Annotated in this window: 50 protein-coding genes, 1 other RNA gene and 1 pseudogene (2 of these 52 only partly in view); 25 read left to right on the forward strand and 27 right to left on the reverse strand. The window is 45.3% G+C overall.

Features of this window, described 5'->3' with window-relative positions:
* From PN836_RS07835 to PN836_RS07845, 3 genes are all read left to right on the forward strand, one after another.
* Positions 1-15 carry the end of a restriction endonuclease subunit S gene (locus tag PN836_RS07835; protein ID WP_395344688.1) on the forward strand. 1995 nt of this gene lie to the left of the window's left edge, so only the last 15 of its 2010 coding nucleotides appear in the window; its start codon lies beyond the left edge, outside the window; it ends in the stop codon at positions 13-15.
* 116 nt (positions 16-131) lie between these two features.
* Positions 132-1808 carry an AAA family ATPase gene (locus tag PN836_RS07840; RefSeq protein ID WP_395344689.1) on the forward strand — a complete coding sequence of 559 codons (1677 nt, stop codon included), beginning with the start codon at positions 132-134 and terminating at the stop codon, positions 1806-1808.
* Positions 1805-2662, forward strand: coding sequence for a hypothetical protein (locus PN836_RS07845; protein ID WP_395344690.1), 858 nt, complete (start codon positions 1805-1807; stop codon positions 2660-2662). Before PN836_RS07840 ends, PN836_RS07845 begins: the two co-directional genes overlap by 4 nt.
* Positions 2663-2785: 123 nt before the next feature.
* Here the strand turns inward: PN836_RS07845 and gcvP are convergent, their stop codons facing one another.
* The 3 genes from gcvP to gcvT all read right to left on the reverse strand — a co-directional run bounded on the left by gcvP (position 2786) and on the right by gcvT (position 7436).
* Positions 2786-5737, reverse strand: a complete 2952-nt coding sequence (gcvP, locus tag PN836_RS07850) for an aminomethyl-transferring glycine dehydrogenase (protein WP_395344691.1) — start codon at positions 5735-5737, stop codon at positions 2786-2788.
* Between the two features lie 149 nt (positions 5738-5886).
* Positions 5887-6276, reverse strand: a complete 390-nt coding sequence (gcvH, locus tag PN836_RS07855) for a glycine cleavage system protein GcvH (protein WP_395344692.1) — start codon at positions 6274-6276, stop codon at positions 5887-5889.
* Positions 6277-6347: 71 nt separating this feature from the next.
* The gene (gene gcvT / locus PN836_RS07860; RefSeq protein WP_395344693.1) at positions 6348-7436 is read right to left on the reverse strand and encodes a glycine cleavage system aminomethyltransferase GcvT; all 1089 of its coding nucleotides are present in this window, start codon (positions 7434-7436) and stop codon (positions 6348-6350) included.
* A gap of 205 nt (positions 7437-7641) precedes the next feature.
* Between gcvT and PN836_RS07865 the strand changes: the two genes are divergently transcribed.
* The 3 genes from PN836_RS07865 to PN836_RS07875 all read left to right on the forward strand — a co-directional run bounded on the left by PN836_RS07865 (position 7642) and on the right by PN836_RS07875 (position 10391).
* Positions 7642-8490 carry a LysR family transcriptional regulator gene (locus PN836_RS07865; RefSeq protein ID WP_395344694.1) on the forward strand — a complete coding sequence of 283 codons (849 nt, stop codon included), beginning with the start codon at positions 7642-7644 and terminating at the stop codon, positions 8488-8490.
* Between the two features lie 95 nt (positions 8491-8585).
* Positions 8586-8756 carry a hypothetical protein gene (locus PN836_RS07870; RefSeq protein ID WP_395344695.1) on the forward strand — a complete coding sequence of 57 codons (171 nt, stop codon included), beginning with the start codon at positions 8586-8588 and terminating at the stop codon, positions 8754-8756.
* A 108-nt stretch (positions 8757-8864) separates the two neighbouring features.
* Complete coding sequence (locus tag PN836_RS07875) at positions 8865-10391, forward strand: amidohydrolase family protein (protein WP_395345540.1); 1527 nt, start codon at positions 8865-8867, stop codon at positions 10389-10391.
* Positions 10392-10540: 149 nt separating this feature from the next.
* Here the strand turns inward: PN836_RS07875 and PN836_RS07880 are convergent, their stop codons facing one another.
* The gene (locus PN836_RS07880) at positions 10541-12370 is read right to left on the reverse strand and encodes a choice-of-anchor I family protein (RefSeq protein ID WP_395344696.1); all 1830 of its coding nucleotides are present in this window, start codon (positions 12368-12370) and stop codon (positions 10541-10543) included.
* A 229-nt stretch (positions 12371-12599) separates the two neighbouring features.
* A pseudogene (locus tag PN836_RS07885) lies at positions 12600-12761 on the reverse strand (glyoxalase/bleomycin resistance/dioxygenase family protein); the annotation flags it as partial.
* Positions 12762-12813: 52 nt separating this feature from the next.
* Here PN836_RS07885 and PN836_RS07890 point away from each other — a divergent pair.
* Entirely contained in the window at positions 12814-13770 is a 957-nt protein-coding gene (locus PN836_RS07890; RefSeq protein WP_395344697.1) for a TM2 domain-containing protein, read from the forward strand.
* A 23-nt stretch (positions 13771-13793) separates the two neighbouring features.
* Here PN836_RS07890 and PN836_RS07895 read toward each other — a convergent pair whose 3' ends face one another.
* Genes PN836_RS07895 through PN836_RS07915 form a run of 5 tightly spaced genes read right to left on the reverse strand, consistent with a single transcriptional unit; the run spans position 13794 to position 18789 of the window.
* On the reverse strand, positions 13794-14225 hold the full coding sequence (locus tag PN836_RS07895) for an MliC family protein (protein WP_395344698.1): 432 nt from the start codon (positions 14223-14225) through the stop codon (positions 13794-13796).
* A gap of 4 nt (positions 14226-14229) precedes the next feature.
* Positions 14230-15501 (reverse strand): UbiH/UbiF/VisC/COQ6 family ubiquinone biosynthesis hydroxylase, encoded by a 1272-nt coding sequence (locus PN836_RS07900; RefSeq protein ID WP_395344699.1) that lies wholly within the window; start codon positions 15499-15501, stop codon positions 14230-14232.
* Positions 15498-16745, reverse strand: coding sequence for an FAD-dependent monooxygenase (locus PN836_RS07905; protein ID WP_395344700.1), 1248 nt, complete (start codon positions 16743-16745; stop codon positions 15498-15500). The genes PN836_RS07900 and PN836_RS07905 overlap by 4 nt, the downstream gene beginning before the upstream one ends.
* 14 nt (positions 16746-16759) lie before the next feature.
* Complete coding sequence (gene pepP, locus PN836_RS07910; protein ID WP_395344701.1) at positions 16760-18151, reverse strand: Xaa-Pro aminopeptidase; 1392 nt, start codon at positions 18149-18151, stop codon at positions 16760-16762.
* 59 nt (positions 18152-18210) lie between these two features.
* Positions 18211-18789, reverse strand: a complete 579-nt coding sequence (locus tag PN836_RS07915) for a UPF0149 family protein (protein WP_395344702.1) — start codon at positions 18787-18789, stop codon at positions 18211-18213.
* 129 nt (positions 18790-18918) lie between these two features.
* On the opposite strand from PN836_RS07915, the gene PN836_RS07920 reads away from it, so the two are divergent.
* From PN836_RS07920 to serA, 8 genes are all read left to right on the forward strand, one after another.
* Positions 18919-20088 carry a metal-dependent hydrolase gene (locus PN836_RS07920; RefSeq protein ID WP_395344703.1) on the forward strand — a complete coding sequence of 390 codons (1170 nt, stop codon included), beginning with the start codon at positions 18919-18921 and terminating at the stop codon, positions 20086-20088.
* Positions 20089-20153: 65 nt separating this feature from the next.
* Positions 20154-21761: a PAS domain-containing hybrid sensor histidine kinase/response regulator gene (locus PN836_RS07925; RefSeq protein ID WP_395344704.1), complete on the forward strand. Its 1608-nt coding sequence runs from the start codon at positions 20154-20156 to the stop codon at positions 21759-21761.
* Between the two features lie 150 nt (positions 21762-21911).
* Positions 21912-22095: non-coding RNA, 6S RNA (gene ssrS, locus PN836_RS07930), on the forward strand.
* Positions 22096-22136: 41 nt separating this feature from the next.
* Positions 22137-23084, forward strand: a complete 948-nt coding sequence (locus PN836_RS07935) for a ribokinase (RefSeq protein WP_395344705.1) — start codon at positions 22137-22139, stop codon at positions 23082-23084.
* Positions 23085-23147: 63 nt separating this feature from the next.
* Positions 23148-24089, forward strand: coding sequence for a nucleoside hydrolase (locus PN836_RS07940; protein WP_395344706.1), 942 nt, complete (start codon positions 23148-23150; stop codon positions 24087-24089).
* Positions 24079-24735, forward strand: coding sequence for a 5-formyltetrahydrofolate cyclo-ligase (locus tag PN836_RS07945; protein ID WP_395344707.1), 657 nt, complete (start codon positions 24079-24081; stop codon positions 24733-24735). The genes PN836_RS07940 and PN836_RS07945 overlap by 11 nt, the downstream gene beginning before the upstream one ends.
* A gap of 171 nt (positions 24736-24906) precedes the next feature.
* On the forward strand, positions 24907-25581 hold the full coding sequence (gene rpiA / locus PN836_RS07950; protein ID WP_395344708.1) for a ribose-5-phosphate isomerase RpiA: 675 nt from the start codon (positions 24907-24909) through the stop codon (positions 25579-25581).
* Positions 25582-25766: 185 nt separating this feature from the next.
* Entirely contained in the window at positions 25767-27011 is a 1245-nt protein-coding gene (gene serA, locus PN836_RS07955; protein WP_395344709.1) for a phosphoglycerate dehydrogenase, read from the forward strand.
* Positions 27012-27111: 100 nt separating this feature from the next.
* Here serA and PN836_RS07960 read toward each other — a convergent pair whose 3' ends face one another.
* From PN836_RS07960 to PN836_RS07975, 4 genes are all read right to left on the reverse strand, one after another.
* Positions 27112-27861 (reverse strand): DUF481 domain-containing protein, encoded by a 750-nt coding sequence (locus PN836_RS07960; RefSeq protein WP_395344710.1) that lies wholly within the window; start codon positions 27859-27861, stop codon positions 27112-27114.
* Between the two features lie 127 nt (positions 27862-27988).
* Positions 27989-28855, reverse strand: a complete 867-nt coding sequence (locus tag PN836_RS07965; protein WP_395344711.1) for a DUF481 domain-containing protein — start codon at positions 28853-28855, stop codon at positions 27989-27991.
* 101 nt (positions 28856-28956) lie between these two features.
* The gene (locus PN836_RS07970) at positions 28957-29778 is read right to left on the reverse strand and encodes an HDOD domain-containing protein (protein ID WP_395344712.1); all 822 of its coding nucleotides are present in this window, start codon (positions 29776-29778) and stop codon (positions 28957-28959) included.
* Positions 29779-29928: 150 nt separating this feature from the next.
* The gene (locus PN836_RS07975; protein WP_395344713.1) at positions 29929-30171 is read right to left on the reverse strand and encodes a DUF1289 domain-containing protein; all 243 of its coding nucleotides are present in this window, start codon (positions 30169-30171) and stop codon (positions 29929-29931) included.
* Positions 30172-30355: 184 nt separating this feature from the next.
* On the opposite strand from PN836_RS07975, the gene PN836_RS07980 reads away from it, so the two are divergent.
* On the forward strand, positions 30356-30619 hold the full coding sequence (locus PN836_RS07980) for a hypothetical protein (RefSeq protein WP_395344714.1): 264 nt from the start codon (positions 30356-30358) through the stop codon (positions 30617-30619).
* Here the strand turns inward: PN836_RS07980 and PN836_RS07985 are convergent.
* From PN836_RS07985 to ampE, 6 genes are all read right to left on the reverse strand, one after another.
* Positions 30616-31908 (reverse strand): hypothetical protein, encoded by a 1293-nt coding sequence (locus PN836_RS07985; RefSeq protein ID WP_395344715.1) that lies wholly within the window; start codon positions 31906-31908, stop codon positions 30616-30618. The two genes, PN836_RS07980 and PN836_RS07985, sit on opposite strands and share 4 nt — an antisense overlap.
* Before the next feature lie 413 nt (positions 31909-32321).
* On the reverse strand, positions 32322-33746 hold the full coding sequence (lpdA, locus tag PN836_RS07990) for a dihydrolipoyl dehydrogenase (protein WP_395344716.1): 1425 nt from the start codon (positions 33744-33746) through the stop codon (positions 32322-32324).
* Positions 33747-34057: 311 nt separating this feature from the next.
* Positions 34058-36085, reverse strand: coding sequence for a dihydrolipoyllysine-residue acetyltransferase (gene aceF / locus PN836_RS07995; RefSeq protein WP_395344717.1), 2028 nt, complete (start codon positions 36083-36085; stop codon positions 34058-34060).
* Between the two features lie 11 nt (positions 36086-36096).
* A complete protein-coding gene (gene aceE / locus PN836_RS08000; protein WP_395344718.1) occupies positions 36097-38790 on the reverse strand; it encodes a pyruvate dehydrogenase (acetyl-transferring), homodimeric type in 2694 nt (897 codons plus the stop codon).
* 93 nt (positions 38791-38883) lie between these two features.
* Entirely contained in the window at positions 38884-39654 is a 771-nt protein-coding gene (locus tag PN836_RS08005; protein ID WP_395344719.1) for a GntR family transcriptional regulator, read from the reverse strand.
* 151 nt (positions 39655-39805) lie between these two features.
* Positions 39806-40723, reverse strand: a complete 918-nt coding sequence (gene ampE / locus PN836_RS08010) for a regulatory signaling modulator protein AmpE (protein WP_395344720.1) — start codon at positions 40721-40723, stop codon at positions 39806-39808.
* Between the two features lie 173 nt (positions 40724-40896).
* Between ampE and nadC the strand changes: the two genes are divergently transcribed.
* The 9 genes from nadC (at position 40897) to PN836_RS08055 (ending at position 49196) form a co-directional block, all read left to right on the forward strand.
* The gene (nadC, locus tag PN836_RS08015) at positions 40897-41778 is read left to right on the forward strand and encodes a carboxylating nicotinate-nucleotide diphosphorylase (RefSeq protein WP_395344721.1); all 882 of its coding nucleotides are present in this window, start codon (positions 40897-40899) and stop codon (positions 41776-41778) included.
* Positions 41779-42034: 256 nt separating this feature from the next.
* The gene (locus tag PN836_RS08020; RefSeq protein ID WP_395344722.1) at positions 42035-42481 is read left to right on the forward strand and encodes a pilin; all 447 of its coding nucleotides are present in this window, start codon (positions 42035-42037) and stop codon (positions 42479-42481) included.
* 76 nt (positions 42482-42557) lie between these two features.
* Positions 42558-43769 carry a type II secretion system F family protein gene (locus PN836_RS08025; RefSeq protein WP_395344723.1) on the forward strand — a complete coding sequence of 404 codons (1212 nt, stop codon included), beginning with the start codon at positions 42558-42560 and terminating at the stop codon, positions 43767-43769.
* A 70-nt stretch (positions 43770-43839) separates the two neighbouring features.
* Positions 43840-44718 carry a prepilin peptidase gene (locus tag PN836_RS08030; protein WP_395344724.1) on the forward strand — a complete coding sequence of 293 codons (879 nt, stop codon included), beginning with the start codon at positions 43840-43842 and terminating at the stop codon, positions 44716-44718.
* Positions 44719-44963: 245 nt separating this feature from the next.
* Complete coding sequence (locus tag PN836_RS08035; protein ID WP_395344725.1) at positions 44964-46370, forward strand: DUF945 family protein; 1407 nt, start codon at positions 44964-44966, stop codon at positions 46368-46370.
* 126 nt (positions 46371-46496) lie between these two features.
* Positions 46497-47123 (forward strand): dephospho-CoA kinase, encoded by a 627-nt coding sequence (coaE, locus tag PN836_RS08040; RefSeq protein WP_395344726.1) that lies wholly within the window; start codon positions 46497-46499, stop codon positions 47121-47123.
* A 36-nt stretch (positions 47124-47159) separates the two neighbouring features.
* A complete protein-coding gene (gene zapD / locus PN836_RS08045) occupies positions 47160-48002 on the forward strand; it encodes a cell division protein ZapD (RefSeq protein WP_395344727.1) in 843 nt (280 codons plus the stop codon).
* Positions 48003-48060: 58 nt separating this feature from the next.
* On the forward strand, positions 48061-48297 hold the full coding sequence (gene yacG, locus PN836_RS08050; protein WP_395344728.1) for a DNA gyrase inhibitor YacG: 237 nt from the start codon (positions 48061-48063) through the stop codon (positions 48295-48297).
* The gene (locus PN836_RS08055) at positions 48294-49196 is read left to right on the forward strand and encodes an aspartoacylase (protein WP_395344729.1); all 903 of its coding nucleotides are present in this window, start codon (positions 48294-48296) and stop codon (positions 49194-49196) included. Before yacG ends, PN836_RS08055 begins: the two co-directional genes overlap by 4 nt.
* 43 nt (positions 49197-49239) lie before the next feature.
* On the opposite strand, the gene PN836_RS08060 is transcribed toward PN836_RS08055, so the two are convergent.
* The 7 genes from PN836_RS08060 to secA form a co-directional block, all read right to left on the reverse strand.
* The gene (locus tag PN836_RS08060; RefSeq protein WP_395344730.1) at positions 49240-52524 is read right to left on the reverse strand and encodes a S41 family peptidase; all 3285 of its coding nucleotides are present in this window, start codon (positions 52522-52524) and stop codon (positions 49240-49242) included.
* A 581-nt stretch (positions 52525-53105) separates the two neighbouring features.
* The gene (locus PN836_RS08065; protein ID WP_395344731.1) at positions 53106-53861 is read right to left on the reverse strand and encodes a hypothetical protein; all 756 of its coding nucleotides are present in this window, start codon (positions 53859-53861) and stop codon (positions 53106-53108) included.
* On the reverse strand, positions 53851-54444 hold the full coding sequence (locus PN836_RS08070; protein ID WP_395344732.1) for an RNA polymerase sigma factor: 594 nt from the start codon (positions 54442-54444) through the stop codon (positions 53851-53853). The genes PN836_RS08065 and PN836_RS08070 overlap by 11 nt, the downstream gene beginning before the upstream one ends.
* Before the next feature lie 33 nt (positions 54445-54477).
* Positions 54478-55128 carry a TonB family protein gene (locus PN836_RS08075; protein ID WP_395344733.1) on the reverse strand — a complete coding sequence of 217 codons (651 nt, stop codon included), beginning with the start codon at positions 55126-55128 and terminating at the stop codon, positions 54478-54480.
* Positions 55129-55217: 89 nt separating this feature from the next.
* Positions 55218-56111, reverse strand: a complete 894-nt coding sequence (locus PN836_RS08080) for a PEP-CTERM/exosortase system-associated acyltransferase (protein ID WP_395344734.1) — start codon at positions 56109-56111, stop codon at positions 55218-55220.
* A 214-nt stretch (positions 56112-56325) separates the two neighbouring features.
* Positions 56326-56742, reverse strand: a complete 417-nt coding sequence (gene mutT, locus PN836_RS08085) for an 8-oxo-dGTP diphosphatase MutT (protein ID WP_395344735.1) — start codon at positions 56740-56742, stop codon at positions 56326-56328.
* On the reverse strand, positions 56739-57671 hold the 3' end of the coding sequence (gene secA, locus PN836_RS08090) for a preprotein translocase subunit SecA (RefSeq protein WP_395344736.1). The gene runs 1797 nt beyond the window's last position; 933 of the gene's 2730 nt are visible here — the last part of the coding sequence; its start codon lies beyond the right edge, outside the window; its stop codon occupies positions 56739-56741. Before secA ends, mutT begins: the two co-directional genes overlap by 4 nt.

The following is a 57671-nucleotide window of genomic DNA, read 5'->3' on the forward strand; positions in this document are numbered from 1 at the left end:
AAAGAAGACAGCTAAACGGACAAACATTAAAAGGATTAAGTATGCAGCTTCGATATTTAGCCATTCCCCAGTTTCGTAACCTGTGCAATTTGGAAGTGAGTTTTGCCACTAAGCTAGAGACGGTATCAAGGATGCCTGCTGACGCCGCTCTTAGTGCATCGACAAAACGCATTCGCAGTCATGCCTTAATTGGTCAAAACGGCACCGGAAAATCAAATTTAATTGAAGCGCTAATTAATATTTTTAGAACAATAGACCTCGAAATTGAACCTCCTTTTGAATACACATTGGAATATGAAATTAGAGATAGGATTGTCCGCATTCAAGCTGATTTTAATATACTTAAAACTAGAGCAACGGTCTGGGTTGACGGAAAAAAAGAAAATCAAAGCTATCTATTGAGAAACCGCGATCTATTGCCTTCACACGTTTTTGCCTACTATTCAGGTCGAAACGAACGCATTGAGCAACTATTTCAGGAGCACCAACGCCGCTTTAATATGCGTCAAGAAATCACTGCTGATGAAGTACTACCAGAACATTTGCTGGAAAATTTTACCGCTTCAGATGCTGATATAAGTGCGATAGAAGAAGCCAAACGCCGTCGGGAAGCTAAGTTAAAGCAAGCTGGTGATGATCGACTACGCCGCCTGTTCTATTGCCGAGGTGGTCATAGCCAATTGGTGTTGCTTGCCTGCTTGCTTTCAGACGACCCGGTATTTCAAAAAGTACTGAATAACCTTCATATCGAATCACTGGAATCAGCCCTGTTTGTGCTGAAAGAACCCCATCGCCTTCGCGAAAAACGCCGGAATAGAAAATTTGATGAAATGGAAATCAACGAAGGCGATCCACGCTTCTGGTATGCCCGTGGCAACGTCGTCAGCGAATTTCTCGACAAACTCTGGCAAGTTTCGTGGGCCCCTATCGAACAAGAAGCCAACAAGCAAATCGATTTTCGTGGTCGCAGCGAAAAGCAAAAGCAGCTGTATTTATATGTGCCCACCAAAGACAAACTGAAAGAGCTAGGAGAACTGGTCGGGGGGCCCGACAGTTTTTTCCGTTACGCTGAAGGCGCTTACATTGGCGATTTAATCGATGAAGTACGAATAACAGTAAAAAAGCGTGACGAGGACGGTGGCAAAGTCAGCTTTACCCAACTATCTGAAGGTGAACTACAGATGCTCACCGTTCTCGGTCTAATGCGTATTACCCGCGAAGACCATTGTTTATTTCTTTTGGACGAACCTGACACCCACTTAAATCCAATCTGGAAACTTCGTCTTTTTGAAGATGTGAACGAAGCTATGTCTATTAGCTCGGGGATAACTGAAAATGGGGAGGCACAGGTACTGCTTACAACACATGATCCAATTTTACTTGGCAGCCTTCAACGCGAACAGGTTCATATTTTACGGAAAAATGGAACTCACACCATAATAGTTCCTCCTGACGAACACCCTCAAGGCATGGGCGTAACCGGTTTATTAAAGAGTGAACTTTTTGGCTTGTCATCGACGTTAGATATTGAAACCGAGCGCCGCTTATTTCGACGAAATGAGCTGTTTGTAATGTCTTCGCGCACACTTGAGGAGGAAGCAGAACTTACTCGACTCTCTACCGAGCTGGCTGATCTTGGTTTTTCCACTGCTGATTTCCGTGATCCCGACTACGCCTTGTTTGTTCGTAAGATGGCTCAACATCGTAAGTTCCGTAAGCCAGTATTAACGCCAGAGGAGCAGGCAGAACAAGATCGAATCGCTGATGACATAATAAGTGAAATTCTACGAGAGGAGGCTGACGAATGATCTTTATAGACTTGGAACACAAAAAGCCAACCGATAACGATATTCCAAACTGGACGCCGTGGACGCAAGCTCAATGGGATACCTGGCTGGCGAAATCCAATCGACTTATTGAGGAATTGGCAGCACTTGAAGCAGCTGGTCAGCACGAGGAACGTAATGCACTGATTGATTCCAATAGTGCTCACTGGGGTAAATTGAAAGAATGGTTATTAGCGCTGTCTGGCGGTAAGTGCTGGTTCTCTGAGGTACGCGAACTGTATTCACATTATGATGTCGAGCATTTTCGCCCTAAAAAAGAAGCTAAAGAACTCGATGGCACAAAACGAGATGGCTACTGGTGGTTAGCGTTTGATTACATGAATTTCCGTGTATGCGGTAATGTCGGTAACCGGAAAAAAGGTGGATGGTTTCCTTTGCAAAATGGCTCATTGTTATCGACATACGCTGAACCCTGCGAAGAATCAGAGGCACGATATTTACTCGATCCCATCGATGATGATGACGTATCACTCATTGCTTTTGATGAAGAAGGCAAAGTGATCCCTTATCCTGGCACGTCTGCATGGGAGCAGCTGCGGGTTGAGGAAACAGTAAAGCGCCTTAAACTTAATGAGCATGTGCCGCTTACAGAGGAACGACGTAAAGTGTGGCAGAAAGTTGATGGGCTAATCGAGGATTTTCATAGAGCGAAAACACGTTGTGCTGCTGGAAATAATCCAGCTGCAAAAGAAAAGTTGAAATCGGTTCGAGATGGCATTAGAAAAATGACTAACCCCAGTGCCGAGCTTTCGTCGGTTGCGCGCTGGTGCCTCTTACTTCGCAATGACCCGCAATTGTCTAGACTGGTAGGCTAAATAAAGCAAAAGATAAAAAAAGCGAACCTTAGAAAGGTTCGCTTGTAAATTTAGAATATTCACAATTTAGATTGCATTCACAAACTTCATTGCAGCATTCACAATTTTAATTGTTGATCACCACTATTCCACAAAATCCCGATAACTATCCAAATCCGGACAAGAACAAATCAAATTCCGATCCCCAAACACATCATCAATCCGGTTCACCGTCGGCCAAAATTTATCTCTAGCAACCGCAGCAACAGGATATGCAGCAAGCTCTCGGCTATACGCCCTATCCCACTTTGAATCAACAATATCTGCTAATGTATGTGGTGCATTATGAAGCGGGTTGTCCGTTGCATCCCATTCGCCTGTTTGCACTTTTTCGATTTCTTGGCGAATACAAATCATGGCTTCAATAAAGCGGTCTAGCTCTACTTTGGCTTCTGATTCGGTAGGCTCAATCATGAGCGTACCGGCTACTGGGAAGCTCATGGTAGGTGCGTGGAAGCCGTAGTCGTTTAAGCGTTTGGCTACGTCCATTTCGCTTACACCGCTGGCTTCTTTGAGTGGGCGTAGGTCAATAATGCACTCGTGGGCTATGCGTCCGTTCATGCCTTTGTACAAAATGGGGTAGTGACCTTCTAGCTTTTTGGCCACGTAGTTGGCGTTTAGCATCGCTACTTCGGTTGCTTTACGCAGGCCTTCGCTGCCCATCATTTTGATATACATGTAGCTAATTGGCAAAATAGAGGCGCTGCCCCAGGGTGCGGCCGATACTGCGCCGTTATTGCCCAGATCGTCGTGGGTGCCTGCAGCTTTTAAGCTCACTAAAGTATGGCTGGGTAAAAATGGGCCAAGGTGTGATTTTACCCCGATTGGTCCCATGCCCGGGCCGCCGCCACCGTGCGGTATGCAGAATGTTTTGTGTAGGTTTAGGTGCGACACATCTGAGCCAATCAGGCCAGGTGATGTTACGCCTACTTGCGCGTTCATGTTTGCGCCGTCCATGTAAACCTGCCCGCCAAATTCATGCACTATGTCACAAATTTCTTTTACTGTTTCTTCATACACGCCGTGGGTAGAGGGGTAAGTGATCATGGCGCAGCTTAAATTGTCTTTTACTTCTTCGGCTTTTTGGCGCAAGTCTTCTAAATCAACATTACCTTTGGCGTCGCAATTTACCACCACCACTTTAAGGCTCACCATTTGTGCCGAAGCGGGGTTAGTTCCGTGAGCAGACTGAGGGATTAAGCACACATTTCTGTGCCCTTCGCCGCGGCTTTGATGATAGCGCTGAATAGCAAGCAATCCAGAGTATTCGCCCTGTGCGCCTGAGTTGGGCTGCATTGAGAGTGCGTCATAACCTGTAATGTCGATAAGCCATTCGCTTAGCTCATCAATCATTTCTTTGTAGCCAACCGCTTGATTAAGTGGAGCAAAAGGGTGCAGTTGACCAAACTCAGGCCATGTTACCGGGATCATCTCGGCTACTGCGTTTAACTTCATGGTGCAGGAGCCTAAAGAGATCATGCTGTGGTTAAGCGCCAAGTCTTTATTTTCAAGTGACTTGATATAACGCAGCATTTCCGTTTCGCTGTGATAGCGGTTAAACACTTCGTGAGTTAGGTATTCGGAAGTACGAGTTAATTCGGCAGGAATCGACTCACTCGGGCTTTCTATAAGCTGCGCATCTATTGCCGCTATCTCTAAGCCGTGGCCTTGGCCTAAAATAACGTCGAATAAATCGGCAACATCAGCGCGTGAGGTCGTTTCGTCTAATGACACGCCAAGGGTGTTTTCTAGATCTGTTCGTAAATTCATGCCTTTTGCAAGGGCCGCTTCAACAATCGCGTCTTTTTGGAAGGTGTCGTCACACTCAATAGTAAGTGTATCAAACCAAGTGCTGTGTTTAAGCTTAACGCCTTTTGATGAAAGGCCAGTAGCCAAAATATCGGTGAAGCGATGCGTTCTGTGCGCAATTGCCGCCAGGCCTTGCGGGCCATGATAAACCGCGTAAAAACTTGCCATATTCGCAAGCAGTACTTGTGCAGTACAAATGTTTGAATTGGCTTTTTCACGGCGAATGTGTTGTTCACGTGTTTGCAAGGCCATTCTAAGCGCAGGTTTGCCGCGCGTGTCTTTACTCACACCTATAATTCGGCCCGGTAAAGAACGCTTGTAAGCATCGCGAGTGGCAAAAAAAGCTGCGTGCGGGCCGCCATAGCCCATGGGCACACCAAATCGTTGTGCGCTGCCTAGCGCAACATCTGCACCAAGTTCGCCTGGCGGGGTGATCATGGTAAGCGCAAGCAAATCGGTGGCAACTGCCACTACGCCTTTGTTGGCTTGAATAGCGCTTATGGTGTCGCGAATATCTACAATTTCACCTGTGCTGCTGGGGTACTGTAAGAGTGCACCAAAAATATCTTCGTTTGCTGCGTCTGCCTCATCGCCCACAATTAGCTCAAAGCCAAACATATCAGCGCGGGTTTTAAGTACGTCAAGGGTTTGCGGGTGCACGGTGTTTGCAACAAAAAACGCATTGGCTTTTTTATTTTTAGACACGCGCTTTGCTAAAGCCATGGCTTCTGCAGCTGCGGTGGCTTCATCGAGTAAAGATGCTGACGCAAGCGGCAAGCCGGTCAAATCAATCGTCGCTTGTTGAAAGTTAAGTATTGCTTGCAAGCGGCCTTGGGCAATTTCTGGTTGATAAGGCGTGTAGGCCGTGTACCAACCTGGATTTTCAAGTACGTTGCGTAAAATAACGTTTGGCGTTAGGGTATTGCTGTAACCCATGCCAATAAACGAGCGGTTTATGACGTTTTTTGCGGCAACTTGCTTAAGCGCTTGCAATGCGTCTACTTCGCGTTGAGCTTCACCAACTTTTAAAGGCTCTGGAGAATGAATATCGCTAGGCACAATTTGCTGCATTAGGTCGTCTAAAGATGTTGCACCCACTTCACTAAGCATATCGGCAATCTCTTGTTTACCCGGGCCTATATGACGGCGAATAAACTCATCTTGGTTTTCCAATTGCGATAAGCTGGCAGATGACAATGTGATGTTTGGATTGCTTGCAACATTCATTCTAGATAACCTCGTAGTGGCATGCACGTAATGCGCATACGCAAATGTAATTAACTGCGGTGGTACTCAGCTGCGTCTTGCGCTGTATTATCTTATTTAAATGCTCATTTTAAATAAGACTAACTCGCCAAGCTGCTAATTTGACTATTTCAGTCTTCGTCAATAGAGTTTTCATAAGCTTCGGCGTCAAGCAAGCCTTCCACTTCTGAAGGATCTTCAGCTTTAATCTTGAACATCCATCCGTCGCCATAAGGGTCGGAGTTAACCAGCTCTGGTGAATCTTCAAGCTCTTCATTTATAGCGACCACTTCGCCAGTAATCGGCGCATAAATATCTGACGCGGCTTTGACCGACTCGGCTACAGCGCAGTCTTCCGCTTGAGTAACACCTTCACCCTCATCAGGTAAATCTACAAAAACCATATCACCTAAAAGGTCTTGCGCGTGCTCAGTAATGCCGACGGTAAATACACCGTCTCCTTCCGCGCGAACCCATTCGTGAGTGCTGGCATAGCGTAGTTCTGTTGGGATATTGCTCATATTTGTTCCTGCCTATTTTTTGTCTGCTGTCTGTTGAATCTTTTGCATGCATACTTGAGTTTAACGCTAAGCTATAAGACGCTCTTGCCGTTGCGCACAAAACTGGGTTTAACTACTTCTACTTCTACCCATTTTTTGCGCATTTCAACCTGTGCAGTCGCGCCTGGCTTAGCACCCTCACCCTGCGAGACTCTTGCCATAGCAATGCTGTGTCCAAGCGTGGGTGAAAAGGTTCCGGACGTAATTTTGCCTTCGCCATCTGCCGTTTTAACTGCAAGCCCGGCTCGAAGTACGCCTTTGTCTTTAAATACTAGTCCAACTAGCTTGTCTGTGCCTGCGGCTTTTTGTTGCTCAAGCGCGCTTCGCCCCACAAAATCTCGATCGCTTGGCTCCCAGGTAATTGTCCAGCCCATATTGGCGGCTAATGGTGATACGGTTTCGTCCATATCTTGACCATACAAATTCATACCGGCTTCTAGTCGAAGTGTGTCGCGCGCGCCTAAACCACAGGGTTTTACCCCGGCGTTGAGTAAGTCATTCCAAAAGTCGTGAGCACGTGCAACCGGCACCATAATTTCGTAGCCTGCCTCGCCTGTGTAACCAGTTGTGGCAATAAACAAGTCTTCTGCCTGCACGCCGAAAAAAGGTTTCATGCCCGCTACCGCTTCACTTTGTGCTGCGCTAAAAAGGGTGCCTGCCTTTTCTTTTGCCTTAGGTCCCTGCACGGCAATCATGGCAAATTCGGTGCGCTCTTGAATGTATACGTCGAATCCGTTAGCCACTTTGTTGAGCCAATTAAGGTCTTTTTCTTTGGTTGCTGAGTTCACTACTAATCGATAGTTTGTTGCGTCGAAGTGATACACAATTAAGTCGTCTACCACGCCGCCGTCTTCGTTGATCATGCCGCTGTAGAGTGCTTTGCCTTTTTGTTCTAATTTAGCAACGTCGTTAGCCAGTAGGTAACGCAAGTATTCTTTTGCTTGAGTACCGGTTACATCCACAATGGTCATGTGCGATACGTCAAACATGCCTGCATCTTGTCGCACAGCGTGATGTTCTTCAATTTGAGAGCCGTAGTTGATGGGCATGTCCCAACCAAAAAAGTCGACCATTTTTGCATTGGATTCTATATGTGCGGCGTGAAGTGGTGTTTTGTTCATGTTCGTACTGACCCTTTACTGAGCGTGTGAAGGCTAAACAAATAATGATAAGCAGTATAAAAATTGCTGGCGCGCTGAACAAATTAATAGTTTAAATATAAACATTAATCTTTTTTATGTTAGACAATATCTATATTAGTAAATATTATGACTATCGCTACTCATATCAACGTTCGGCAACTGGAAAACTCACAACACAATACGCATGAAACAACTATCACTGGATAATTTACGCACGCTTGTCAGCATTGTCGACTTAGGCAGCTTCAATAAAGCAGGCGAAGCGCTAGGACGCTCACAGCCAGCCATTAGCCTTCAAGTCAAAAAACTCGAAAGACAGTTGGGTAAGCGACTATTTAGTAAGGTAGGTCAAAGCTATCAACTCAACGCCGATGGTGTATATGTGTATGAGCAAGCCAAAATCATGCTCAGCATTAATGACGAAGTGTTTAAAACCTTCACCGGCCAACAAAACCTGCGCGGCCGTTTACGACTGGGCATTCCTAGTGAATTTGCCTCTACTTTACTGCCCAGTATTGTGGGCGAGTTTTCCCAGCGTTATCCGGATGTATCGCTTGATGTCACCTCGTCGCTGTCTCGGGATTTACTCAGCAGCAGCAAGCGCAAAGACTTTGATTTGATTCTTGCGCTATCAAAAGATATCCCCTCTGAGCGCGGTGAAGTGCTGATAGAAGATGACTTAGTGTGGGCGGGCGACTCAACGCTTAAACTCAACAAAAGCGCCTTGCAACTGGTACTCGCGCCAGAAGGATGCGTGTACCGAAGCCGCGTTATCGACATGCTCAAACAGCAAACTCAGCCATGGAGAATTACCTATACTCATGCCGATTTATACGGCCTGATAGCGGCAATTAAACAAGGCCTTGGGGTCACGGCTCTGGCAAAAAGTTCGCTTCCGCCTGAACTTGTGTCGGTAAAAGACAAGCGATTACCGGCTTTGGGTAAAATCAACATTTGCTTGTTTAATCAAGACACGCAGCACCCGCAAGTGAGCAAAACACTCTCTGAGTATATTCGTGCTCGGATTAAATAAGGCTGAAGCCCAATACCGCTTTTATGTCGAAAAGTCCGTTCTCGACACAGCATCAGTCGTGTAGTAATTTAGTTTCAAAAGCATAAGGATAAAAAATGAAATTAAAAATTACACGCCATTTGAATCAATCCTCCAATGATAAAAGAGCACTCAATCAACAAGAGTACGATCAAGCAACTTATGCGCTTTTAAAGCTGCTGCGGCTTTCGGAAAAATCAGGCAAAGAACAAGGGTATCTGACAAGTAAAGACATATTCTCAATGTAGTTCCCTGTTTGAAACAGCACGCTTAGCTACTAAAAAATAATAAACAAGGTGAAACCTCAATTGAAAGCCACTCTTAACCATATGTTCAAAACCGCTATTCTCATTAATATGCTTCTTGCAAGCACAATCAATGCTGCCTTAGCCGACCCACCTGCCCCAAACGCATCGTCAGATGAAGGAAAGGGTCCTTATGAGCGCTTGATTTTGCGCGGCGTCAATTTAATTAACGGTGAAGGCGCGCCGATGCGCGGGCCTGTGGATATTGTGATTGAAGACGATCGCATCACCAATATCGTAAGCGTTGGGCATCCAGGCGTAGCCATTAAACCTGAGGGGCGGCCTGTCGCTAATGAAAACGACCAAGAAATGGACTTGTCTGGTCACTACGTATTGCCCGGTTTTGTGGACATGCATGGGCATATTGGGGGTTCGGCCGATAATATTCCCGCTGAATACGTATTTAAACTGTGGCTTGCTCATGGCATTACTACCGTGCGAGAGCCCGGTAGTTTTAATGGCCTAGATTGGGTGCTCGACCACGTTGAGCGAAGCGAAAAGAATCAGATTGTTGCACCGCGTATTGTTCCCTACCTAGGCTTTGGCATGGGTCGCGATAAACCCATATTTACGCCTAAACAAGCCCGTGATTGGGTGAAGCGGGCTGCCAAAGATGGCGCAAAAGGCATTAAGTTTTTTGGGGCAACGCCTAAAGTGATGGAAGCCGCTTTGGATGAAGCGAAAGAACAAGGCTTAGGTACTATGATGCATCATGCTCAGCTTAACGTTATGAGCATGAACGTGATTGATTCAGCGCGTTTGGGATTAACCACCATGGAGCACTGGTATGGCTTGCCAGAAGCTATGTTTACTGAAAAAGTCATTCAGGACTATCCAGCCACCTATAATTATAACAACGAGCAAGATCGTTTTGCTGAAGCTGGCAAGCTGTGGAAACAAGCGGCCCCTATGGGCAGCGAGAAGTGGAATGCAGTGCGCGATGAGTTAATTGAACTGGATTTTACCATTAACCCGACCATGACTATTTACCAAGCCAGCCGCGATGCCATGCGCGAGCGAAATGCTGACTGGCATGAGCAATATACCCTACCTACCCTGTGGGAGTTCTTTAAGCCTAGTCGCTATGCGCATGGTTCTTATTGGTTTGATTGGACAACGTCTGAAGAAATTGCATGGAAGGAAAATTTTCGCTTGTGGATGCAATTTCTAAATGATTATAAAAACCATGGCGGGCGCGTTACCACCGGCTCTGATTCAGGCTATATCTACAAAATTTATGGCTTTGGCTACATCAGCGAGCTGGAGTTGTTGCAAGAAGCCGGCTTTAATCCCTTCGAAGTGGTGCAAGCCGCGACACTAAATGGTGCTCAAGCGCTGGGAATGGATGATGATATTGGCTCTGTCAGCATCGGCAAACTCGCTGATTTGGTAATTGTCGACCAAAACCCACTTCAAAACTTCAAGGTACTCTATGGCACCGGTCACTATCGCTTGAATGACAACAATGAACCTACTCGTGTAGGCGGCGTGAAATACACCATCAAAGACGGCATCGTGTATGACGCCAAAGCCTTGCTAGAGGACGTGCGAGAAATTGTGGCGCAAGCGAAACAGTAGGCTTAACGCTAACCTAGCGGGCGTTGTTTAGCCTCAGAGTTATGGTGGCGATGGACGTTCTGATGTGGCATAGACTGAGGACGTTTCACCGCGATTAAAACACAGGATAGGTGCAATATTCACCTATCCTGACGTTCAAGGATGACTATTTATTGCGGTTCTATTTGCCATACAGACACACTACCGGATACTTCGTTACCAACGACTAATAATGCTTCTCCAGTGGGGCTTTCATCTGCATGAATAAAGGTCATGCCTTCAGGCGCAAGATCGCCTGTAATATCCTCACCTTCCATCACACCTCGGTTGTTAAAGTAGCTTACAAACGCCACATTGTATGGGTTGGTAATGTCATAGGCCATGACTCCGCCCATACGTTCAAGGCCCACAAAGGCATATTGGCGCCCATCAATTTGTCCAAGAGCTAGGGCTTCAGGCTCTGGTCCTTTCGCATCAGAGCGAGTATCACCTTCGTTTTCGTCATTGTTATTATTGAAAAGACCACCGTAAATGGAAGCAGTGATTCGCTCCATGTCATCGCCTGAATCAAACACAACTAAACCATTTGTATCCCAGATAGTAAAAGAACGTGCACCGTAGGTGTATAACTCGTTATAAGTGCCGCTACCATCGATTGACCCGTCACTTGAACCTTTAAAAGTACTCACTAACAATCGCCCGATGTCATCATCGTTGTTATTAAGGTAATCAAAATTTGATGCTAGATTTAGGTCTTCAACGCGTATTTCATCAACAAAGGCCAAACAGCCATCATCCTCATCGAAATCCAATCCGCCCGCTGCAATGCACGCAGCTTCATCTTCAGCATCAAAGAAATACTCTCTTCCGTCACCTTCATTAGCCGTGACAATGAAATTAACGCCATTCCAAGTGTAACTATCCACAGTGTCAACTTGATACATGCCAAATAGTCCTGGGTAGTTCTTAAAATTAATACCTCCATCGCGATCAGAAGCATCTAGCTGAAGACTACTCCAATGTTTAAAGCCTAAACCAATAACGCTTGCCAATGTGTTATCTGTAAGGTTCACAATTGCCATTGCGTTAGCTTCTTGTATGGAAACAAAGGCCAGAGAATCATCTTCACTAATCCCAACATACTCCGGTTCAAGGTCCTTCGCTACGGATGCGGTGTAAGGCGCTCCATTGATGGTGCGGCCATTTGGGTTTGCAAAAATAGCGCCCTGTGCTTCAAGCTCAGATTGCAGTAAACCTTCGAAGGTGAGCTCGATATGCAAGTCAGCGGGTACGCCGTCAGTTAGCTCAATAATTGAAATCGAGCCTTCTGGGTCAATACTGTAGTCTCCTGCCGGCTCACCTTCGTTTGCGACAATTGCTTTATTGCCATCATGCGTAAAGGCGACACTGTCAGGCAAAAAGCCTACTTCAACATTCTTCAGAAACACTGGCGTATCACCAGATACATCGTAAAACGCAACGGCGCCGCGAGTACCCGTTTCTTCTGCGGCAACAGCGACAGCTAGTACATCATTATTGTTGTCAAAAGCGAGACTGTTGGCTTCTCCAGTTAAGCTACTGGTGCTATTAACATCTAGTGTGATGGCTGAAGTAAGATTGGTGTTATTGTAAATGCCTTCTGCATCCATCATTAGAGCACCTGCGTCCAAGTTGTTGATATCCATGATTTCTACCACCACTGGATCAGCAGCGCTATTAACAGCATACACCCAGCCTTTACTTGCTTGAAAGGCGACTATTTCAGCGGCGCCCTCAGGGTCATCCGGGTTCAATACTGCTCGACCCAATAAGGTCGTATTCAGTGATGTTGGGGAGTTTGCGCCATCTTGGCCATTTGCCCCAACTGGGCCAGAGACCCCCTCTGCTCCAGCTGGACCTGTCGCGCCCTGCTCACCATCATCCCCCTCTAAGAAACAACCGGATAGTCCGGCAGATAAACAAGTTATGGTTGCAAGTGATAAAATCTTTTTCATAAACATTCTTGTTTTCCTTCAGCGTTTATTGGTCTAATTTTTAAGAGCCAAATGCTGAGGCACAGACATGTCAGTTTGGTGAAAATTTTATGATGACTTTGTTACATTGAAGGCGCACGAAAAGACAAGCAAAACGAATATCTCGTGTTTGATGGCGTTTAAAGGTAACAGGTAAGTGGTGATGAGGATTGATGTGGGTGCTTAATCGACAAAATCGAATTTGTAAGCTTGTTATATCGCCATGGGTCGACAGCGCGAAGTTATGTTTAGGATCCTCGAGCATCCATTTGGCATATTCTTCTTGCTCAAAGGCTGGTTTACTTGAAAAAAGCGTTGAGTAAAACGCAATATTCGCTGCTAAGTCGTCAACGCGCAAATGTACGTGCATTCGTTTCATGTTTGTGCTCCGATATAATGGTATATAACCTAATAAGACGGAGATTTTTCTTTTGGTCGCAAAAAAAGTGCATGCTTTCTCCCCAGACCCCGACTTTTCTCAAACGGTGATTGATGAGCTGTACTGTCCAAAATTCAAATATGTCCCTGTCGCATTTATCGTTGGCCTTCTTTTTGGCATATTTGGTGGACATAGATTCTATTTAGGTAAAACACTCAGTGCTACCGCAATGCTGTTAACGGGAGGCGGAGCGTTAGTGTGGTGGCTAATAGATATGTTCAACATCAAAACTATGGTGTTTGAGCATAACCGTGAGGAAAAAGCCCGTAACGACGCCGGAGAGCCACCACAAAGCTTAGCGTTTCTGCCATCCAAAACAGCCTTGATTATTAATGAACCACCCGGATGGGTAGCGCGACGAAGTTCAAAAAGTCGTGTTTACGGAAGCTTGTTTTTATTGACCTTGATTGGCTTTATCTTAGGCGTAATTTCAGGTCCTACCGGGACTTACGAACCTACCATCATCTTGCTAATTTTTATTCTTGCCTCATTAACGGCGGCGCGTTGGAAGTTAGCCGCAAAAGTCCCGATAATTGCCGCGTTAACGCGCTGGGTTCATAAACTTCGGCTTTACTATTACAGCGTCGATCCTGGTAACATTTGGGTACTGAGCTTACGCCCCATTTATGGTGTGTTTTTTGCGCCATTTAGTGCAAAGGCAAGAGCCGAAGTCCGACTCTATCTAGAGCTGGGTTTGATATTTTCCATCCTATTTTTTGCTGCAAACATTTTGGAAATATCACAGTACGCATCTATTTGGACGGGGATAAGTTTAGCCTTCGCAGAATTCCTTCAAACACTCATTTTCACTTACTTGTTCGTGGCACCTGTTGGAGCATTATTAACCACCCAAATACTACTGTCTCGCCGTGATTGGGTCGTTTGGACAATGAGTATTGCGTGCTTAGGCAGTATTTATGTAGGACTTGATTTAACTAACGGTATCTAGAGCGCGCTACTTGGCGCTGTCGTTTATCCCGAGTTGACGTTAACCACGCACCTTGTGATTATCGGATAGTCTTCAGCCGACACAGTATGATCAAGTATCATTTTAATTAGCAAACCCTCGTCTTTTTGGGTGCGCCACATAAGCCCCTCTTCTGGCGCCAAGCCTTGTTCAGTCGCGTACGATGCGCCAGAGGCTGCCCTCACTGAATACATATTAAACTCGCGGTTTTGATATTTAAGCAGCGCAGACTGTTTGTCCGCTTCGTTGATGTACTGTGCGACCAGCATTTCACCGTTGTCACACCGATACTGCAGGCTTGGCTGTTGCGTTGCATCATCGCTGGGTTCGGTCGTGTTAGGCGTGCAGGCACCGAGGGCAATGAGACTTAAGAGCAAACTGGCGTAAGAAGCGATTCGCCACCTCTTTAAAGCTAAGGTGTTTTTGCATTCTCCCATCAAACTAACCCTCTGCTTGTTGAATAAAAAACTGTTTAACTGCACTTATTTTATTTGCACCCGCTAAACCAAGGTTTCTAATGAATTTTTTCGCTGGCAGGTCGCCCGCGAATAGTTGTTTGAAGCCTTCCATGCTTGCAATGACTTTTTGAGCCTGGGCCTTTCGATAGCGTTCGTATTTGCGCAACTGCTGTTTTGCATAAAACGACTTACCCTGCTCTATGCTTGCACTAATATTCTCAGCAAGCGCAAGCGCATCACCAATCCCAAGATTAGCTCCCTGCCCTGCAAGGGGGTGAATGGTATGTGCAGCATCACCAATCAATACTGCCGATTCGTCCACCCACTGCCTGCAGTATCGCATGCGTAATCCAAAGCTAAACCGTTTGCTTGAAAGCTCGCACTGGCCCAAATGCATATCTATACCTATTGCAATTTCTTTGCAAAACGCTGCATCAGGTAGCGCCAACAAACGCTTTGCTTCGTCAGTTTGTTGCGACCATACAATGGAGCATTGGTGAGCATCTGCCAGCGGTAAAAATGCGAGCGGCCCGCTCGGCATGAAAGCCTGGCGGGCAGTGTCTGCATGCTTTAGTTCAGTATGCAAGTTAGCAACAATTGCGGTATGTCCATAGTCCCAAAAAGTTTGCCTGAACCCTAATTTCTCGCGAACAAACGAGTTCGCTCCGTCTGCACCAACTAAAAGCTTTGCTGAAATCTGAGAGCCGTTGCTTAGCGCCAGCTGACATGGACTGTTCTGCGTGTTTGTCGAATCCATATTGATGGACTCGATTCGCTGACCTAAACGATAATCAATACCCTTCTCCAGGCCCTTTGAATAAAGTCCTGACACAATTTGGTCATTTTCAATAATGTATCCGAGCGAGGCCGCTTTGATTTCCTTAGCATTAAAGTCAATATTACCGAAGCCGTCCGATTCCCACACCTGCATTTGGGTGTATGCCTGTTTACGTTTTATTGCATCCCACACCCCCGCTTGCTCTAACACTTTCTGGCTGGCTGCACTGATGGCGCTGACCCGCGGTGAAAATGTGGGGGATTCAGCCGCTTCAGCAGTATCCAAGGCTTCCTGGGAGTCTACAATCACGATTGAAAGCGGTGGCTTCTCATCCGTTTTGGTTGACTTGCTTTGTGCCTGACCGGCTTGATTCAATAAAAGCGCAAGCGTTTGCCCAACAATCCCTGCCCCCACGATCACAATGTCGCATTGGGTAAATGATGTGTTGGGCGTTTTTTGAGCTCGCTTTTGACTCATGCGCGCTCCCCCATTGCAAAGCGGGCAAATCGCGCTTTTAAAGGTGAGCAAGTATTTAAGATGGCTAAGGCTTTATTACGCCCCACCACTAATGGTAAATATTGATTAGAAAAACTTCGTACCAATGTATCGGTAGCCTTAATAGTGCGCTGCTTATCTTCGGATTGCATCTGTTTGTAAGCTTGGCTTATCGCAAAGCTTCCCGCATCTTTGGAAGCGGCAAACTGCGATTCATCAAAAAGTATTAACGCTAACTGATGAATATCCCGCACGCCCAAATTAAAGCCTTGCCCCGCGATAGGATGTAAGTTTTGTGCCGCATTGCCAATGCAGATGCACCTGTGGCTGGCAAACTGCGGAACTCGTTTTAATGACAAAGGGTAAGTGAAGCGTTGGCTTGCCTGTTCGAAGCGTCCCAAGCGTGAACCAAATAGTGAAGATAGCTCCGATAAGAACTCTCCTTCAGTGAGCGCCTGTATGCGCTGTGCGTATTCGGTTTTTGTCGTCCATACTAATGACATTAAGCGCTGTGATTTATTGCTGGCATAGTCGTTTTTAGAAGCGCTATCGCCAGAGTCGAACATTGGCAATAATGCAATTGGCCCATATTTGGTGAAACGCTCATAGGCAACACCTTCATGCGGGAGCTGCGTATGCACATTGGCAATGATCGCGCTTTGTTCGTAATCTTCACAAATTTGCTCTAAACCAAGCAGTTGGCGCGTATTCGAGGCTGCACCTTCGGCAATGACCAAGAGTTTAGCGTCTAACTTTCGTTTATCTGTTACCAGCGATACTTTGGTTTTTAAACGCTTCACCTGAACAATTTTCTCAGGGGTAAAATACGCTAAGCGACCCTTGGCGCTTTTTCCGATTTCATTGATTTGCTGATATAGCGAAAACCCTAACTGTTCCAAGCGAACCACCTGACCTAAGCAGTCAATTCCCAGATCATGCGCATCTAACACGGTTTGACCAAGATGATGACGGTCTGACACGTGAATTTTCTTGATTTTTTGTGCATCAACGCCCGACATATCAAATTGCCAGTCATTTAAATATTCAAGTGATTGCTTAGCAAGGGCAATGACCCGAGCGTCGAAACTCGGGTGAAGTTCAGATTGTTTAGGGGGGGAAGATTCGATGACCGCTACCGATAAATGTGTTTTTTTCAGAAGTGCTAAAGCGGCGGCGCAGCCAACCACACCGCCACCGGCTATTACCACATCAAAGCTATCACTCATTTAACATCGCTCTTTTACGACACTGCATGAGCTGACCGTAATTTGTTATTGCAATCGCGGTTTTCTCTCATCAATGCTTCAATTTCGTCAATGGTTTTAGGCACGCCAGCGGTCAACACTTTATGCCCATTAGAGGTGATCACAATATCATCTTCAATTCGAATGCCTATGCCTTGATATTGTTTAGGCACATTCGCTTGTGCGTCGATATACAAGCCAGGCTCTACTGTCATCACCACTCCCACCTCAAGAGGCACATCTTGGTCATATTGTTTGTATATGCCCACATCGTGAACATCTAGGCCAAGATAGTGACCTAATCCGTGCATAAAATACGCTCGCCAGCTTTCTTGCTCTAAGGCTTGGGCTTTTGTTCCTTGCAAAATATTAAGCGCAATTAAGCCCTCTACCATGGTTTCGACGCAAGCGGTCATTCCATCACTGATGCACGCACCTGCTTTAAGATGTTTAAGCGCCGCCATTTGGCTGTTCAGCACTAAGTTATACAGTTCACGCTGCGCTTGTGAAAACGCACCGTTTGCGGGAAAGGTGCGCGTAATATCAGCAGCGTAGCCTTGTAATTCACATCCGGCATCAATCAACACCAAATCACCGTCGTTAATCATGTCGCTATTTTCGGTGTAGTGCAAAATACACGCATTATCGCCGCTGCCCACTATGGTGCTATACGCGGGGTTTCTAGCACCGTTCATGGCAAATTCGTGGTGAATTTCGGCCTCTAGCTGATACTCATACATGCCGGGCTTAGCGATCTGCATTGCCCGCTTGTGCGCATTGGCTGAAATTGATGCGGCTTGTTGCATAATCTTAAGCTCTGCGGCTGACTTGATTCTGCGCATGGCGTGAAGCATTGGCGCAACATCAATAATATGAGTCGGCGCCACCAGGCTTTGCTTTGGCGCTGACTTACATTGCCTGATCGCACCTTGCAGTATGGCATCCGCGTAGGGGTATTTGTCCAAGCAAAAATATACGTGCTTATGCTGATTCAGTAACTCGGGCAAAAGCTCATCCGCGCTTTCAATATCAAAGGCCTCATCCACCCCAAGCGATGCAGGCGCATGGTCAAGCCCCAGTCGTCTGCCGTGCCAAATTTCAGCGTGTGGATCGCTAGCTTGCATGAACATAATAGAACCCATAGGCTTGCTATTTTTATGCTGCGACTTCCCTTTGTTCGCAATGGTCACATTGGACAGCACGAGCATCGCATCCGGCTCGTTAAAACCAGATAAATACCAAAAATCACTGTCTTGCCTGAAGCTATATTCGGTATCATTGCTTCGCGTCACACCTTGCGCCGCTGGAATAATGACAATACTTGAGGGTTCGCATTGTGCTAATAAAGCTTCGCGACGCTGGATGAAATCAGATGTTTGTAGGCTCATTTAAGCTCGTTAGTTTGGTGCGTGATCACTTACATTACTTGGCGTGCATGCAGCTGGACTTAGTGGATAACCGATGAATGTTGTCTCGAGTCTAGCAGCGATTTGCCAAGTTCATTAAAACATAACATGGCGCTAATTCTGACATATTCAACCACTTCGAATAGTGCTTGTTCTGACTCTTCATCTTCGGACATTTGCTCGTCCATGCGCACAATTTGCGAAAAATCTTCAAGTGCCTCTTTCACGTCCTCAGAACATTTGGTCAAATCGGCTTGATGCAGTCCAAAACCCAATAAAAAGCCTTGCACCCAATGTGTTAACGCTTGTCCACGTTCGTTTATGGGCGAAGCATCATCTGGTAAACACATTTTTAGTGCAAAATCAGGTTCAATAAACTGCTGGCAAATTTGATTATACAGCTCGGTGATTACATCTTGCATGTCAACAGAAAGCGCTTCGCCCTGGTTAATCACATCGGCAAGGGCTTCTACCCAACCATGGTCGTCTACGTTCATCCCGCCTGCTAACATACCGCAAAGGATACCGTGGACTTCAGCGCCATCCACAATAATGTTTTCTTGATTGAGCTTATTGGATAGCTGCTCGTAATTTTCGTAAATAGATGCTTGTTCAGACAAAAAAAGATACTCATAATTTGTAAGCGTTTTATATGTTTAAAGCCTAGCAAAGAGACACCAAAATAACAAAGATTGAGCTGATATAAGCGCTGGTGCGTAGCATAAGCAAATAATCAATAAGTAAACTCCATGGATTCCCTTACACAAGTTGCCCTTGGTGGCGCAGTTGGTTATGCCGTATTAGGCAAACAATTAGGCCCCAAAGCCGCATTATGGGGGGCCGCTTTTGGCACGCTTCCGGATTTAGATGTATTTCTGCCCTACGGTGGTGAGGTGGAAGCATTTACTTATCACAGGAGCTTTAGCCATTCGTTTATTGTTCACCTGATGGTGGCGCCATTCTTTGCATGGCTTTTGGCTAAGCTGCATAAGCGACATAACACCGAGCTGTATGTCGCAGAACACGGCGATACGACGCAGACGCCAAGGATATTTGGACGCTTCAGTCGCTACGAAGTGAAATGGTTCTATCTCGTATTTTTATGTTTATCGACCCACGCATTACTCGATAGCTGCACAGTATACGGAACTCAATTGTTCTGGCCGCTTACAGAATATCCCGTTGGTATATCCAACCTGTTTATTATTGATCCGCTTTATACTTTGCCGCTCCTCATTGGCTTTGTATTTGCTCTCATTCCTCGCTTGCGCTATTCCTTGGTGAAAAAAGCTAACGCTATTGGATTAATTTTAAGCAGTGTTTACGTGCTGTGGTCATTAGGTGCCAAGGTTTATATCGACCAAAAAGTAGAAGAGGCACTTGCCATAAAGGGCATTCAAGCGGAGCAGTTTATCAGCACGCCTGCTCCTTTCACGACTTTTTTATGGCGCGTGGTGGTTATGGTTGAGCCAAGCGCAAGGGCCTCCGATGCAATTGGCAGCATGAGCGCTGCTAAAAGTGAACACTACTTCGAGGCCTACGCGTCGATACTGGATACGCCAGAGCAAATCAGCTTTGATGCATACCAAACCGACAGCTCTCTTATTGCTGATATTGAAAGTGAATGGGGAGTCAATCGCCTAAAGTGGTTTACAAAAGGTTTTTATGCCATTAAAAATGAAGAAGACAAAGTGATATTGTCAGACCTTCGCATGGGCGTCGAATGTAGCTATGTATTCAATTTTACCGTAGGCGTCAAAGAAAATGATGCAATCCAGCTAGGTGATTTTGAACAAGTCGCGAATCGACCAGACTTTAGCAAAATGCAATACATTTGGGCACGCATATTTGACCCAAATGTTTCGTTAGCACCGCATCCTCCACAAGGACAATGTGCTGATCCTACACAAGCAAACTAGAAAGACCTAAAATCCTTGACTATGATTGTTATCGTGAACTCGCTAATCAAGAGAAGTAGCTGTCTATGCATCGCTTGGAATCAGAGCTATATGAGCTTATCGAAAACGACCGCCGGATCTTTTCATTCATTGAGAAGTCATGCTTGGACGGCTTATGGTACTGGGACTTAGATGCCCCTGAATACGAATGGATGAGCCCTAATTTTTGGCTCACATTAGGCTTTGACCCAAAAGAAAAGCGGCATTTAGCAGAAGAATGGCAAGAGCTCATTTTTAAGGAAGACCTTGACCTCGCGGTAGAAAATTTCCAAAAACACTGCGCAGATCCAGACTACCCTTATGATCAGGTGGTTAGATACCGCCACAAGCTCGGCCATACTGTTTGGATAAAGTGCTCAGGCATGGCAATTCGCGATAAAGATGGTAATCCTATTCGAATGCTTGGCGCACATACCGATATCACTAAAATCAAAAGCTCAGAACTTAAGATGAAAGAAGTGATAGCCTTACGAGAGCGATTTTTTGCTCGAATGTCGCATGAAATTCGCACGCCTTTGCATGGCATAATTGGCATTACGGATATGCTCAAACTAAAAAATACTGACATGAGCATTAGCAATGAGCTTGAGACCATAGCAAGCTGTGGTGAGCAATTATTGGTGCTGTTAGACGACTTGCTTACCTTGGGAACGTTGCAAGAAGACAAGCTTAATACAAGTGTAGAGGCTGTTCCGCTAGCCGTTGTGCTCAACTATGTTAGCAATCTTAACAAAGCGCGGGCGCTGTCCAAAGGGTTAACATTCCGCCTAGAAATTCCTGATGAAATATCTAAGTTCGCCGTGCAGACAGATAAAATAAGGCTTACACAAATCATCGGTAACCTTGTTAATAACGCGATTAAATATACGGACAAAGGTCTGGTTTGCATTTCTGCATCAAGAGTAAATGATCATATCAAAATCTTGGTAAGTGATTCTGGTGCTGGAATAAAGGATGTTGATAAAGCGTTTGAAGCATACTCTCGGGAAACAGCACAAGTGAAGGAAGTTGTTGGAGCCGGTTTAGGACTGGAAATCGTAGCAAGGCTGTGCAAGGAGCTGGGGCATACACTTAGCATGGAAAGTGAGCTAGATAAAGGCACTCGCGTGAGTGTTGATTGCAAAATCGCCTTTCAAACACAGGTCCCAGAAACAATAGACCGTGCGTCAACACAAGCGCTCAAAAAAGACATTTATGTTGGCAACGTACTTATTGTTGATGACAACGAAATTAACTTAGAAATCGCCAAATCTATGCTTAAAGAACATGCAGCTCGCCTCCATTGGGCAAGCAGTGGAGAAGAAGCAATTGAGAAAGCAAAGCAACATGCGGATTATGACGTCATTCTTATGGACCTTAATATGCCTGGAAAAGACGGCTTTCAAACGACCAGAGATATATTGTCAGAAGCGGCTGTTTCAGCCGATAACCTGCAGACAGAATTGCTAAGTGCGCAAGACTCATCGAGCAGTAGCCACATGTCGTCTCAAAAAATCCCCATAATAATTGCGGTTTCGGCTGACGGATACAACGAGACATTAGAGCGTTGCCGACAAGCCGGTATGCATAGCCATTTAACCAAACCTTTCACTAAACAAAAGTTGCTTTCCACCTTGCTAAGCATAAATACATAAAAACGCTGATTGTTCTGTTTGATATTTACTGTGGATGCGTTACTATTTGCGACCCTTCCAAGGACGGTCGTAAGCACGTTTTGTGAACTCAAAGGGTCTGACAAGGCTTTGACTTAACATCGTCAAACGCAGTCTATTTATCACAAACAATGCTTCCTGAAATGTTAGCCAGTATGCTGCATGTTCCTGGCCGATGCTATAAACCCAGGGGGTTGCCTCTGTTGCTATTGTGCAAGCTCGGCTCGTATCGAGAAGCCTACGGTGACGATAATACCTCCACCGTGTCCTATTCGGCGCACGGACGAAAAGTATACAGCGGCATTTTGGGAGGCGCCTTTTTTAGCAACATAAACAGACTTATTCAGCAGGAATTTGATGGCTATATTCAATTTTGGCTCAATCAACATTGACCATGTATACAATGTGCCTCACTTCGTTCAGCCCGGCGAAACGCTCGGCTCTAGTGCATACGACGCCATATTAGGCGGTAAAGGAGCAAATCAATCCATTGCATGTGCCAAAGCCGGTGCAAGCACATTTCATGTAGGCAGCATTCACAGCAACGATGCAAATATGCTTAGCCCTATGTTAGATGCTTCTGTGAACATGAAGTTTGTGGTTCAACAAAATCATACACCTTCGGGTCACGCGATAATTCAAGTGAACGCACAAGGCGAGAACGCCATTATTTTATTCCCCGGGGCGAATCACTTGTTGACCGACGAGATAGTCAAAAATGCGCTTTCTCATGCAAATGAAGGTGACTGGGTGCTGCTTCAAAACGAAACCAACGATATTGATGTAATTATTGAAACCGCATTTGCCCATAAAATTCCCGTAGCATTCAATCCCGCTCCCATGACTGAAGCGGTAAAAGACCTTCCTCTTGAAAAAGTCAGCATGCTTATCGTTAACGAAATTGAAGCAAAGCAGCTGACTGGGACTGAGTCAATTGACGAGGCGCAGCAGGCTCTATTAGACATGTCTGAAAAAACCGAAGTGCTCTTTACTTTGGGTAAAAAAGGCGTGCGTTTTATCAAGCAATCGAAAGTCATTCATGTGGATGCATTTTCAGTGACAGCGGTGGACACCACAGCCGCTGGTGACACTTTTATTGGCTTCTTTTTAGCACAATACGCGATGTTACAAAGTACAATAGACGCGCATAATACTAATGAACTCTCAAACCAAGATGCAGCAATCACACAGGCCCTCACCAGAGCATGCGCTGCATCGGCCATATGCGTCACTCGCCATGGCGCTTCACCTTCTGTTCCAAGCGCAGATGAAGTGGATGAATTTTTACGAAAGCACCGAGTTTAGGCACACAACATAAGCACCTAATGACACTCGGATAACCCGCACACACTTAAAGACTATGAGAATATGACGCAAAAAATCATTCTGGACACCGACCCCGGCATCGACGATGCGATGGCTATTTTCTTTGCTTTTCAGTCTCCTGAGTTCGAAATACTAGGATTAACCACGGTTTTTGGCAACGTGCCAGTAGAGATGTCGGCGCAAAACGCCTTGAGTTTGGTTGAGCTTGCCAAACTTGATATACCTGTATTCAAAGGAGCAGGTATGCCTCACGTTGGCCCCGAATCAAGCTATGCGCATTTTGTTCATGGCGACGACGGATTTGGCAATATCAAACACCCACCACCCAAGGGCACAATACAGCAACAAAGCGCTGCAGAATTTATTGTGCAAAGCGCACGAAAGCATCCGGGTGAAATCACGCTTGTCGCCGTTGGCCCACTTAGTAACTTAGCTTTAGCCTTAAAACTCGAGCCTGAACTACCGCGTTTGATAAAAGCCGTAAATATTATGGGTGGCTCTGCCTTCGCGCCAGGCAATGTAACGCCAGTAGCAGAAGCCAACATCTGGAATGATGCCCATGCAGCAAATATCGTCTTTTCTGCCGGATGGACAGTCAATATGTTTGGGCTTGATGTGACCTACGATTTACCTTTTGCACCTGACTTTACCACTCGTCTTGAAAGTCAAAACTCAGTTCTAGGCGGCTTTGTAAAAAAAGCCGCTGAGTTTTATACTGACTTTTACTCGCAAGGTAAATCAGAACGCGTGTGTTTTTTCCACGACGCTTTTCCGCTCGCATATATGATACAACCCGACTTATTTGAGATGACCGAAGGGCATATTCGAGTAGGCACAGACCCGTTGCATCAAGGACAAACCAGTTTTGCGCCAGTGGGCACAACTACGAGTGATTTATGGCTTGATATGCCACTTGTTAAAGTTGCAACGAAAGTTGATCATAAACGCTTAACTAAGCTCTTTATTGATACCTATGGAAACTGAATCACGCGATGAATTGCCCGTAACAGCTAATGCCAGCATTATGCAAATTCGCAATACGCTCAGGCAAACCTTTCGAGAACGACGACGCTCACTAAACTCAAGCGAGAAACAAAGCGCTGCTCAAGCGCTTTTAGAGCGATGTAAAGCCTTAGAGTTGTTTGATGATTGCGAACGCATCGCACTTTACATGACTAGCGACAGCGAGTTAGATACACGCCCCTTAATTGAATACTTATGGTCACAAGGCAAGGTGGTTTACCTGCCGGTCCTTCATCCGTTTTGCAGTGGGCATTTGATATTCTTAGCGTATGATAAAAATACAATCATGAAGGCGAATGGCTATGGCATTTCTGAGCCGGTGCTTAACTGCAGTGAGCTGTGCCCTACTAATAAATTAGATATTTTGTTTACGCCATTGGTAGCCTTTGATGAAAGTGGAAATCGACTCGGTATGGGCGGCGGATTTTACGATCGTACCTTAGCTGGCCTAAAGAGAGCTGGCTTGAATAAAACAAGCGAAAAGGCTCCGAAGATCATCGGATTGGCGTATGATATACAAAAAACGCTTGCACTACCGGCGCAGGCTTGGGATGAGCCTCTTGGGAATATTCTGACGCCAACGACTTTTTTTCAGTTTGGGAGCTAGGGCACTTGAGGGAAAGAGGAGTCTCGCCTCCAGAAAGCATCGAAATCATGGATGATTTCGCTGAGCGCCCATGGACGGGTTCACAGCGGCTTTCTGGAGGCGAGACTCCTCTTTCCCTCAAGTGCCCTAGCTCCCAAACTGAAACCACAATTATAAATAAGCGAGATACTGATGACGCAAGATGAAAAAAAACGCGCAGTGGCGCATGCCGCTGTTGAGTATGCGCTTGAGCATCTAGACGCTGATAGCATTGTTGGCGTGGGAACAGGCTCTACAGTGAATTATTTTATTGACGCGCTAGCAGACAAAAAGCAACTCTTTGAAGGCGCAGTTTCAAGTTCAGACGCCTCCACAGAGCGTCTCAAAAAACACGGTATTGATGTATACGACTTAAATGAAGTAAGCAGCTTTGACATTTACGTGGACGGGGCAGATGAAATTACCGAACACATGCACATGATTAAAGGTGGCGGCGCTGCGCTTACTCGAGAAAAAATTGTCGCAGCAGTAGCAAAAACCTTTGTTTGCATTGTAGACGATAGCAAAGTAGTGCCAGTACTGGGTAAGTATCCACTCCCAGTTGAAGTCATTCCACTGGCTCGCTCATACGTTGCCAGAGAAATCGTCAAACTCGGTGGCGACCCGGTATACCGAGAAGGCTGCATAACCGACAACGGCAATGTTATTTTAGACGTGCACAACCTAACTATTCTTGAGCCAAGTAAACTTGAGTCTGAAATTAACCAGATTACTGGCGTAGTCACCAATGGAATATTTGCTCGACGCGCTGCTGATGTTGCGCTTGTTGCCGATGAAAATGGCGTCCAGCGTTTAAATTCGAATTAACAGAGTTAAGCTGAACTTAAGATAGTTACACATATAAGATTGGGCTTGGCATTGTGCTTAATTGCTATAAGCCAACGCGATTTTATACTTTGCTCTATGCTGGAATTTTGATATCTTCTGTGCCAATAAAATAGACGTCTAGATGTCTTACACTATCTCCCTATAACCACGAGCACCTCCACGATATGAGTTCCACCGTAAACAAAAAGTCCCTCGCAAAAGATAAAATTAAAATTCTCCTTTTAGAAGGCCTACACAATAGCGCCCTCGAGACTTTTCAAAATGCGGGCTACAGCAATATAGAAGCGCTTAAAACTTCCCTTCCTGAAAACGAGCTCATTGATAAAATTCAAGATGCGCATTTTGTGGGGATACGCTCACGCACCCAGTTAAGCGAAAATGTGGTGGCTCACGCCAAAAAGCTCGTTGCGGTGGGCTGTTTTTGTATTGGTACCAATCAGGTTGACCTGCAAGCTACCTTACTGCGAGGCGTACCGGTGTTTAACGCCCCCTTCTCCAATACGCGCTCAGTCGCCGAGCTTGTTCTTGGTCAAATCATATTGTTACTGCGCGGCATTCCGCGTAAAAACGCCAAAGCGCATCGAGGCGAATGGGAAAAAAGCGCGATTGATTCTTACGAAGCGCGCGGCAAAACGCTCGGTATTATTGGATACGGCCACATTGGCACCCAGCTAAGTATTTTGGCAGAACATTTAGGCATGCGCGTGCAGTTTTACGATATTGAAGATAAGCTTGTGCTTGGCAACTCAATTCAAATCAAGTCACTCAAACGTCTGTTGAACACCTCAGACATTGTAAGTTTGCATGTGCCAGAAACCACACATACCCAAAACATGATTGGTGAAGCTGAACTAAATGAGATGAAACAAGGCGCAATTCTAATCAATGCCGCTCGCGGAACCGTCATTGATATTGATGCCTTATGTCAAGCTATGGAAAGCGGCAAACTCAATGGCGCGGCGATTGATGTGTTTCCCATCGAGCCCAAATCCAATACTGAAGAATTTGAGTCACCGCTGCGCAAATTCGATAATGTCATTCTTACGCCACACGTAGGTGGCTCTACGCAAGAGGCTCAGCAAAACATTGGCATTGAAGTCGCGGGCAAATTAATTAAGTATTCTGACAATGGCTCCACCCTATCAGCGGTCAACTTCCCAGAAGTCTCACTACCTGAGCATGTTGAGCGTTCTCGCTTGCTGCACATCCACAAGAATCGTCCTGGCGTGATGACGCAAATTAACCAAGCCTTTGCCGACAAAGGCATTAATATTGCAGCGCAGTATTTACAGACAAACGAAGATATTGGTTATGTGGTAGTGGACGTTGATGCCGAGAATGCCGATGAAGCCTTTGAACATCTTACCCAGATTGAAGGAACGATTAAAACCCGTATGCTGCACTGGTAACCAGCTAAGCATAGATAAAAAAGCGCTAGTGATAAGAAGTGACAAACTCAAAGAAGTCACTTCTTATCACTAGCGCTTTACTATAAACGCCAATGAACGTTTAGAAGAAGCTGTAAACCAAGGTAACGGCCGTTTCAGTATCAAGTTTGTCGCGGTCTTCGGATGCTTCTGTATTGTGATTAAGCAGAAGCGATACGCGAAGGGCTAATCCACCAAAAAGCTGGGCAGTAAGCGCGGTTTCGGAACGGGTACGCGTATTTTCATCACCAATCTCCGTCGAAAAGGTTTGTGTAAACTGCGACGTTTCAGAAATATTCCAGTTGTAGTCGGCTGCCGCACGCACCACAAAGCCATCTAAGCTTTCTCCGTTAATGTCTTCAGAAAAAGTATAACCCGGACCAATACTGTAATCGAAAGATGAGGTATCGTTTTCCCATAATAATTGGTTCCAACCTGCAGCTATGGTGGCCTGATATTCAAAGTTGCTTAAGCGATTATCTTCATAAGACGCAAATCCAAACAGACGATGATTAGGATTTTCTAACTTGTAATTAGCCTGCGCAGAGCCAAATACACGTTGCGCCGTTGTATTGGTCACGTCCTCACCAGCCTCATTTCGAGTAGTGTCTTCGCTGTATAACCCTTCAACCAAGTATACATTGCTCCACCTTTCAAGCTCCTGCGTCGCATTCAGGCCGAAGGAGATTGACGTGGTGTCTGTATTACCTGTAGTGGCAATAAATCCAAACTCACCATCTAGCGTAAACGGCTTTGGCTCCTCTTCTTGTGCGATTACCGAAGTTGAGGCTAAGCCAAGTGCAATAAAGAGTGTAAGCGTATTAGTATTCATAGCGTGTCCATTAAATGTAGTCCGATTTATCTTACGATGTGTGTGAAGTCTTACGCTATCACAAACAGAGCAGAACGCTCTGATAGCTAAAGGGCGCAATGGTAAACAAATTCAAGCAACAATCCAATCAAAAAAACTGGTAGACCATAGAAATACTGGTCTGCGTGGTGAATCTGTCTATATTTCGCGACACATTTTCGTCCACGGCCATCTCAAAACTCAGTTTCATCGCGAAGCGCTCAAAAATTTTCGCGCTGATGGAGGTTTGCGATCGAGCATTGGTAAATAACTCTCCTACTTCCGCGCTAATCGACTGTCGAAAGCGAGTATCATTTTGAAAGCGATAGGCATAGTTTGCAGTCGCCCTTACGATCATTTCTTCGATAATCAGTCCAGTGTCATCTCTGGTCGAACGCGTCCAACCAGGTCCAAGACTATATCGAAAAGAGGTGTGGTCTTTTTTCAAGGCCAATTGACTCCAGCCCATTACGGCCGTGAGCTGATCACGTAAACGCAAAAATTGGTTGTCATCGTACTGTGCAAATAAAAACAGCCTGTTGGTAGGCGTACTAAGCTTGTAATCAATTTGCGCGGAAAATAAAAGGCGATTAGTTTCAATATCGTCAGCATCTTCTTCGTCGACTCTCGTACTTCTCGTTAACACTTGAAGTGAATATTGATTGCTCCAGTGCTCTAGCTCATGGTCAGCCTCAAACGCGGCTTTAAGCATGCTGGTATTAGTATTTCCCGTTGTCACCAAAAACCCAAACTCACCGTCAAGCTCAAACGAAGGAAAGTTTTCCTCTTCACCGGCAAAAAGCTGCTCAGGCTTTACGGTTAGCAACTTGATTAAATTACGTTTTCTGTGAGGATTTCTGAAAAAATCGGAGGCTTTCTTTTTGTGTAGCTCTTGGACTTGGGAGGCACTTTCACGCTCGTCAGCGAAACATCCATGAGCGAGTATTAAGATGACAAATAAGACGAGTACTTTCATGTGTCGCATTCACTAACTGAAATTAAGCGACTACGCGATCGCTAATCAACATGGTTTAATTATTATAGTTTTAACGCGACTTGGCGGCCGTAAATGATGTGCTACTTCAAACTAGCAGCAATTTTTAAGGACTCAGCAAGCGCGAATTCAATAATGATATCATATTCATATTCCTGCAATCCAATCATCTTAAGCGTTTCACTGCACACTCCTTGATGAGAGGTCACGCCTCTGCCGTCTTCAAAGTGAGCCATTATTTGTGAGGTGTACAAAATGCTTGCTTCAAAGCTTTGAAGAGGTGAGTGAGATAAATCAACTTGGCTCAAGGGCAAGTGAAGGCTTTCGGGCAAATTCCACTTCTCAAGGATCAAACCGCTGCATTGAGCAAAGGTAAAATCAAACACTTCTACTTGCGCTTGTGCAGGTAAAATAGTGTCGCTTAACTCAAGATAGTTTATGTATTTTTCTGGCATATGAGCAGCGCAGATCAGTTCGCTCAAATGCTGAAGAATGCCTAACACAAAGTATCGCTCACTACCTCTTACTTGCTTCTGCTGCGCCAGTGCTTTAGCAACTAAGCCCGATAGCACCGCCTTGTACCAGAATTTTTCAAAATCGATGAGCGAGCTGTCAAACGCTCGAAAGGCGTTATTTGCCGTTTCTGCCATCGAGATATTGTATGCTGCCTCACCCCCTATAATACTCAATGCCTTTGGTACAGACGACACCTGTGCAGGGAAGCGAAATAGTGCGCTGTTTGCCAGTTTAAGTACTTTGGCAGTCATTGACGGATCTAAAGACATGACCTGCGCCAAGTCGTCGATATCACTTTTGGGATCATCGAGTAGGGTTTGTAAACGCACACAGGTATGAGGTAAGGTGAAAGATTGAGAAGCTAATTTTACGATAGACGCTACAGACATCAACATGCTCGAAATAATGAAATTGAAGCGAGTATAGCCATTTCAATGTGCATCTTGCGTTCAGCAATTTATACCTACGAAATGCTCGGTATACCTCTTACGTAATGGCGATGGTAAATTGCATTGGATGCTTGAGTACAAATGAAGGAATTAAAAGAGGGAGCCCTGATTAAAGTGTACATCACTGTCTTGCGTTTTATTTTTCCGACCTAGATAGGCGCGTTTTCGCCTGTTGCAGGCCTGCACAATCACACGCTTAGTGCTGTCGTCAATGGAATGCCAGTGCGTGCGCTCTTCTCGACTTCTAAAGCAACCAATACAGTATCCACGGGGACCTGACTCGCATACGCCAATGCAAGGACTTGGAATGTCGAAAAATTCTAACTGGCGCATCTTACCTCACGCGTTGCAAACAGCATCGCTTGCCATTATAGACTGAGCATGCTCAAACATGAGAGATGGCTTTTTGTACAGTGCTCTGTGCGCTTAACGAAAACCCTCACTAGGTTCAGTTTTATGAATGATAAACTTTGGATAGGCTTTCAGCATCAAGGATGATTGAGCAGGAAGCAAAGGATTGCAAACAACCGAGTACTTTGAAAACAAGCTTACACAGAATGAGCAAGGGATTGAACGAGCATGGGTCGAAACGGCCTACTATTCACCTGAATGTATAGTGACCCACGAGAACGGACGAGTCAGCCACTATGCGAAGATTAATAGGCAAGGCGGTCAGTATTTGCGGGTGATTCTGCTTAAAGATAAACGCACAGTAAAAGACGCCTTTTTTGAACGGCACTTTCGTCCAAAGAAACATCTGTCTCGCGCACGAAGAGGCTAAGGCCTAGGTTTCTTATCGTACTTCACTTTTATCATCATACCCGGATATAAAACCTCCATTCCATGCACTATTTGCCCTTTGTAAAGCGGCGTAAGGGGCGTATGCAAACTGTTTTTTCCTTGCATCAAAACAGAGGGTTTAATTGCGACCTCATGTTGCTCATAGGTATAACAAGGTTCATCCATACCGGTGTAAGTAAGATAGCCGTTAATAACAACACCGTGGCTGTAACAAGATGACCAGCTTGCCCAATACATTTTAGCAGCACTTGCTTTTTCTACATCGCCCGTTAATGTAAATTCCGCATCTACGGCTTTACTGCGGGTTGTCCAGTGGTCTTCAACGTCATTTAGCCACGCCATTTCAATGCTGTGGCTGCGTGACAATGATAAGTCATCAACGACGGGAGTCACATAAGCGATGCCGTCAGGCGCAGTCACAATGGCAAGAATTTCAATCGCTCGGCTTTGTTCAGGAAGCCACGTGCTATCCCATTGAAAAGAATGCGGTGCTTTTTGGCTTGTACCAATATGATTGCCTAATTTACCCTTATGAATGGCGTACTGCCATTTGTAGCGCTGACCATTTCCATTAAAGTCAACGTCCTCAAACCTCCCAATGTAGTCCACTTTGTGGACAGGACCTTGGCTACTCACACTAAGCGTTGTAGACAACTGAATCTCGTTGTTTGGTGGTCTGTTAACCGTCGCACGGCTATGGGCTTTTGCAGAATTGTAATAAACTCGAAGCGTTATCCCATATACCAGATGCTGCGGCCAGTCCCAAGGGTGGGCTTCGTTAACGGTGAATTTGAAGGCATTGTTTTCCCCTTCATTTAGGGCGCTTATCGGAACATCAACATACGGCAAAAACAAATGCGGAAATTCAGTTTGTGGCTCTGGAATGTGGGGCGATTCTGGAAAGGCTAATACATCGCTCTGATTAATTTGCACGGCAAAACCGGTGGTGCCTTCGTGGGAAAGTAGTTTTTCAACAATAAGTTTTGCGCTTACCGCTTTGTCTAAGTCCAGGCTATGGCCGAAGGGAATAAAACCGTTTTGATGAAAACCAATGTCCTCTAGCTTCTTGTCGGTTAAATACCCATAATTCCCGCCAACTCGCAAAAAACCATCATCTTCAGTGGATTCAACAGTCCATACATAGTCCCTGTATACGTCGCCACTATCAAATAGTGCGTCATCAGCAGAAGCTGCGCTAATGCGAATAAATAAGGCAAAGAAAAGGGTAAATGTGATTGTTAAGCACAATTTGAAAAATCTAAATCGCATACACCAACCTAATACTGATGTGAGGACAGTTATCATTTCATTGCTTAGAAATACCTGCAAGTATTCAAAATACGTTTTGCTATTCATCTTTTGAGTTTTCAAGCCTGAGAAAAGTCGACTTCAGTGTGTGCGATTTTTGTATACGCAAAAAAAACCAGCATCGCTTTGGGATGCTGGTTCTCATTTCTCACATGTCAGTTTAATTAACCTCAACTCGGGATAAGCGATAGTGCAAATGCATGTTTTAACTATGTATTTATTAAATTATCACCAAGTAGTGATAAAAACGTGAAGTGCAAGGCGCAAAAGTGACGTAATAGTCATTCTATTGCTCGCTTTTGCAACGCAGTAATTCACGTTTTTAGCGCTACTTGGCGCTGTCGCTTATCCCGAGTTGAGGTTAACTAAAGCGACTATTTCTTTTTCTTAGCCTTCGGGTTTGGCATGTCAGTAATGCTACCTTCGAAAATCTCTGCTGCCAGACCAATGGACTCATTTAAGGTAGGGTGAGCGTGGATAGTCAATGCAATATCTTCTGCATCCGCACCCATTTCAATCGCCAGGCCAATTTCACCTAGCATTTCACCCGCATTGGTACCTACCAATGCACCACCAATTAAGCGATCGCTGTCTTTATCAAAAATCAGCTTAGTCATACCATCGGTTGCATCCGATGCGATAGCTCTGCCAGATGCTGCCCATGGAAAGCTAGCAGTTTCATAGCTAATTCCCTGCTCTTTTGCTTCTTTCTCAGTCAGGCCTACCCATGCAACTTCTGGTTCAGTATAGGCTACTGATGGAATGCATCGTGGGTCAAAGTAGTGTTTTTTGCCCGAAATAACTTCTGCTGCAACATGCCCCTCATGAACCGCTTTATGCGCCAGCATAGGTTGCCCGACCAAATCGCCAATCGCAAAAATGTGACTGACATTCGTTCGCATTTGCTTATCTACATTAATAAACCCGCGCTCATCAATATTCACGCCTGCTTTCTCAGCGGCAACAAGCGAACCGTTTGGCTTGCGACCCACTGCCACTAACACGCGGTCATAACGAACAGGTTCTGCTGGCGCATTTTTCCCTTCAAAGGTGACATATAAACCATCTTTTTTCGCATCAACTGCCGTGACTTTGGTTTCTAGCATTGTGTTGAATTTGTTTTTGATAGTCTTCATGTAGACTTTAACAATGTCTTTATCGGCTGCTGGCATTAACTGGTCTAAAAACTCGACCACATCTATTTGCGAACCAAGTGCGTGGTAGACTGTGCCCATTTCAAGACCAATGATACCGCCACCTAACACCAGCATTTTCTCTGGAATGTCTTTCATCTCCAAAGCGCCAGTAGAGTCAATTACCCGCTCGTCGTCGTGCGGAATAAACGGAAGGTTTACAGGTTCTGAACCCGCAGCGATAATCGCATTTTCGAAGCTAATGGTCGTTTTGCCGTCTTTACCTTCAACTTCCAAGGTGTTTGCGCCCGTAAACTTACCGTAGCCTTGCACAAAGTTTACTTTGCGCATCTTAGACATGCCCGACAAGCCCTTCGTCAACTGACCCACCACACCGTCTTTATAAGCACGGATTTTATCAAGGTCAAAGGTGGGCTCGCCAAATGAAACCCCGTGCGCTGATAAGTGCTTGGCTTCTTGAATCACCTTTGCAACATGAAGGAGTGCTTTTGACGGGATACACCCAACATTCAGACAAACGCCGCCCAGCGTGTCTCTTGCATCCACAATTACGGTATCAATACCTAAATCAGCAGCTCTAAATGCGGCTGAATATCCACCAGGACCTGCACCAAGTACCACTAATTGCGTTTTAATTTCGCTCATTATGACCTCAATTGACTGTTTCTGTTTGTTTCGACTTACTTAATAGCCGATGCTAATTTGCGCGTATTGTACGTTAAAATTGCCGCAGGGGTAGACCGCACAACCCACTTTTTTCCATTTTTTACTCGCTTGTTCACATCTGGACAAGCTCAAACACATTCATGTATTTTTGCATGGCTGGGGGGAGAAGAGGGGGTGTGCTATATGTAAGCGTCACGGGCAAGGACGCCCGTGCCGAGCGCCCATTGACGGGTTCACAGCGCCTTACATATAGCACACCCCCTCTTCTCCCCCTAGCCATGCAACAAGCACTACAACAGAATGCGACGAATATCCGCTAGGCATTCGCCAAGGTGTACTGCAAATCTGGCTGCTAGTGCGCCATCGATCACGCGGTGATCGTATGACAAGGACAGCGGCAACATTAAGCGAGGCTGGAACGCTTTACCATCCCACTTTGGTTTTATCTCAGATTTACTTACGCCCAATATTGCCACATCAGGCGCGTTCACAATTGGCGTAAATGCCGTACCGCCAATGCCGCCTAAGCTTGAAATAGTAAAGCAACTGCCCTGCATATCGGCAGATTTTAGCTTGCCATCTCTCGCCTTCACTGAAATTTCCATCAGCTCCTTTGAGATTTCAATGATGCCTTTTTTATCTACGTCACGCACCACCGGCACTACTAAGCCATTTGGCGTGTCAACAGCAATACCAATATGATAATACTTCTTCTGAATTAAGGACTCACCATCTGTCGACAAGGAAGTATTAAAGGTGGGGTATTGTTTAAGCGCATCGGCAACCGCCTTCATCATAAACACAAGCGGCGTAATTTTAACGCCTAGCTTGCGCTTCTCAGCGATGGCGTTTTGTTCCTTACGGAAACTTTCAAGGTCGGTAATGTCCGCCTCTTCAAATTGCGTGACGTGAGGGATAGTCACCCAATTTCGATGCAAATTAGGACCAGATAATTTTTGAATACGCGTTAGCGGCTTCTCTTCAATCTCGCCAAACTTGCTAAAATCGACTTTTGGCTGAGCAATAACCTGCAAACCACCTTCACCCTGAGCACTCACTGCACCAGCGCTCGCCTTGGGACGCGAAAGCTCGTATTTTACATACGACTGCACATCTTCTTTAAGGATGCGGTTCTTGCGACCTGAACCCTGAACTTGCGTCAGCTCAACCCCAAACTCACGTGCCAAACGTCGTACCGATGGAGATGCATGCACTTTACCCGATTTGCTCTTTGCACCCGCAGACGGATGATGCGGCACAGGCGGCGCTTTTTGAGCGCTTGCTTGCTGAGCGGCTGGCTTTTGAGCGGATTGTTTCGGTGTTTCTTGCTTAGGCGCCTCTTGTTTTGACGAGTCAGATGTCTCTTTTGTGCTGCCACCTGCCACTTCAAGGGTTAGCACCAACGACCCTTTTGATACTTTATCGCCTACGCTTATTTTCAAATCTTTGATAATACCAGCTTCAGGGGCAGGCACGTCCATTGTGGCTTTGTCAGTTTCAAGCGTAATAAGGCCATCTTCCGCTTCCACCTTGTCACCAGAGGCAACAAGCACTTCAATCACATCGACATCTTCTGCATCACCAATATCCGGCACGGTTACTTCAATAATACTGGTGCCAGTTGACTCAGCTTTAGGAGTAGGCGCCTCATCCTCTTTAACCGAGGGTTTATCATCAGAGCCTTTGCCATCACCTTCAGTGGTCAGTGTCAACACCAAAGAGCCCATAGACACCTTGTCGCCCACTGCCACTTTAAGTTCAAGCACCTTACCTGCTTGTGGTGCAGGCACGTCCATGGTCGCTTTATCTGTTTCAAGGGTAATCAGGCCATCTTCAGCTTCAACAACATCGCCCTCTTTCACCAAGATTTCAATAATCTCAACGTCTTCGGCATCACCAATATCGGGGACGGTTACGTTTAGGATTGGACCTGCCCCGCCGTCACCACCTCCGCCAGAATGCGAACCAGCTGAAGGTTTGTCGTCATCAACTGAGTCATCGCAATCATCTGAGGAGTCTTGATCGTCGTCTTGCTCTTTTTCTTTTTCAGGCGCATTGTCACCAGAGTCATCCGCGCTGCCAGCTTCTTCAGCTTTACCTAGCACATCGCCTTGCTTAATCTTATCGCCCACCGCCACTGAGATTTCTTTGACTGTGCCGTCGAAGGGAATCGGGATATCCATACTGGCTTTATCGCTTTCAACCGTGACAAATGCATCTTCTGCCTCAAGCTTTTGACCCACTTCCACGCAAAGCTCAATCACTTCAACTTCATCTTCACCCACATCGGGTACTACAACATCAACTAAATTCGCCATTGTCAGTCTCCTTATGCGTAAAGTGGGTTAATTTTATCAGCGTCAATATCCAGCTCTTTATGCGCTGCCATTAGCTCTTTCTCGCTGAAATCACCTTGCTTATACAATTCGTACAGTGCTGCATAAGCCACATGATTTGCATCAACTTCAAAGTGACGACGCAAATTGGCGCGGCTGTCGGAGCGACCAAAACCGTCTGTACCAAGCACCCGGTAGCTGCCAGGTACAAAAGGTCGCACCTGCTCGGCATACGCTTTTATATAATCGGTAGCGGCGATAGTGGGTCCATCAAAACCATCGTTTAGCACATCGGTAATATAAGGCGTTTTCGCTTTTCCTTTTGGATTACGCATGTTAAAGCGATCGCAGTCTATACCGTCTCGTCCAAGCTCATTAAATGAGGTGGCGCTATACACTTCAGAGGCAACGCCGTATTTATCGTGAAGCAGTGTTGCCGCTTCTCTCACCTGCACTAAAATAGTGCCACTGCCTAATAGCTTCACTTTCTTTTTAGATTTGGCCGTGCCCACTTTATCAAGTAAGTATAAGCCTTTAAGAATGCCCTCTTGGGAGCCTTTAGGCATTTCTGGCTGCACGTAGTTTTCGTTCATTACCGTTAAATAGAAGAACACGTTTTCTTGATCTTCTAGCATACGGCGAATGCCATCTTGCACAATGACCGCAACTTCAAAGCCATAAGTAGGGTCATAGCTCACGCAGTTGGGGATCAAGCCAGCCTGAATGTGGCTATGACCATCTTGGTGCTGCAAACCTTCACCGTTTAGTGTTGTGCGCCCTGCCGTGCCACCTACTAAGAAGCCGCGGCACTGCGAATCACCTGCCGCCCAAGCCATATCGCCCACGCGCTGGAAGCCGAACATAGAATAGTAAATGTAGACTGGGAGCATAGGTAGATTGTTGAGCGAGTAAGACGTACCTGCTGCCACAAAAGACGACATTGCGCCAAGCTCATTTATGCCCTCTTGCAGTACTTGACCTTTTTTATCTTCGCGATAGTACGCCACTTGGTCTTTATCTTGTGGCACATATTTTTGCCCCGTGTTGGAGTAGATGCCCACTTGACGGAACAAGCCTTCCATACCAAAAGTACGGGCTTCATCAGGGATAATAGGCACCACTCGGCCACCCATTTGCTTATCTTTAAGCATTACCGTAAGCACCCGAACAAATGCCATAGTCGTAGATATTTCACGATCGCCAGAGCCTTTAGTAACTGCCTCAAAGGCTTTAAGCGGAGGCGCAGGTAGCTCTTCAGTAGACTTCGGACGACGCACCGGCATAAAACCGTTTAAGGCTTCACGCTTTTCTTTGAGGTACTTGTACTCTGGGCTGTCTTCTTCAAATTTGAAGTATTTTAAGTCGGCACAATCGTCATCTGACAATGGAATGTTGAAACGATCGCGATACTGCTTCACAGAATCGGCAGCCATCTTCTTCACGTTGTGAGCGATGTTTTTACCTTCACCCGCATCACCCAGGCCATAACCTTTAACGGTTTTGGCAAGAATGACCTGCGGTCGGCCTTTGGTTTCAGTCGCTCTTTTGTAAGCTGCATACACCTTCACTGGATCGTGACCACCACGGTTCAGACGCCAAATGTCTTCATCAGACATATTTGACACCATCTCTTTTAGCTCTGGATACTTACCAAAGAAGTTTTCGCGCGTGTAGTTGCCGCCTTTTGCTTTATAGTTTTGATATTCACCATCCACGGTTTCGTTCATCACGTCGAGTAATTTACCTGAACCGTCACGGGCTAATAGTGGATCCCAATAGCGACCCCAAATGACTTTCAGCACTTCCCAACCGGCCCCGCGAAAGACGCCCTCTAGCTCCTGAATAATCTTACCGTTACCACGCACCGGACCATCTAAGCGCTGCAAGTTACAGTTAATCACAAAGGTGAGGTTGTCTAGGTTTTCGCGCGAGGCTAAACCAATGGCGCCCAAGCTTTCTGGCTCATCCACTTCACCGTCACCCATAAAGCACCAAACGCGCTGGTTTGAGCAGTCTTTTAATCCGCGGTTAGTGAGGTATTTTAAAAACCGTGCAAGATAAATAGCCTGCATAGGACCCAAGCCCATGGATACCGTTGGAAACTGCCAGAAATCAGGCATCAGTTTAGGGTGCGGATATGAAGATAATCCCTTACCGTCTACTTCTTGACGAAACATATCCAACTGATCATGGCTTAATCGCCCTTCGATGTAAGCGCGGGAATAAATACCGGGAGAGGCATGACCTTGTACAAACAAATAATCGCCTCCGTTGTCTTCGGTTGGCGCGCGGAAAAAGTGGTTAAAACCGACATCATAAAGCATGGCAGAAGATGCGAAGCTTGAAATATGCCCACCCAACTCTAGATCTTTCTTAGAGCCGCGAAGTACCATCATCAGAGCATTCCAGCGAATAGCATTACGGATTTTGGTTTCTATTGTTTGGTCGCCCGGCATGGTTGGCTCTTGGCCAGCGGGGATAGTATTGATGTAAGCTGTGGTCGCATCGTAGGGTAGATGTGCACCATTACGCCGAGCTTTTTCAATTAAAGACTCAAGCAAATAGTGAGCGCGATCTACGCCTTCTTCTTCTAGCACTGCTTCAAGGGCGTCTAACCATTCTTGGGTTTCTTGCGGGTCAACATCGTTCATCGTGCCCTCAGCGGTATTAGACAAATTGTCAGCCATAGCTTATTCCTATTCTTGTATTTCAATAAAAAATCTTCAAAAAAAGCAAGATGAACCTTCATGCTTGCTGATATAGTGCGCAAGTTAAGCGCTTTAATTATTACCTTCACTATTCACATCCAAGCGGCGAATGCGTCTTTGTACATTAGCGTCGCGTTGATTAATTTCTAATAGTGTTTTCTCAATAAACTCTAAATGCGTATGACTCGCTGAGCGTGCCATTATTGGGTCGCCTTTGACAATGGCACTCACAATATCTTCGCGCTGTTGCCGTATCACTTGCTCCACATCTGCCCCACTTCTGAGCATGCTTAAATTGCGTTGAATGTTATCAATTAGCATCGTTTGCATGGTTCTCATCACATGCAGCAAAACCATATTGTGCGACGCTTTTGCCATAGTCAGATAAAACTCGGTTAGGGCTTTTGCTTCTTGCTCAATTCCTGCTTCATTCTGTTCAGACGTCAACGCGTGCAAATTAATGAGCGCGTCATTTAAAGCCTCATAATCGGACTCTTGTCCTCTTAACGCTGCGTAGTATGCTGCCATCCCCTCAAGCGCATGGCGAAATTCAAGCAAATCAAATTGTGTCTCAGGGCGAGTTGCTACCAAATCCATCAGTGGATCGGTCATCGCTTTGTTTAAATTTTTGGTGACAAACGTGCCGCCGCCTTGCTTACGCTCTATTAGGCCTTTGGCGCTAAGGTTTTGAATCGCTTCGCGAAGAGATGGGCGCGAAACTTGGAATTTTTCGGCAAGCAAGCGCTCAGGTAAAAGCTTTTCGCCAGCGGTAAGGGTACCGTCAACAATCATCGTTTCAAGACGCTCTGTGATCATGTCTGAAATTTTAGCTTGCTTAATCATGACCTGTTTCACCTAAAGGTTATCCGCTGCGAATGTGTACCAAAGCCACTCTAAAAGCTTTGGTTTTGGCTGACAGAAGACTAAATGGTAATACCAATTAACCAAACATTGTATTGGAGTTTTTATGAAAGGTAAAGAGTAAGCGCAACTTCTAAGACACTACTCCGACCATTGTTGCCACTGATAGCGCTATTAAAATGAAAACTATGTTGCGCTTAACGAGTTTAACGAGTTGCAGGGGTTCGTTTAAACAAACGTCTTTATTGTCGTCTCTGTTCGTCCTCACATCTTCTGCTGCTCGAGCCACTTTGGCTAGGGCGTCATACGAACTCATGGAGCCGTTCAGCAAAATGTCAAACCACGCATTGAACGCGTTGGTGAAATGGCCAACGACCAAAAAGCCAAAGGTGGTAATGCGAACGGGGATCCAATCGAGAATGAACAAAATCTTGAGCGCATCATTATGCGCATTAGTAAGTTTTTCAATTTCGCCACCTTGATCAGCCGGTTGCGCTTGAGAAGAAACTTCAGATTCGCCCTGCTCTTTAAGCGCAGTATTAAGCTTGTCGTTTTGATATCTTGCCCATTCCTTTACTAAGGAATAGAAAATCAGTCCAGGTACACCCGTTAAGATAAAGAACAAAAGCACTGACGCGTACTGACGATAGTTAACAAGCACGAGCTGCTTGCCAACGTTGTCAAGCTGGCCGCCTTCGTTGCCAAACGACATGCTGTGTAAAGAACATGCCTCGAAGTCGTCTCGGTTAGCGGCTTGAAGGTAGCGTTTGTAGGTATTGCGGGTCACAGGACAACCTAAACATATCCAAAGCACCAATATGCTTGCCAGAAACATCAAGATACCGGGTAGCCAGTCCATCAGAAAGTACGCAGCGATAGCTGGACAAGCGGCCACGAGCAAACATGCAATGATTCCAGATAAGCTGGCAAACCATTTTGTTTCCAAAATAAAAGAAAAATAATGATTGGCAAGGTTTGCAATATGAAACTGCTTCGATTTTGTTGTAACGCGTTCAAGCGCCATAACAATAAGTACAGTAAATAAAGTCACGATAGGCTCGTTAGTTATTTATAAGCAATACAAGCAAGTATATGGTTTATGGACGAACCTTCAATGTTTATCTTGGTTGACCTAGTAACAATTATCGTAAGAGAAGTTTCATTGTTTTGATATACTTCGCGCGATAACTTAACCAGTAAATAGGTAAGGGAGAGAACTGCGCTTTGGAAAACCTTTTAAATCATTATCAGTGCGATATCAAAGGCGATGTGCAAGCGGCGCTTACAGAGGATTTGCTTGACGACGCTTCTAAGGGCGAGCTTGGCTCGTCTCCCAGTGATTTCGACATTACTGCTCAGTTGATTGACGATAAGCAAAGCTGTCGCGCTCGCATTATTACACGAGAACATGGCGTGCTTTGTGGCGCAGCGTGGGCGCAGGAAGCGTTTACACAAGTAGATAAAAGCTTAACGCTTAACTGGCGTAAAGCAGATGGCGACAGCTTGAATGAAAATGACATTATTGTAGAGGTGTCGGGTAACGCACGATCCATATTAACCGCAGAGCGCACAGCGCTTAACTTTTTGCAGTTTTTAAGCGGTACTGCCACGGTAACACATTGTTATTCAAAGCTATTACAGCACTCTACAACGACACTTTTAGATACCCGAAAAACCCTACCAAGATATAGACAGGCTCAAAAATATGCGGTAGTTTGCGGTGGCGGTAAAAACCATCGCATAGGTTTGTATGACGCTTTTTTAATAAAAGAGAACCATATAAAGGCCTGTGGCAGCATACAAAAGGCCATTAGCAAAGCGCGCAGATTAAAACCGGATACATCGATAGAACTAGAAGTAGAAAACATCGACGAACTCCATCAAGCTATTTTAGCAGGCGCCGATACAGTAATGCTTGATAATTTTAACAACAAACAAGTCCAAGAGGCAGTTGCCCTCGCAAGTGGCAAGTGTAAATTGGAAGTATCAGGCAATATTACTGACGAAAGACTGTTAGAACTGGCATCAACCGGTGTGGATTTTGTGTCATCTGGTGCACTTACCAAGCATGTAAAGGCATTGGATTTATCGTTATTAATAGATTAGGTATTGAGTTTCATTGCTAATTTTAGCCATTTAATTCAGTGACTTAATTATTTATTGGTGACTTTATGATAAGATCTCCGTGTTAAAACCAACACTTAAGTATGTGTTTGCATACTTCACAAGCAAGGCGTTGAATTTATACTTCACCCCGAGCTTAAGAGACAAGTGTTAACCGCTAAACGTCTTTTGCAGCCAATATTAACTTGTTTAACTTTGAACTATGAACGCGTTAACACGCACTTGAGGACTTATAACCATGTCAAACTTTACAAACAAAGCTCAAAAGGGCTTTACACTAATCGAATTGATGATCGTTGTTGCTATCATCGGTATTTTGGCTGCGATTGCTTTGCCAGCTTATCAGTCTTACACAGACCGTGCTAAGTTTTCAGAATTAGTCTCAGCAGCTAGCGCGGCTAAAACTGCTACAAATGTATGTGTGCAAATTAACAACGATATTACACAATGCCAAACGCCTGGCACCAATGGAATACCATTGGATCAAGCAGCAACGGCTGACCTTCCTGGTGTAACAGTTACAGCAGCGGGAATTCAAGCGATTGCATCTACGAATGAAGTAATTGGAAGCGCAGCAGCTGGTACAGCAACGTTCACTTTAGTGCCTGTTTACACAGCAGCCACCGCAGCAGCTCCAGCTTCTATTGTTTGGACTGAAACTTGCGTTCCAGCGGATGTGTGCTAGAGCGTAAAAAGAAGAAATATAGTAGTAAAAAAGCCCAGTTCACTGGGCTTTTTATTCATGTTGAAAGAGGTTGTCTATGGCTAAAGTAGCTGAAACATTCGTTTGGCAGGGCGCTGACCGTAATGGCAAGAAAACTAAGGGCGAAATCAGCGCGGCGTCAGTCTCGGAAGCAAAGAACATGCTTCGGCGTCAAGGCGTTTCGGCTAAATCGGTCAGAAAGCAAACAAAGCCACTGTTTTCGTTTGGAGAAAAAAAAGTTGACGCGCAAGATATATGCGTTATTTCTCGACAGATAGCCACTATGCTCAATGCCGGTGTCACGCTCATACAATCTCTTGAAATGATTGGGCAAGGCCACGCCAAAGCATCTGTTCGGAAGATGATGGGCGAAATAACAGCGGACGTGAAATCGGGCAACCCACTTAATAGCGCCCTTCGCAAATATCCTCTCCAGTTTGATGATTTGTATTGCGATCTGGTGGAAACAGGAGAGCAATCGGGCGCACTCGAAGGAATTTACGACAGAATTGCCCTATATAAAGAAAAAGCAGAAGCGCTTAAATCAAAGATAAAGAAAGCTATGTTTTATCCGATAGCTGTATTGGTTGTTGCGTTTATAGTAACAACAATACTCTTGGTGTTCGTAGTTCCTCAATTCGAAGATATTTTTGCTGGTTTTGGAGCTGAACTGCCCGCATTTACTCAATTCGTATTAAAAATTTCTAACTTTGTTCAAGACTTTGGGCCGTATATTGCTGCGGGTATCGTTGCAGCCGGATTCCTTTTTGTTCGAGCGCACCGAAATTCGCCCAAGCTGCGCGATGGCGTCGATGCTTACACGCTTAAAGTTCCAGTGGTTGGTGAAATCCTTAAAAAAGCCTCTATTGCACGCTTTACTCGCACCCTCTCAACCACTTTTGCAGCTGGTGTTCCGCTTATTGGTGCATTAGGGTCTGCTGCAGGTGCTTCCGGAAACGCCATTTACCGAGAGGCTATCCTATACATGCGTAAAGAAGTAGCCGCAGGTATTCAAATGAATGCCGCTATGCGCGCAACTGCTGTATTCCCCGATATGGTAACGCAAATGGTTGCTATCGGTGAAGAATCCGGTTCGGTGGATGAAATGCTCGGTAAAATTGCCACCATATATGAAGCTGAGGTTGACGACATGGTTGACGGTCTTACCGCTTTACTCGAGCCAATGATTATGTCTGTGCTTGGCGTGGTGATTGGTGGCCTTATAATTGCAATGTATTTGCCAATCTTTAATATGGGTGCCATTGTTTAAAGTTTTAAACAAAGATAAAAAGCGCTGAACCAAAAGCGCTTTTCAAAGGCTCCTTTACTTAGGCCAATACATGATTGATTTGCTAATAAACTCGCCCGCCTATTTTATAGGCTTTACCTTTATCATCAGTTTGATGATTGGAAGCTTTTTGAATGTTGTCATCTATCGACTGCCGATAATGATGAAGCGCTCGTGGGAGGCTGAAATTGAAGCCTATCAACATCCTGAAGAGGCACAATCTCACGGTGCAGGTGGCGAATCAGACACCTTTAATCTGGTAAAACCGGACTCTACTTGCCCTAAGTGCGGTCACAAAATTCGTGCGTGGGAAAACATTCCTGTTATCAGTTGGCTAGCGCTTCGAGCTAAATGCAGTTCATGCAAAACGCCTATCTCCGCTCGCTATCCAGCTATCGAACTTCTTACCGCTGTGCTTAGCGCGCTTGCTGCATGGCAGCTTGGATTCTCTCCCATAACTTTGGCATTCATATTGGGCACTTGGATGCTGGTTGCGATGACCTTTATCGATATTGACGAGATGCTTTTGCCCGATTCCCTCACCCTGTCATTGTTATGGCTGGGGCTATTAGTCACCGCTATATACAATACAGCAGGCTTACAAGATGCTGTGTTTGGCGCCATTGCAGGATACATGTCGCTGTTTACTGTTTATTGGGCCTTTAAACTACTCACCGGAAAAGAAGGCATGGGCTTTGGTGACTTTAAGCTGCTCGCTGCAATAGGCGTGTGGGTAGGTTGGCAACACCTACCCATCGTTATTTTACTTTCATCGGTTGTTGGCGCCATAGTTGGCATCACGCTTATGTTCATTCAGAAAAAAGACGCTCAACTCGCTATTCCATTTGGTCCCTATCTCGCGGCTGCAGGTTATTTGACGGTGCTCTATGGAGACACTATCGCCGATTGGTATTTATCTACGCTTGGGTAGCTAATTGCGAGTAGTGGATATGAATAAAGCGCCGTCACACGATGGTCATAAATAGTTGAACATCGTTTTTCGCTTTCATTGTGAATCGACTTTTTGTATGATGGGGAATAGCACAAAACAGGTCTAACCAGTGCTGTTTACGCTAGTTCACTTCTCTAGGCATTAGGCCTTATTGATGGGCGTACAAGCCCACGCACAATGATCAAGCAACGTTACGAAACGTTCACTTAAACAAGGATGTAAAATTGAAAAAATTAATCATTTCCGTCACGGTTATATTGCTTTGTATTGCATTAATCGGTCCAAAACTCGCAGGTAACTCGCTAAATCAGTCTTTAGATAATTATGCAGAAGCGCTTAATTCCAGCGGTGTTTACAAAATCGATATAAACGATCGCTCTGAAAGCTGGTTCAACACAAGCGCCATTTTAACACTGCGCGTTGTGATACCAGAGGCTTTTGACCAGCCAGAATCAGAAATCTTTTCGGTGGATATCGATTTTAAAGCGCAACACGGTCCAATCCTCACTGACAACGGTGTTGGACTTGGCTGGGTAAGTTGGACTACGAGTGCCGCTGGCGATAGTCTTGGCGCACTTATAAATGTTGAAGAAGATGGCCCCTTATATTTTGCCAGCGGTAAGATCGGCATTTTCGGTGGTGGCACAAGCATAAGTGATAAAATGCTACCGTTCACTTATACAGATCCTGAGACTCAAGTAACAATGTCCGTCAATGGGTGGGAAGGCAATGGTTTTTTTGGCAATGACAGCACGAGCTATAGCGGTGAATTCGGTGGTATGAATGTTAATGCCGGTGAGGTATTAGAGACAACCTTAGGCAACTGGGAGTTTAGATTAGACGCCGATGCAAGCTACATGGATATTGTTGAAGGAAAACTCTACAACGGAACCATTGGCTTTACCCTAGATTCTTTAAAGGTGAACAACGAGATAGACAACTCTGTAGTGAATATCACTAACTTTATGCTTGAAGCGATTACAAGCTTAGATAGTACGAATGATACCGCAGACATACAGACCAATTTCCAAGTCGAGAGATTGGATGCAACTGAGATGCTCATTGAGCAAATTCAATTAAATACGCAAATTAACAAACTCTCGCAGTCGTTTGCTCGGGCTTATCAGCAAATGAACAATGATATATTGCAGGAACCTGAACGCGCGGCTGAAACAATGCAGGACTTTATGCAAGAGCACTTGTTGGTTCAGCTTCAAACAGAACCAGAATTTAACATTACTCAACTTGAAGCACAGGTAGATGGCGGCAATTTTTCAATGGTCTCTAACAATAAACTTAGCGGCATTAATAGCCTGCCGGACACAATGGAAGACCCGGCATATTGGTTGCAGCACACAGTCTCTGATACACAGTTGACCGTCGATAAACCTGCCGCACTATTTATTGCGAAACAGGTTTTAAAAGCGCAACTTGCCAACAACCCACAGATTGCGGATATGGAAGAAGCACAGTTTAATGAGCTCCTTACACAACAAAGCGAAGCGACCTTAGGCGGACTGGTGCAACAAGGAATGTTAAGCGAAACTGAAAACGGATTTACCATGTCATTTAGCTTAAGCGGCGGTAAAGCCGAGTTGAATGGCAACCCAATGCCTTTACCTATTCAGTAAATTCTCTATTCATTGTTACCGGAGATGGCAATGCCATCTCCTTTGCCTTTCTGCCCAACTCCAAGTACGCAAAAATCCATATCAGTTATACTGCACAACACAATAATCATCGAAAAGGTACGGATAATGAGTCACTTTATTGTTGGCGTAACGGGCGGGATTGGCTCAGGCAAGACTACGGTAACCGATCTGTTTGCTGAGAAAGGCATAGCGGTTGTGGATGCCGACGAGATTGCTCGGCAAGTCGTAGCCAAGGGTTCAGAAGGGCTTGCTAAGATTGCCGCACATTTTGGCGATGACGTGATACAAGAGAACGGAGAGCTAGACCGAAGCGCCCTTCGACATCGAGTGTTTGCCTCATCCGATGACAAAAAATGGCTCGACGCATTGCTGCACCCTCTTATTCGAGAGCAAATGCTTACTCAGACTCAGCAAGCCAACTCAGCCTATGCCATTTTATCGATACCTTTGTTAATTGAAAATAAGCTTCAACCCATGGTTGATCGGGTGCTAGTAGTAGACCTTGACGAAGAAACTCAGCTAGCGAGAGCAACAAATCGGGATAATGCAGACAAAGAATCTCAAGCTCAAACGGAACAAACCATCAAAGCCATCATCAAAAATCAATGTAGCAGACAACAGAGACTTGAAGTTGCTGACGATGTAGTCAACAATAATAGCGATTTGTTAGCCCTCGTTGAACAAGTTGATAAACTTCACTCGCAATATTTGAAGATGGCAAAGCATCACTAGCTATCAAACCTAAAGCTTAATGGATAGGAGCAAAACATGACGGTCGCACTCTACGAATTCCCACTTTGCGAGAAAGTGAGGAACTATCTGCGACTAGAGCAGCTCTTTCATCAGCTTGACGAAGTCAAATACGCCAACACTGAATACCAATACCTCAATTTTTTTGAAGTTCTGTTTGATCTGATTGACTTAATTGAACGCTTAGATTTACGCAGTGATTTTGTCAAAGACATAGACACGCAAGAAAAAAACCTCGTGTATTGGTCGCAGCATCCGGATATTGACGGCAGTGCTCTGGAGCAAGCACTGCACAGCCTGCACGGACTAACTCGCGAGATTAAACAAAATAAAAAACTGGGCGCAGGTCTGCGCGACGAAAAATTTTTGAGCAGTATCCGTCAACGCTTTTCTATTCCCGGCGGCGCCACTAGTTTTGATCTGCCGAGCCTTTTTTGTTGGCTGAAGCAAGACGAAGCAATCAAGAAATCAGACATCAGGAAATGGCGTGCGCACTTGCAAGTGGTGGAAGATACCGTAAGCGTGCTCATGTCTTTTTTACGAGAGCGCGGTCGTTTCAGCGCCAAAGAGGCCAAAAATGGATTCTATCAGGGTAATGTTGAAGACAACAATGAGCTTATTCGCGTTAAATGCGATAATACGTCTGCATACTACCCTGTATTAAGCGGCAATAAGTATCGCTACGGTATTAAGTTTATGATGCTGACTTCCAGCAGCGCTATTGCAGACACCGAACACAGTGAGGAAAATGAGGAGCTTGACGAAAACACGCAGGCTAAATCCCGAGCTGCGTCCAAATTAGGGCCTGCCATTCAAAACGTCAGCGACCAAAGCCTTATTTTTGAACTTGCGTGTTGCTGATATCGCCTAACGCGAATGCGGCACCTTAGCCAACCCAACACATAGTTAAGAGACACACATGCCAACAACCGTAAACTGCCCTACCTGCAATAATGATGTAGTGTGGAGCAAAGAGTCACACTTTCGTCCGTTTTGCAGTAAACGATGCCAGCTAATTGATTTAGGCCAGTGGGCGAATGAAGAAAATAAACTTCCCGCAGGTGGCAACAAAGACGCAGAAACGCCCAGCCACATCGACGTCGAAGACATCGAAGCCATGCTTGCACAGCAAGAGCAGGACTTTTTTAAGTCATGAGTATTCGTTCAGTCTTAGTATGCGGAGGGACTCACGGCAATGAACTATCTGGCGTATATGCGGTAAAACACTGGCAAGGCGCACCCAATGAGCTTGCCAATATAGCGCCAACGGTGGATATTCAATATTTGCTCGTAAATGAAGCTTCAATTGAGGCGAGGACGCGCTACATTGACGAAGATTTTAATCGACAGTTTGATACTTCCCGCTTTCGAAACAATACACAAGCATTAAAAGATGGTGCTGTCTTAAATACTGAGCAAGCCTTGGCGCAGCGGCTATATCATAGCTTTGGGCCGGACTCTGATGCGCAAGCAGATCTCATTATCGATATTCACAACACCACAAGCAGTATGGGCCCCACGCTAATCGTACTTGATAACGATGCCTTCAACAGAGACTTGGCTCGCTATGTCAAAACCCATATGCCGAGTGCGAATATTCTCGTTGAAGACCACGTACCCTTTAACCAACACCCTTATTTTTGCACGCTTGGCAAACGCGGGCTAATGATAGAAGTCGGCGCTCAGGCACAAGGTGCACTGAGAGCCAAGGTGTATGAGCAAAGTGTGGAAATGGCACAGCACATTTTGGCGTTTGTGGAGCAATTTAACCAGCAAGGCGCGAAGGCGCTAAATTTTTCTCCTGTACAAGCCTTTCGACTCATCGAAGAAGTGCGCTACCCACAAGACATCCACGGCAATAGAACAGCCATGATTCATGAAAATATTGACGGTAATGACTTTAGCGCTCTGACCACGGGCGATGCCGCTTTTACTACTTTTGACGGCAAAGAAATAAAATGGGAAGGCGAAACCGTCTATCCCCATTTTATCGGTGAAGCAGCCTATGATGGACTAAACATCGCTTTCGCCACTGCGAGTATTTGCGAGTTTTAGCCCGTCATTTTTTTGATGCTTTGTCTTTTTAGGCTTACGTCAACTACACTTGCGGCACTCTCACGGGTGCGGCTGGCTGAGGCCGAATTGGGCTTTCATAATCCTCTAGCGCTTTAAGCGCTTCTTGTATTGCTCTATCGAGCTGAGGATCTCGACCTTTGCTGGTTTCAATGGTGAGCTGCTCAACTTCAATATCTGGTGCAACCCCCTCATTTTCAACCTTCCATTGTCCGTCGATATCATAAAAGCCAGAGCGAGGAGCAGTAATGCCACCGCCGTCTACCAAAGGTGGAACACCCCAAATTCCGACTAGGCCACCCCATGTGCGTTTACCCACTAGTTTTCCCATATCGTAAAAGCGGAACATGTAAGGCAGCATATCACCACCCGAGCCCGATACTTCATTAATCAGCATGACTTGGGCTCCCCAAATGCCTGCGCCGGGGCTAGTCATGGGCTGATCTGGTTTAAATGGGTTATTAAAAAAACCATTTAGCTCTCGGCGAAGCACGCTAATAAGGTAATCAGCAATTAAACCACCATGATTAAAGCGCTCGTCTAAGACCACGCCTTGTTTGTGCGATTGAGCAAAAAAGTAGCGATTGAAGCTAGTGAAACCATCATATGCCGTATTTGGGATCCATACATACGCAAGTTTGCCATCAGAGGCTTGATCAACATAAGCGCGATTGCGTTCTACCCAGTCGTTCCGGCGAAGCGATACCTCATTAGCAATAGGAGTAACATTGAAGGTTTGCGGCTCATCATCGTCAGGAGATTCGCCAATAGTGATTTGCGTCACTTGACCCAGTGTTCCTTCAAAATAGGTGAATATATTTTTAGACGCATCAACAGCTTGTCCATTGACAGATAGCAAATAGCTGTTGGGCGCAATTTTATGTGCCACTTTGGCCAAAGGCGCAGCCATGTTTTGCGAGGGAAAGTAGCTCTCGCCTGTGTATATTTTAGCAAGTTGAACGCCTTCATCTGTGATAGTAAAGTCAGCGCCAAGCAAGCCAACTTTATTAGCGTCAACTTTTGGCTGTTCACCTGAGCCAGTATAGGAATGGCCTATTGAGACTTCTGCGCCCAAGGTATCGAGTAAATAACTCAAATCAGCAGGATGACTGACCGATGCGACTAAAGGTTGGTACGCCGTATATACCGCGTCCCAGTTTGCACCATGGAAATTGTCGACATACAAATAATCACGCTGGAAACGCCATGCTTCTCTGAATATTTGCTGCCATTCTTGGGCGTAGTTTACTCGCTTTTGAAGGGTCATTTTTAAGTGCTTGTCGTCTTTGCCTGAACTCGCGCTACTGGCAAATACATGCCAGCCTTTATCAGTATTGAGCAATACCGACTCTTTATTGAAAGACAGCTTATACCGGCTAACAGAATCCGCGACTTTTTCTACTTTGCGCTCATGTGGCGAATATTTCATTAAATCATTTTGCGTTTTACCATCGGCATCTGAGTATGATGACAGGTAAAATAGTTCGCCCGCTTTACCTGATTTTAAATGACTAAAGTGACCGCTATGCGCCATAAGCGGCATCACGCGTTGAGAGAGACCATCAAAATCAATGCTTACTTCAACAGGCTTTTCTTCGTCAGAGTCTTCTTCAGATCCAGCCTCCCCATCGCTTTTCTCTTCTAGCGCTTCTTCATCTGAGCGAGCAAGCACCGGCGATTCACCATCCTTACTCAACAGCATATAATATAAGTGATAAGTCGGTTCAAACGGAATCGTCGACATATCTAACCAAGCAGCATTAGGGCCATAGTCTGTGCTTGCCAAAAAGTATAATTTGTCGCCCTGTGCATCCCACACGGGATACCGCATTTCGGCCATGCCGTCAGTCACTTTGACGATTTCGCGATCGTCCACTGAGTAGATTGAAAGCTCTCTGAACATATTGGCATTTTGGGTCGTGTAGGCTATCCATTTGCTATCTGGCGACCAGCTGGCCATGAGCTGCGGCATCACATGTACATTGGTGTTTTGGTCAATAACCCGCGAGCTTTCGTTGTCAATATTCACAATCCAAAGCTGTTGAACATTGTCAGTAAACATTACACGGCTATCGTCTGGCGACCACTGCAAATGCTGATAAAAGCCTTCTTCTTTGAGCTGTATTTCTTTTTCTTGCTTGCCGTGTTGGTCAGCAATTACCAAACGGTATTCGCCCGATGCATCCGAAAACCAGGCGATTTTGCTACCGTCGCTTGACCACGCTGGCGACACCTCACGGGTGCCAGAGCTATCGGAAAGGTTGCGCACCGAACCATGCTCCACGGGCACTGTGAATATGTCGCCACGCCCTGCAAAAACCGCACGTTTTGCGTTAGGAGAAATATCAAAGGTCCCAAGCGTTTTGCTCGCATCTACATACTGCTCGCGCAGCCAATAAAAGTTAGTGTCAATGTTAATGGTGATTTTTTCAGGACTCGTCTTTGTTGCAGTACCTGGCACTTGCATGCGATAAAAATCACCCATGTATTCATAAACCAGCGTACCTTTGTCTACAGCAAAACTCATCACATCGAAGTCTGTAGAGTGAGTCACTTGCTCGAGAGCAGCGGTAGCGGCGTTGTAACGAAATACATTAGCGACTTGTGAGCGATTGGATAAAAAGTAAATGTACTCTTCGTCCCATATGGGGTCGAGGTCAAAATCATTATCAAAAGGTAGGTCTTGTTCTTCAAGTGAGTCTAAATCGATAATGCGAAGGGCTTGGTTTTGGCCACCTCGATAGTTTCGCCAGCCCCTATCCCAAAAGCCAGCTCTACGAAAAACGAGCTTAGAAGCATCTGGAGAGAATGAACCAGAGAATGCGCGATTCATGGGCAAACGCTCAGGGGTCGCCTCATCTATGCCAACCTGATAAAGGCGATCCCATCCGCGAGGAGCATTGCTGCGAGTAGAACGAAACAACACCGATTGACTATCAGGGGCCCACGCAACCGATACGTCAGAGCCAGGGTGATAAGTCAAACGCCGAACCGGGCCACCGTCGGCGCTGACTAAATACACATCAGTGTTGCCTGCATATTCACCCGTAAATGCAACATATTGTCCATTCGGCGAAAGCATCGGCATGCTTTCGCTTCCTTGAAATGAGGTCAAGCGCTTTGCATCGCCACCGTTGACCGATGTGATCCAGATATCATTTGCATATGCAAAGGTCAGTTTATCGCCTGACAAACTTGGCTGGCGCACCAATTGCGTGGCTTGGCTAGACAATGCACATGTGAAAAGAAAAACGAAAAGTGTGAACTGAGATAAGTAGGTGACGGGACGTAAATTGAATCTTTTTCTCATTAGTCTTCCTTTAAATAAGTAAGCATCCGGCGAGTAATGCCAGTCGCATGAAATACTTAACCTCAACTCGGGATAAGCGATAGTGCAAATGTTTGTTTTAACGATGTATTTAATAAATTGTCACCAAGTAGTGATAAAAACGTGAGTGCAAGGCGCAAAAGAGACGTAATAGTGATTCTATTGCTCGCTTTTGCAACGCAGTAATTCGCGTTTTTAGCGCTGCTTGGCGCTGTCGCTTATCCCGAGTTGAGGTTACTTACTTATAGTAGGGGAAGGAGAAGAAATTTAACAGGTTTTGCTAAGCGCTCATATTTTTTAAGCAAGGCTAGGGCGTGTTGATCTTTGCTGTATGATTTTGCAGCAGTTTGTGCGCTATTTAGACAAAGAAGTGCAATTGAAGTGTAGTCATCTACATAAAATTGTGATGATGCAGTATAAATGGTGCACAAGCGCTGCCCGAAGGGTACGCTCTGTGTGTCCACCGCTCTTTGTTACATGCTCTTGATGCAGATACACTGCACCTGCGAGCATGTGCCGCGATCGATGAACACACAGAGCGTACAAAATTCATACAGCAAAGATCAACACGCCCTAGCTACACTGATGCGCTGATGCGCTGATGTAACCTTAGCAACGCCAAGAATGTATCCATCATCAGAAAACGTAATCGCCATTAATTGCCCCTGTGTGAGCGCTGTTTGTTGTCTTTCCTCTTTTTCAGAAGTAACGGTATCGTATATAAGCGCTAAGGCTTGGGTTGAAATGTCAATCAACTTATCGTCGCAGTTGACAAGCTGCAAGCCATCGTTTGTATCCACTACTCTTACCAACTCTTGGTGTTTTTGCATAAAGACTTGGCGCGACAAAAAGGCCTGTTTTGCGTCACTATAGCTGAACCTCTGAGCTGTCTCACTATTTCCCGATTCGCCCTCAAGTACATGGATTTCAACGGTTCGATAATGTGAGTAAGGGCTTTGTGCATAAGCGCTATCACCCGCTGCGCCTGTACCGAAATAATGTATAAAGTGGCCCTGAACAGTAATCAAAAATAAGGCGAGCGCACATGCTACCGTGCCAGCAATGAACTTTGTTTGGTGAATATAAGTTTCATGTACGAAGTTAATTACACTGGTCAACAAATCACGAAATAATCCGGGCTTGTTTTTCGCCTGTTCAATTACTTGTACTTTGTGGCTATTAGGTGCTTTATTTCGAGCTTTCCTTGCTTGATAAAGCCTTGTAAATTCGTCATCAATTTGATGATGGCTATCACCTTGAGATGCTGCCTCTAGTGCAGCTTCCAATTTTTGCTTATTGGGATCTTGATCATTGTTCATTGAAACTCTCCAATCTCACCCTTAAAAAATCTCGTGCGTAACGCAGTCTCGTCTTTATGGTCTCAGCGGGCGACCCAGTGATGCTAGAAATTTGCGCCAGACTAAAGCCCTCTTGCTGCAGACAGAAAGCTTCTTTTTGTAGCAGTGGCAATTTCATTAGCGCGTTGTCAAAAGCCTCATGAACAGAGCTTGATATCAATTCATTTTCAGCAGGCGGCGACAACGCGCAGTCTTCGCTAAGCCATTCACACTCGCGCTTAGCTCGCCTAAACTCATCAAACAAAGCATTTCTCGCAATGGCAAACAGCCAACTTTTAAAACCAGATCGCATACTCGTGTTACCTTGCGTTTTCGCTTGATAGCGATGTGGCTGCTCATAAACCTTCAACCACGTTTTTTGCGCCAAGTCGTTCGCGGTTTGCTCATCTGACATAGACAGCAAGTAATGATATAAATCATCAGACAGCTGCGCATATAACTTATGAAACACGCGTTTAGTTTGCGACAGCGTAAACTCAGCCATTAAGCTGTCGGGGCAATCTTCTTTAATATCCATCAGTCCAATTGATGTAAACACCTTCATTAATCGATTTCCCTGATATGTAAAACAGGTTATTTAACCTGCGAGCTTAAAATCTAAGGTAACACTTAATCCACGCATGGCAACTGCTTTGCCTTGTTCTATTTGCGCTTTGTATTTCCATTTTCTCAGAGCCTTTTTAGCCTCACGGTTAAACACTCCCTTTGGAAACGCATCCAAAATACTGACGTTTTCAACCTCACCACTGGCATTTACATCAAAGCGTAAGGTAACAAACCCTTCAATACCATTAGTCGCCGCATGATTTGGGTATTGTGGTGGCACTCGAACCATAGGACGTGCTTGCTGATTGACAACCAACTTACCCTTATTCAAAGTACCGGAGATAACGGGCGCCTTAAACTCAGGCACTTTGAATCTCGGCTCTGCATCAGGAGCTTGGGGCTCTACCTGTGGTGCTTTTGGAGGCATTTTGAGCTCTGGAGGTGGTGGCACTTTCTGAGTGATTCGTACGGTTTCTTCTAACTCTGGCATAATCGAAGTAATGATAGGTACTGGCGTGGGAGCTGAAGTGATCGTATCGTCATTCTCGATAAGCGCATGCATTCCCGCAAAAAGGCCTAAAGTCGTTGTTGCGCCAGCTAGACTGCTCAAGCCAATGCGAATAAATGCATTGCGATTATTGAGCACCATTTTTATCGGGTTTAGACTGCTGAATGTTTGCATATCACTCTCCTAGTGCTTCGCTTATTGTTTAGTTTCAACACAAACGATATGAAACGACAAAAGGGGTGAAATTAGTTTTCTTAAAAGTGCTAAAAAGAGTAGCTCTTTAATTTCTTAATATGCTTGCTTAATTGCTCATGCTGTTGCTCAAACAAGACCTTGTAGGTTTTAAACATTCGCTGCCGAAACTGCAAAGCATCTACATAGTAAGGTGAACGCATGCCTAGTATGTCGCGCATGGGCCCAATTTTTTTAAAATTGATGCCAACGTATTTCATGTTTTTGGCCAGCTGAGGTTTCACTGCGACGTATACCTTAGGTTTGTTTAGGTGCACAGCCATTGACCCAGCACAAAAATATAAGCTAATCGCAACAAATGAAAAGCACTTTAGCTCTATCTCAGAAAAGTGATGACTGTTCATCATGTGATATCGATAGTCGTAGTATTCCTTAGGCGTATCCATACGCCCGTTTTCGACCAACTCTTTAATGGCTTTGCGCCTGAAAATAGGGGGTACAGTTAAGCGAGAGATTTCACATACCTTTTGGAAGCTATGTGCGTCAGGAGAGAGTTTTTGTTTGGTATAAGTGCCCTTAAATGTACTTGAAAGCTGTAAATCGTCTTGTTCGCTCTCAAGGGTAATTAGACGAACGGAACCCACCATCAAACCTGTTTTGCGATGCTGTATAAAGCAGTGGTAGGAACGATTATCAAATCTATCTTCTTCTAGGGACTCGTGAGATTCTTTGATGATATTAAGCTCTGACACATACACCTCTTTTCGAAGTGCAAGGGTTTGCTCTACTTGCGCACGTGTTGTAGCAACGTGACACGAAAAGTAATCGTTGAAACTATTAACTATAGACTTCGCTTCACTGAGTTTACTGAAGGGTATCCAGACCTTTTGAAATGGAATGCTGATTTTTTGGACTAGACGCCGAGCCCCGTTTTCGAAGATCTGACGTTGGGCGTAAGTATTCATAATGTCACCTACTCAGTGTTATTTAACGAGTGAGTGCTTTTACATAGCTAAGTTTATGGCAATTATATAAAGGTCATAGTCGTGTATACAGGTGAGCTATTCGCTTATGCCAAATTTATTATTGTAAGAAATAAAGGTATCACAACTGATAAAAAAGAAAACAAAAGACTTTGAACGAACATAATTCATCGTAAAATAAAATATAAGATGAGCGTTAAGCGCTTGGAATAAGCCCTTTCTGCCTAAGGATCACCAAAATTTTCGCGTTAGCATCAGGAAAACTCAATGAAGAAAGCGCGTCTGCTGATATCCATTTCCCAATCTGCCCTTCTGCCCCCTTCGCAGTTCCGTCAAATTCTGAGACCAGATACACATGCAAGCTCACAGATTTTTCAGGGTAGCTAAAGTCGATATGCGTGAGCGCTTCGGCCCTGTGCACTTTAATATCAATTTCTTCTTTAAGTTCTCTGCTTAAGGCTTGCTCTGGGGATTCGCCAGCGTCAACTTTACCGCCAGGGAATTCCCATTTGTTGCCTTGGTGCTGATCGGCATGTCGTTTACAAACAAAAAAATAGCAGCCGGTGTCATCGGCTTTGTAAACGACACCAACCGCAACATCTACCTGTTTCACGTAAGCTTACCGTGACACTGCTTGTATTTTTTACCAGAACCGCACGGGCACGGGTCGTTTCTTCCTACTTTCGGGCCTTGTCGTTGAACAGTTTGAGGCTTAGCCGCTTGTTGGCCTTTTTCACCGCCTTCAGCTTCAGCTACCGCAGAGGCCGACTTATGCTCAAACACTTTTTCAGCCTCGGCGCGCCGACGCTGCGCCTCAACCGCCTCAACGTCTTTTTGCTCTTGCACTTGAACGCGAGATAGAATGCTGATCACTTCAATTTTTAGATTATCAAGCATGTCGGAGAAGAGCTCAAAAGACTCACGCTTATACTCTTGTTTAGGGTTTTTCTGGGCAAAAGATCGCAAGTGAATACCTTGACGTAAATAGTCCATTGACGCCAAGTGTTCTTTCCAATGAGAATCTAAGGTTTGCAGCATAACTGCTTTTTCAAACTGACGAAGCACCTCACTGCCTACTGTTTGTTCTTTTGCGGAGTAAGCAGCTTCAACTTTCTCTAGAATAAACTCGCGAAGTTTCTCTTCATATAGCTTATCGTCTTCATCGAGCATTTTACGCAGTGGCAAGTCGATGCTAAAGTCACCTTTCAAGCGCTCTTCTAAGCCTTCTACATCCCACATTTCTTCGAGAGACTGAGGAGGAATATACTGGCTGATAACCGTATCCACCACATCTGAACGCACGTTTTCTATGGTTGCTCCAATGTCACCATCGGTGAGTAGTTCGTTACGCTGCTCGTAAATCACGCGGCGTTGGTCATTTGCTACATCATCATATTCTAATAGCTGTTTACGAATATCGAAGTTACGCCCCTCGACTTTGCGCTGGGCATTTTCAATGGCTCTGGATACCCAGGGATGCTCAATCGCTTCGCCTTTTTCCATGCCAAGACGCTTCATCATTGCGCCCATTTTTTCAGAAGC

It is taken from the genome of Ningiella algicola (assembly GCF_028401415.2).
Classification (GTDB): domain Bacteria; phylum Pseudomonadota; class Gammaproteobacteria; order Enterobacterales; family Alteromonadaceae; genus Glaciecola.

Coding starts and splice junctions, on each gene's coding strand:
- PN836_RS07840 (WP_395344689.1), top strand. CDS start 132: ATGCCTGCTGACGCCGCTCTTAGTGCATCGACAAAACGCATTCGCAGT.
- PN836_RS07845 (WP_395344690.1), top strand. CDS start 1,805: ATGATCTTTATAGACTTGGAACACAAAAAGCCAACCGATAACGATATT.
- gcvP (WP_395344691.1), bottom strand. CDS start 5,737: ATGAATGTTGCAAGCAATCCAAACATCACATTGTCATCTGCCAGCTTA.
- gcvH (WP_395344692.1), bottom strand. CDS start 6,276: ATGAGCAATATCCCAACAGAACTACGCTATGCCAGCACTCACGAATGG.
- gcvT (WP_395344693.1), bottom strand. CDS start 7,436: ATGAACAAAACACCACTTCACGCCGCACATATAGAATCCAATGCAAAA.
- PN836_RS07865 (WP_395344694.1), top strand. CDS start 7,642: ATGAAACAACTATCACTGGATAATTTACGCACGCTTGTCAGCATTGTC.
- PN836_RS07870 (WP_395344695.1), top strand. CDS start 8,586: ATGAAATTAAAAATTACACGCCATTTGAATCAATCCTCCAATGATAAA.
- PN836_RS07875 (WP_395345540.1), top strand. CDS start 8,865: ATGCTTCTTGCAAGCACAATCAATGCTGCCTTAGCCGACCCACCTGCC.
- PN836_RS07880 (WP_395344696.1), bottom strand. CDS start 12,370: ATGTTTATGAAAAAGATTTTATCACTTGCAACCATAACTTGTTTATCT.
- PN836_RS07895 (WP_395344698.1), bottom strand. CDS start 14,225: ATGGGAGAATGCAAAAACACCTTAGCTTTAAAGAGGTGGCGAATCGCT.
- PN836_RS07900 (WP_395344699.1), bottom strand. CDS start 15,501: ATGAGTCAAAAGCGAGCTCAAAAAACGCCCAACACATCATTTACCCAA.
- PN836_RS07905 (WP_395344700.1), bottom strand. CDS start 16,745: ATGAGTGATAGCTTTGATGTGGTAATAGCCGGTGGCGGTGTGGTTGGC.
- pepP (WP_395344701.1), bottom strand. CDS start 18,151: ATGAGCCTACAAACATCTGATTTCATCCAGCGTCGCGAAGCTTTATTA.
- PN836_RS07920 (WP_395344703.1), top strand. CDS start 18,919: ATGGATTCCCTTACACAAGTTGCCCTTGGTGGCGCAGTTGGTTATGCC.
- PN836_RS07925 (WP_395344704.1), top strand. CDS start 20,154: ATGCATCGCTTGGAATCAGAGCTATATGAGCTTATCGAAAACGACCGC.
- PN836_RS07935 (WP_395344705.1), top strand. CDS start 22,137: ATGGCTATATTCAATTTTGGCTCAATCAACATTGACCATGTATACAAT.
- PN836_RS07940 (WP_395344706.1), top strand. CDS start 23,148: ATGACGCAAAAAATCATTCTGGACACCGACCCCGGCATCGACGATGCG.
- PN836_RS07945 (WP_395344707.1), top strand. CDS start 24,079: ATGGAAACTGAATCACGCGATGAATTGCCCGTAACAGCTAATGCCAGC.
- rpiA (WP_395344708.1), top strand. CDS start 24,907: ATGACGCAAGATGAAAAAAAACGCGCAGTGGCGCATGCCGCTGTTGAG.
- serA (WP_395344709.1), top strand. CDS start 25,767: ATGAGTTCCACCGTAAACAAAAAGTCCCTCGCAAAAGATAAAATTAAA.
- PN836_RS07960 (WP_395344710.1), bottom strand. CDS start 27,861: ATGAATACTAATACGCTTACACTCTTTATTGCACTTGGCTTAGCCTCA.
- PN836_RS07965 (WP_395344711.1), bottom strand. CDS start 28,855: ATGAAAGTACTCGTCTTATTTGTCATCTTAATACTCGCTCATGGATGT.
- PN836_RS07970 (WP_395344712.1), bottom strand. CDS start 29,778: ATGTCTGTAGCGTCTATCGTAAAATTAGCTTCTCAATCTTTCACCTTA.
- PN836_RS07975 (WP_395344713.1), bottom strand. CDS start 30,171: ATGCGCCAGTTAGAATTTTTCGACATTCCAAGTCCTTGCATTGGCGTA.
- PN836_RS07985 (WP_395344715.1), bottom strand. CDS start 31,908: ATGCGATTTAGATTTTTCAAATTGTGCTTAACAATCACATTTACCCTT.
- lpdA (WP_395344716.1), bottom strand. CDS start 33,746: ATGAGCGAAATTAAAACGCAATTAGTGGTACTTGGTGCAGGTCCTGGT.
- aceF (WP_395344717.1), bottom strand. CDS start 36,085: ATGGCGAATTTAGTTGATGTTGTAGTACCCGATGTGGGTGAAGATGAA.
- aceE (WP_395344718.1), bottom strand. CDS start 38,790: ATGGCTGACAATTTGTCTAATACCGCTGAGGGCACGATGAACGATGTT.
- PN836_RS08005 (WP_395344719.1), bottom strand. CDS start 39,654: ATGATTAAGCAAGCTAAAATTTCAGACATGATCACAGAGCGTCTTGAA.
- PN836_RS08020 (WP_395344722.1), top strand. CDS start 42,035: ATGTCAAACTTTACAAACAAAGCTCAAAAGGGCTTTACACTAATCGAA.
- PN836_RS08025 (WP_395344723.1), top strand. CDS start 42,558: ATGGCTAAAGTAGCTGAAACATTCGTTTGGCAGGGCGCTGACCGTAAT.
- PN836_RS08030 (WP_395344724.1), top strand. CDS start 43,840: ATGATTGATTTGCTAATAAACTCGCCCGCCTATTTTATAGGCTTTACC.
- coaE (WP_395344726.1), top strand. CDS start 46,497: ATGAGTCACTTTATTGTTGGCGTAACGGGCGGGATTGGCTCAGGCAAG.
- zapD (WP_395344727.1), top strand. CDS start 47,160: ATGACGGTCGCACTCTACGAATTCCCACTTTGCGAGAAAGTGAGGAAC.
- yacG (WP_395344728.1), top strand. CDS start 48,061: ATGCCAACAACCGTAAACTGCCCTACCTGCAATAATGATGTAGTGTGG.
- PN836_RS08055 (WP_395344729.1), top strand. CDS start 48,294: ATGAGTATTCGTTCAGTCTTAGTATGCGGAGGGACTCACGGCAATGAA.
- PN836_RS08060 (WP_395344730.1), bottom strand. CDS start 52,524: ATGAGAAAAAGATTCAATTTACGTCCCGTCACCTACTTATCTCAGTTC.
- PN836_RS08065 (WP_395344731.1), bottom strand. CDS start 53,861: ATGAACAATGATCAAGATCCCAATAAGCAAAAATTGGAAGCTGCACTA.
- PN836_RS08070 (WP_395344732.1), bottom strand. CDS start 54,444: ATGAAGGTGTTTACATCAATTGGACTGATGGATATTAAAGAAGATTGC.
- PN836_RS08075 (WP_395344733.1), bottom strand. CDS start 55,128: ATGCAAACATTCAGCAGTCTAAACCCGATAAAAATGGTGCTCAATAAT.
- PN836_RS08080 (WP_395344734.1), bottom strand. CDS start 56,111: ATGAATACTTACGCCCAACGTCAGATCTTCGAAAACGGGGCTCGGCGT.